Origin of the sequence: Youxingia wuxianensis (genome assembly GCF_014385085.1) — a bacterium.
Lineage (GTDB): Bacteria > Bacillota > Clostridia > Oscillospirales > Ruminococcaceae > Youxingia > Youxingia wuxianensis.
On sequence record NZ_JACRTD010000008.1, the window covers coordinates 1 to 55034 of the forward strand.

Annotated in this window: 70 protein-coding genes and 1 riboswitch (1 of these 71 running past the window's edge); of the genes, 24 read left to right on the top strand and 46 right to left on the bottom strand. The window is 44.4% G+C overall.

The genetic code is table 11. The annotated features are described in order from the left end of the window. Positions 1–110: 110 nt before the first annotated feature. The 23 genes from H8705_RS10730 to H8705_RS10835 form a co-directional block, all read right to left on the bottom strand. The gene (locus tag H8705_RS10730; RefSeq protein ID WP_262395778.1) at positions 111–1490 is read right to left on the bottom strand and encodes a phage portal protein; all 1380 of its coding nucleotides are present in this window, start codon (positions 1488–1490) and stop codon (positions 111–113) included. A 22-nt stretch (positions 1491–1512) separates the two neighbouring features. Beyond that, positions 1513–2688, bottom strand: a complete 1176-nt coding sequence (locus tag H8705_RS10735) for a PBSX family phage terminase large subunit (RefSeq protein ID WP_262395780.1) — start codon at positions 2686–2688, stop codon at positions 1513–1515. Between the two features lie 34 nt (positions 2689–2722). Then, positions 2723–3133, bottom strand: a complete 411-nt coding sequence (locus H8705_RS10740; protein WP_262395781.1) for a DNA-packaging protein — start codon at positions 3131–3133, stop codon at positions 2723–2725. Between the two features lie 332 nt (positions 3134–3465). Further along, on the bottom strand, positions 3466–3675 hold the full coding sequence (locus tag H8705_RS10745) for a hypothetical protein (RefSeq protein ID WP_262395782.1): 210 nt from the start codon (positions 3673–3675) through the stop codon (positions 3466–3468). Positions 3676–4153: 478 nt separating this feature from the next. Continuing rightward, a complete protein-coding gene (locus tag H8705_RS10750) occupies positions 4154–4507 on the bottom strand; it encodes a hypothetical protein (RefSeq protein ID WP_262395783.1) in 354 nt (117 codons plus the stop codon). Then, positions 4494–4859 (bottom strand): DUF1492 domain-containing protein, encoded by a 366-nt coding sequence (locus tag H8705_RS10755; RefSeq protein WP_262395785.1) that lies wholly within the window; start codon positions 4857–4859, stop codon positions 4494–4496. The genes H8705_RS10750 and H8705_RS10755 overlap by 14 nt, the downstream gene beginning before the upstream one ends. 50 nt (positions 4860–4909) lie before the next feature. Continuing rightward, entirely contained in the window at positions 4910–5128 is a 219-nt protein-coding gene (locus tag H8705_RS10760; RefSeq protein ID WP_262395786.1) for a hypothetical protein, read from the bottom strand. Further along, positions 5106–5387, bottom strand: coding sequence for a hypothetical protein (locus tag H8705_RS10765; RefSeq protein ID WP_262395787.1), 282 nt, complete (start codon positions 5385–5387; stop codon positions 5106–5108). The genes H8705_RS10760 and H8705_RS10765 overlap by 23 nt, the downstream gene beginning before the upstream one ends. Continuing rightward, positions 5378–5587, bottom strand: a complete 210-nt coding sequence (locus H8705_RS13720) for a Lar family restriction alleviation protein (protein ID WP_392392086.1) — start codon at positions 5585–5587, stop codon at positions 5378–5380. Before H8705_RS13720 ends, H8705_RS10765 begins: the two co-directional genes overlap by 10 nt. Beyond that, positions 5577–5771, bottom strand: a complete 195-nt coding sequence (locus tag H8705_RS10770) for a hypothetical protein (RefSeq protein ID WP_262395789.1) — start codon at positions 5769–5771, stop codon at positions 5577–5579. Before H8705_RS10770 ends, H8705_RS13720 begins: the two co-directional genes overlap by 11 nt. Further along, the gene (locus H8705_RS10775) at positions 5768–6379 is read right to left on the bottom strand and encodes a hypothetical protein (protein ID WP_262395791.1); all 612 of its coding nucleotides are present in this window, start codon (positions 6377–6379) and stop codon (positions 5768–5770) included. The genes H8705_RS10770 and H8705_RS10775 overlap by 4 nt, the downstream gene beginning before the upstream one ends. A gap of 67 nt (positions 6380–6446) precedes the next feature. Continuing rightward, a complete protein-coding gene (locus tag H8705_RS10780; protein ID WP_262395792.1) occupies positions 6447–6710 on the bottom strand; it encodes a hypothetical protein in 264 nt (87 codons plus the stop codon). Next, positions 6707–7060 (bottom strand): RusA family crossover junction endodeoxyribonuclease, encoded by a 354-nt coding sequence (locus tag H8705_RS10785; protein WP_262395793.1) that lies wholly within the window; start codon positions 7058–7060, stop codon positions 6707–6709. The genes H8705_RS10780 and H8705_RS10785 overlap by 4 nt, the downstream gene beginning before the upstream one ends. 393 nt (positions 7061–7453) lie before the next feature. Then, complete coding sequence (locus H8705_RS10790; protein WP_262395794.1) at positions 7454–7981, bottom strand: hypothetical protein; 528 nt, start codon at positions 7979–7981, stop codon at positions 7454–7456. Next, positions 7978–8766 (bottom strand): DUF4373 domain-containing protein, encoded by a 789-nt coding sequence (locus tag H8705_RS10795; protein WP_262395795.1) that lies wholly within the window; start codon positions 8764–8766, stop codon positions 7978–7980. Before H8705_RS10795 ends, H8705_RS10790 begins: the two co-directional genes overlap by 4 nt. Before the next feature lie 15 nt (positions 8767–8781). Beyond that, entirely contained in the window at positions 8782–9183 is a 402-nt protein-coding gene (locus tag H8705_RS10800; RefSeq protein WP_262395797.1) for a single-stranded DNA-binding protein, read from the bottom strand. A 2-nt stretch (positions 9184–9185) separates the two neighbouring features. Further along, the gene (locus H8705_RS10805) at positions 9186–9911 is read right to left on the bottom strand and encodes a putative HNHc nuclease (protein WP_262395799.1); all 726 of its coding nucleotides are present in this window, start codon (positions 9909–9911) and stop codon (positions 9186–9188) included. Between the two features lie 257 nt (positions 9912–10168). Further along, positions 10169–11065: a PD-(D/E)XK nuclease-like domain-containing protein gene (locus H8705_RS10810; protein WP_262395800.1), complete on the bottom strand. Its 897-nt coding sequence runs from the start codon at positions 11063–11065 to the stop codon at positions 10169–10171. A gap of 2 nt (positions 11066–11067) precedes the next feature. Next, positions 11068–11910 carry a hypothetical protein gene (locus H8705_RS10815; protein ID WP_262395801.1) on the bottom strand — a complete coding sequence of 281 codons (843 nt, stop codon included), beginning with the start codon at positions 11908–11910 and terminating at the stop codon, positions 11068–11070. A gap of 363 nt (positions 11911–12273) precedes the next feature. Then, on the bottom strand, positions 12274–12423 hold the full coding sequence (locus tag H8705_RS10820) for a hypothetical protein (RefSeq protein ID WP_262395802.1): 150 nt from the start codon (positions 12421–12423) through the stop codon (positions 12274–12276). Positions 12424–12502: 79 nt separating this feature from the next. Then, a complete protein-coding gene (locus tag H8705_RS10825) occupies positions 12503–12865 on the bottom strand; it encodes a hypothetical protein (RefSeq protein ID WP_262395803.1) in 363 nt (120 codons plus the stop codon). Beyond that, complete coding sequence (locus H8705_RS10830) at positions 12852–13118, bottom strand: hypothetical protein (protein ID WP_262395804.1); 267 nt, start codon at positions 13116–13118, stop codon at positions 12852–12854. Before H8705_RS10830 ends, H8705_RS10825 begins: the two co-directional genes overlap by 14 nt. Further along, the gene (locus H8705_RS10835; RefSeq protein ID WP_262395805.1) at positions 13111–13293 is read right to left on the bottom strand and encodes a helix-turn-helix transcriptional regulator; all 183 of its coding nucleotides are present in this window, start codon (positions 13291–13293) and stop codon (positions 13111–13113) included. The genes H8705_RS10830 and H8705_RS10835 overlap by 8 nt, the downstream gene beginning before the upstream one ends. A 96-nt stretch (positions 13294–13389) precedes the next feature. On the opposite strand from H8705_RS10835, the gene H8705_RS10840 reads away from it, so the two are divergent. Next, the gene (locus H8705_RS10840) at positions 13390–13554 is read left to right on the top strand and encodes a YjzC family protein (RefSeq protein ID WP_262395806.1); all 165 of its coding nucleotides are present in this window, start codon (positions 13390–13392) and stop codon (positions 13552–13554) included. Positions 13555–13765: 211 nt separating this feature from the next. Here the strand turns inward: H8705_RS10840 and H8705_RS10845 are convergent, their stop codons facing one another. From H8705_RS10845 to H8705_RS10860, 4 genes are read right to left on the bottom strand one after another with little or no spacing between them, the layout of a single operon-like run. Then, positions 13766–13897 carry a hypothetical protein gene (locus H8705_RS10845; protein ID WP_262395807.1) on the bottom strand — a complete coding sequence of 44 codons (132 nt, stop codon included), beginning with the start codon at positions 13895–13897 and terminating at the stop codon, positions 13766–13768. 8 nt (positions 13898–13905) lie between these two features. Next, entirely contained in the window at positions 13906–14151 is a 246-nt protein-coding gene (locus H8705_RS10850; RefSeq protein ID WP_262395808.1) for a helix-turn-helix domain-containing protein, read from the bottom strand. 60 nt (positions 14152–14211) lie between these two features. Further along, on the bottom strand, positions 14212–14409 hold the full coding sequence (locus H8705_RS10855) for a hypothetical protein (protein ID WP_262395809.1): 198 nt from the start codon (positions 14407–14409) through the stop codon (positions 14212–14214). 55 nt (positions 14410–14464) lie between these two features. Continuing rightward, positions 14465–14707 (bottom strand): DUF739 family protein, encoded by a 243-nt coding sequence (locus H8705_RS10860; RefSeq protein WP_262395810.1) that lies wholly within the window; start codon positions 14705–14707, stop codon positions 14465–14467. A gap of 135 nt (positions 14708–14842) precedes the next feature. On the opposite strand from H8705_RS10860, the gene H8705_RS10865 reads away from it, so the two are divergent. Beyond that, positions 14843–15220: a helix-turn-helix domain-containing protein gene (locus H8705_RS10865; RefSeq protein ID WP_262395811.1), complete on the top strand. Its 378-nt coding sequence runs from the start codon at positions 14843–14845 to the stop codon at positions 15218–15220. Here H8705_RS10865 and H8705_RS10870 read toward each other — a convergent pair. Continuing rightward, positions 15162–15386 carry a hypothetical protein gene (locus tag H8705_RS10870; RefSeq protein WP_262395812.1) on the bottom strand — a complete coding sequence of 75 codons (225 nt, stop codon included), beginning with the start codon at positions 15384–15386 and terminating at the stop codon, positions 15162–15164. The genes H8705_RS10865 and H8705_RS10870 overlap by 59 nt on opposite strands. Before the next feature lie 283 nt (positions 15387–15669). On the opposite strand from H8705_RS10870, the gene H8705_RS10875 reads away from it, so the two are divergent. From H8705_RS10875 to H8705_RS10885, 3 genes are all read left to right on the top strand, one after another. Next, positions 15670–16764 carry a tyrosine-type recombinase/integrase gene (locus H8705_RS10875; protein ID WP_262395813.1) on the top strand — a complete coding sequence of 365 codons (1095 nt, stop codon included), beginning with the start codon at positions 15670–15672 and terminating at the stop codon, positions 16762–16764. A 336-nt stretch (positions 16765–17100) separates the two neighbouring features. Beyond that, a complete protein-coding gene (locus H8705_RS10880) occupies positions 17101–18621 on the top strand; it encodes a DUF1538 domain-containing protein (protein WP_262395814.1) in 1521 nt (506 codons plus the stop codon). Then, positions 18621–19298 carry a hypothetical protein gene (locus H8705_RS10885; protein WP_262395815.1) on the top strand — a complete coding sequence of 226 codons (678 nt, stop codon included), beginning with the start codon at positions 18621–18623 and terminating at the stop codon, positions 19296–19298. Before H8705_RS10880 ends, H8705_RS10885 begins: the two co-directional genes overlap by 1 nt. A gap of 87 nt (positions 19299–19385) precedes the next feature. On the opposite strand, the gene H8705_RS10890 is transcribed toward H8705_RS10885, so the two are convergent. Both H8705_RS10890 and trkA read right to left on the bottom strand, forming a co-directional pair. Further along, positions 19386–20834: a TrkH family potassium uptake protein gene (locus H8705_RS10890; protein ID WP_262395816.1), complete on the bottom strand. Its 1449-nt coding sequence runs from the start codon at positions 20832–20834 to the stop codon at positions 19386–19388. 63 nt (positions 20835–20897) lie between these two features. Then, a complete protein-coding gene (gene trkA, locus H8705_RS10895) occupies positions 20898–22256 on the bottom strand; it encodes a Trk system potassium transporter TrkA (protein WP_262395817.1) in 1359 nt (452 codons plus the stop codon). A gap of 163 nt (positions 22257–22419) precedes the next feature. Here trkA and H8705_RS10900 point away from each other — a divergent pair, with 163 nt between their 5' ends. Continuing rightward, positions 22420–22911 (top strand): GNAT family N-acetyltransferase, encoded by a 492-nt coding sequence (locus H8705_RS10900; RefSeq protein WP_262395818.1) that lies wholly within the window; start codon positions 22420–22422, stop codon positions 22909–22911. Positions 22912–22970: 59 nt separating this feature from the next. Here H8705_RS10900 and H8705_RS10905 read toward each other — a convergent pair whose 3' ends face one another. From H8705_RS10905 to H8705_RS10950, 10 genes are all read right to left on the bottom strand, one after another. Next, positions 22971–24122 (bottom strand): substrate-binding domain-containing protein, encoded by a 1152-nt coding sequence (locus tag H8705_RS10905; protein WP_262395819.1) that lies wholly within the window; start codon positions 24120–24122, stop codon positions 22971–22973. 55 nt (positions 24123–24177) lie between these two features. Beyond that, positions 24178–25173 (bottom strand): ABC transporter permease, encoded by a 996-nt coding sequence (locus H8705_RS10910; RefSeq protein WP_262395820.1) that lies wholly within the window; start codon positions 25171–25173, stop codon positions 24178–24180. A 37-nt stretch (positions 25174–25210) separates the two neighbouring features. Beyond that, positions 25211–26698 (bottom strand): sugar ABC transporter ATP-binding protein, encoded by a 1488-nt coding sequence (locus H8705_RS10915; protein ID WP_262395821.1) that lies wholly within the window; start codon positions 26696–26698, stop codon positions 25211–25213. A gap of 15 nt (positions 26699–26713) precedes the next feature. Further along, positions 26714–27115 carry a VOC family protein gene (locus H8705_RS10920; protein ID WP_006876120.1) on the bottom strand — a complete coding sequence of 134 codons (402 nt, stop codon included), beginning with the start codon at positions 27113–27115 and terminating at the stop codon, positions 26714–26716. Between the two features lie 103 nt (positions 27116–27218). Beyond that, positions 27219–28013, bottom strand: coding sequence for an amidohydrolase family protein (locus H8705_RS10925; protein WP_262395822.1), 795 nt, complete (start codon positions 28011–28013; stop codon positions 27219–27221). A 19-nt stretch (positions 28014–28032) separates the two neighbouring features. After that, positions 28033–28779 (bottom strand): glucosamine-6-phosphate deaminase, encoded by a 747-nt coding sequence (gene nagB / locus H8705_RS10930; protein WP_262395823.1) that lies wholly within the window; start codon positions 28777–28779, stop codon positions 28033–28035. A gap of 12 nt (positions 28780–28791) precedes the next feature. Next, positions 28792–29775 carry a carbohydrate kinase family protein gene (locus H8705_RS10935; RefSeq protein WP_006876123.1) on the bottom strand — a complete coding sequence of 328 codons (984 nt, stop codon included), beginning with the start codon at positions 29773–29775 and terminating at the stop codon, positions 28792–28794. A gap of 54 nt (positions 29776–29829) precedes the next feature. Next, positions 29830–30558 (bottom strand): amidohydrolase family protein, encoded by a 729-nt coding sequence (locus H8705_RS10940; RefSeq protein WP_006876124.1) that lies wholly within the window; start codon positions 30556–30558, stop codon positions 29830–29832. 26 nt (positions 30559–30584) lie between these two features. Continuing rightward, on the bottom strand, positions 30585–31322 hold the full coding sequence (locus H8705_RS10945) for an amidohydrolase family protein (RefSeq protein ID WP_006876125.1): 738 nt from the start codon (positions 31320–31322) through the stop codon (positions 30585–30587). Positions 31323–31497: 175 nt separating this feature from the next. Beyond that, positions 31498–32064 (bottom strand): helix-turn-helix domain-containing protein, encoded by a 567-nt coding sequence (locus H8705_RS10950; RefSeq protein ID WP_262395824.1) that lies wholly within the window; start codon positions 32062–32064, stop codon positions 31498–31500. Positions 32065–32979: 915 nt separating this feature from the next. Between H8705_RS10950 and H8705_RS10955 the strand changes: the two genes are divergently transcribed. The 7 genes from H8705_RS10955 (at position 32980) to H8705_RS10985 (ending at position 36559) form a co-directional block, all read left to right on the top strand. Continuing rightward, complete coding sequence (locus tag H8705_RS10955; RefSeq protein ID WP_262395825.1) at positions 32980–33156, top strand: hypothetical protein; 177 nt, start codon at positions 32980–32982, stop codon at positions 33154–33156. A 4-nt stretch (positions 33157–33160) separates the two neighbouring features. Continuing rightward, positions 33161–33349 carry a hypothetical protein gene (locus tag H8705_RS10960; RefSeq protein ID WP_262395826.1) on the top strand — a complete coding sequence of 63 codons (189 nt, stop codon included), beginning with the start codon at positions 33161–33163 and terminating at the stop codon, positions 33347–33349. 159 nt (positions 33350–33508) lie between these two features. Continuing rightward, a complete protein-coding gene (locus H8705_RS10965; protein ID WP_262395827.1) occupies positions 33509–34072 on the top strand; it encodes an acetate uptake transporter in 564 nt (187 codons plus the stop codon). A gap of 138 nt (positions 34073–34210) precedes the next feature. Further along, complete coding sequence (locus tag H8705_RS10970; RefSeq protein WP_316248655.1) at positions 34211–35260, top strand: collagen-like protein; 1050 nt, start codon at positions 34211–34213, stop codon at positions 35258–35260. A 101-nt stretch (positions 35261–35361) separates the two neighbouring features. Beyond that, positions 35362–36171, top strand: a complete 810-nt coding sequence (locus H8705_RS10975) for an alpha/beta fold hydrolase (protein WP_262395828.1) — start codon at positions 35362–35364, stop codon at positions 36169–36171. A 39-nt stretch (positions 36172–36210) separates the two neighbouring features. Beyond that, positions 36211–36345, top strand: coding sequence for a hypothetical protein (locus H8705_RS10980; protein ID WP_262395829.1), 135 nt, complete (start codon positions 36211–36213; stop codon positions 36343–36345). Between the two features lie 61 nt (positions 36346–36406). After that, on the top strand, positions 36407–36559 hold the full coding sequence (locus H8705_RS10985) for a hypothetical protein (RefSeq protein ID WP_262395830.1): 153 nt from the start codon (positions 36407–36409) through the stop codon (positions 36557–36559). 49 nt (positions 36560–36608) lie between these two features. Here the strand turns inward: H8705_RS10985 and fucO are convergent, their stop codons facing one another. Then, positions 36609–37757 carry a lactaldehyde reductase gene (gene fucO / locus H8705_RS10990; RefSeq protein WP_262395831.1) on the bottom strand — a complete coding sequence of 383 codons (1149 nt, stop codon included), beginning with the start codon at positions 37755–37757 and terminating at the stop codon, positions 36609–36611. Between the two features lie 108 nt (positions 37758–37865). After that, positions 37866–38432 (bottom strand): TetR/AcrR family transcriptional regulator C-terminal domain-containing protein, encoded by a 567-nt coding sequence (locus tag H8705_RS10995; RefSeq protein WP_392392087.1) that lies wholly within the window; start codon positions 38430–38432, stop codon positions 37866–37868. Between the two features lie 366 nt (positions 38433–38798). Between H8705_RS10995 and abc-f the strand changes: the two genes are divergently transcribed. Together abc-f and H8705_RS11005 are read left to right on the top strand one after the other, a co-directional pair. Continuing rightward, on the top strand, positions 38799–40277 hold the full coding sequence (gene abc-f, locus H8705_RS11000; protein WP_262395832.1) for a ribosomal protection-like ABC-F family protein: 1479 nt from the start codon (positions 38799–38801) through the stop codon (positions 40275–40277). A 746-nt stretch (positions 40278–41023) separates the two neighbouring features. Then, positions 41024–42646: a helix-turn-helix domain-containing protein gene (locus H8705_RS11005; protein ID WP_262395834.1), complete on the top strand. Its 1623-nt coding sequence runs from the start codon at positions 41024–41026 to the stop codon at positions 42644–42646. Positions 42647–42691: 45 nt separating this feature from the next. Here H8705_RS11005 and H8705_RS11010 read toward each other — a convergent pair whose 3' ends face one another. Then, a complete protein-coding gene (locus H8705_RS11010) occupies positions 42692–43114 on the bottom strand; it encodes a sugar phosphate isomerase/epimerase family protein (protein ID WP_262395835.1) in 423 nt (140 codons plus the stop codon). Here H8705_RS11010 and H8705_RS11015 point away from each other — a divergent pair. Next, the gene (locus H8705_RS11015) at positions 43086–43949 is read left to right on the top strand and encodes an NAD(P)-dependent oxidoreductase (protein WP_262395837.1); all 864 of its coding nucleotides are present in this window, start codon (positions 43086–43088) and stop codon (positions 43947–43949) included. The genes H8705_RS11010 and H8705_RS11015 overlap by 29 nt on opposite strands. 85 nt (positions 43950–44034) lie before the next feature. Here H8705_RS11015 and H8705_RS11020 read toward each other — a convergent pair whose 3' ends face one another. Together H8705_RS11020 and H8705_RS11025 are read right to left on the bottom strand one after the other, a co-directional pair. Then, positions 44035–44511, bottom strand: coding sequence for a heme-degrading domain-containing protein (locus H8705_RS11020; RefSeq protein ID WP_262395838.1), 477 nt, complete (start codon positions 44509–44511; stop codon positions 44035–44037). Beyond that, positions 44501–45328, bottom strand: coding sequence for a sugar phosphate isomerase/epimerase family protein (locus tag H8705_RS11025; protein WP_262395839.1), 828 nt, complete (start codon positions 45326–45328; stop codon positions 44501–44503). The genes H8705_RS11020 and H8705_RS11025 overlap by 11 nt, the downstream gene beginning before the upstream one ends. A gap of 219 nt (positions 45329–45547) precedes the next feature. Between H8705_RS11025 and H8705_RS11030 the strand changes: the two genes are divergently transcribed. The 8 genes from H8705_RS11030 (at position 45548) to H8705_RS11065 (ending at position 53430) form a co-directional block, all read left to right on the top strand. Then, positions 45548–46579: a LacI family DNA-binding transcriptional regulator gene (locus tag H8705_RS11030; RefSeq protein WP_262395840.1), complete on the top strand. Its 1032-nt coding sequence runs from the start codon at positions 45548–45550 to the stop codon at positions 46577–46579. 220 nt (positions 46580–46799) lie between these two features. Continuing rightward, a complete protein-coding gene (locus H8705_RS11035; RefSeq protein ID WP_262395841.1) occupies positions 46800–47060 on the top strand; it encodes a GIY-YIG nuclease family protein in 261 nt (86 codons plus the stop codon). Between the two features lie 30 nt (positions 47061–47090). Beyond that, on the top strand, positions 47091–47291 hold the full coding sequence (locus H8705_RS11040) for a hypothetical protein (RefSeq protein ID WP_262395843.1): 201 nt from the start codon (positions 47091–47093) through the stop codon (positions 47289–47291). A 329-nt stretch (positions 47292–47620) separates the two neighbouring features. Continuing rightward, positions 47621–47800: riboswitch (cobalamin riboswitch) on the top strand. A gap of 160 nt (positions 47801–47960) precedes the next feature. Then, positions 47961–48932, top strand: coding sequence for a sirohydrochlorin cobaltochelatase (locus tag H8705_RS11045; protein WP_262395844.1), 972 nt, complete (start codon positions 47961–47963; stop codon positions 48930–48932). A 267-nt stretch (positions 48933–49199) separates the two neighbouring features. Then, complete coding sequence (locus H8705_RS11050; RefSeq protein WP_262395845.1) at positions 49200–50096, top strand: hypothetical protein; 897 nt, start codon at positions 49200–49202, stop codon at positions 50094–50096. A 2-nt stretch (positions 50097–50098) separates the two neighbouring features. After that, positions 50099–51253 (top strand): ABC transporter substrate-binding protein, encoded by a 1155-nt coding sequence (locus tag H8705_RS11055; protein WP_262395846.1) that lies wholly within the window; start codon positions 50099–50101, stop codon positions 51251–51253. Positions 51254–51292: 39 nt separating this feature from the next. Continuing rightward, the gene (locus H8705_RS11060; protein WP_262395847.1) at positions 51293–52318 is read left to right on the top strand and encodes a FecCD family ABC transporter permease; all 1026 of its coding nucleotides are present in this window, start codon (positions 51293–51295) and stop codon (positions 52316–52318) included. Next, positions 52318–53430 carry an ABC transporter ATP-binding protein gene (locus H8705_RS11065; RefSeq protein ID WP_262395848.1) on the top strand — a complete coding sequence of 371 codons (1113 nt, stop codon included), beginning with the start codon at positions 52318–52320 and terminating at the stop codon, positions 53428–53430. The genes H8705_RS11060 and H8705_RS11065 overlap by 1 nt, the downstream gene beginning before the upstream one ends. 183 nt (positions 53431–53613) lie before the next feature. Here H8705_RS11065 and putP read toward each other — a convergent pair whose 3' ends face one another. Continuing rightward, positions 53614–55034: the 3' portion of a sodium/proline symporter PutP gene (putP, locus tag H8705_RS11070; RefSeq protein WP_262395849.1), read on the bottom strand. It continues 136 nt past the right edge of the window; the window shows 1421 of its 1557 coding nt (coding positions 137–1557); the start codon falls outside the window, past its right edge; the stop codon is at positions 53614–53616.

Below are 55034 nucleotides of genomic sequence, written 5' to 3' on the forward strand. Positions count from 1 at the left end.
TATGAGTTCTTTTTTGGCCTTTTCGAACGATTGAATAAGCTCTGGCACCGCGCCATTTACACTTGACTCCATTCTGCCTACCGCCATTTCGGCGCGTTTTTCCCAATAGGTCATTCTGTACCACCAGGATTACTAAAGTCATCAAACATATTTTGCGAGGCTATCTCCTGTTCTTTTGCTATGCGCTCCCGCTCGGTTGACCAATCGTCTGATAATGGATGTACCTTCGTTTTTGTCTCGTCAGACAACACTGTGTTGCTGGTTTGAGCTATCATCTGTACAATCTCAAGATCATTTTTGGGTTTATTGCGTGTCCATATTTGCTCCAAGTTAACATCTTGCGGCCTGCCTAGATATTTTAATATCGCCCTCACAAACTTATTAAGCGCAGGCCTGAACTCCGTCTCCATCAGCCCGGCTTTAAGCTCCAATAAGCTGTATAAAAATTCTATGTACACACCGCTTGCATTGCCTGTTTTATCCGGGTTAGGGTTGACCGCCATTGCGGATACGTATAGTTGGTCAATTAGCATCTCTAAGAACTTGGATCTCGCCTCATATGGAATATCTCCATGTAAAGTATCTACTCCTCCATCAGCATCAACTGTAATAAGTTTTTCCGCCTTAAGTCTTTGCAGGGGGCTAATATCTCTGGTTACTTCTTCGCCGTCCTCGGTGTAGTCTATCTCGGAGGTCTCGCCAGCATAGTTTTTGATCACCCATATAATTTCCTGTAGATCGTCTATATCGTTTGCAAAGCCACTAAACAGTTTGTCTGTCGCGTCTATGAGCTTCTTATACATCTTTAGATCGTTGACTGATGCAGCGTTATTTTTAAAGCAAATAAACGGGACCTCTCCATATGTATGTGAGACAACCTCTGTTTGTATAATATCTTTGTTCTCCTCTTGTGTGAACATGACGCATTCTGTGTCCGACCACAAATTATAGTGAGTAGTCGTTTTTTCATTGTCTATGATATTATAAACATCTATAATGTATTGTATTTTTGGTTTAACGGTACTAGTATCATATACAACTCTTATTCTCTCCGGGTCTACAAAGTAGTAATCGAATTGGTTATCCTGCACCCAGTAAGCAAGCCATGCCTGTCCACAGTTGGTAGCGTCTGTCCCTAATTGTTTAATAACCCGTTCATAATCGTCGCCTAGCGCCTTGCTAATATCATCTAGTAACTGATCGTCCTTAGTAGCGCTGTTTGTATCAAACATAGGAGGATAGGTAAAAAGATATCCTATCTTTTGATCAGTAAAAATTCGGTGCCAGTTGGTCGGAATGCGATTATCTGCGCTTTTTAGTGGGTTTTTGCCTAATTTTTGCAGGTAGTTATTAACCTCATCAATTGCCGCCGCTCCAGTCTTTATAATATCGTCGTCGTTAAAATAATATCTTCTGCCCTCTGCTGCCTGGGCGCATATCACACTATGCTGAGTGTCAGTATCTTTAAGCAATTTTTTTAAAAGCGGCACCCGGTTTTCAATCTGGTCTATGTTATATTCCCCCTATTCTTACTCCGGAGCGTTTAAGCACCCCCTGTATTCCATATCGAATACTGTCTATATGGTGGTTGAACATATCGATCGGCTTATTAATATACTCGCCTGTGGTTTTATCTTTTTGCCATGTGTAGTTTTCAAATTCATCAATCGTATGCGGACAGCGCTCATCGACAATGATTTGATACCCCATTATCGTGTCTATTCCATGACGCACACTATCAGGGCCTTTTTCTGCGGGCCTTATCCTATGAATGCCCTTGCGCCGGATTTCTTCTATAGACTTTTTTTCCGCGCTGTCGGCTACAATTACCTCTTTGGACAGTCCCAAAGATTTAATCGTCTGGGCTATCTCTTCGTTAACCATACCCTTTTTGTCGTATTCGCCGGTAATATACAACTGTTTAGCTTTTGGATTGATGCGGCCCCATGTCAGCGCCGTTGGATCATTGATATATCCAAAATCCAGGCCCGCCCAAAATGGATATGTTTTAATCTCTTCTAAATCGATAATCTGTTTATGTACAACCGGGAATACCAGTTTGTCAAGAGTCGTAAACTCTCCCATGCAATAAATTTTATAGTATGTAGGGTTGGTATTAATTAAATTTTCCAACATATCCACATACTCTCTGGTGAGAAACTTATTGTCTTTATATGTGCTATGGATAATTTTTGATTTTTCTGGTATTGGACCCGAAAACCAGTGTTTATAGCACCAATTAACCTTACTCACCGGATTAAACATAAGATATATTTGAGGCCTTCCGACACTTTCAGGAGGCCTTAAACGAATATCAAGCTGCGTGAAATCGTCCTCTGTAAGTTCTGTTGCCTCTTCTATAACAATGTCTGTGATATCTGTAATAGATTTGATCTTTTCCGGATCATCTAACCCTTTAAATAAAAATTCACTTCCATTTGGCAGAGATAACCGCATTTCCGATTTGTTCTCCTGATACGGTATTCCTCCTACTGACAGCACACTTTTAATTAATGAATATATGCTGTCTTTTAATGTGCGGTCTACTTTCCGAATGACTAATACTCTACGTTTGTTTCCCACAGCTTTAATTACAATCTTCTGCGCTGCGCCATAAGACTTTCCTGATCCACCGCCGCCATAATATATTTCATATCGGTTACTGTAGTCGTCTATAATATCCAACACCCAGGGATTAAACATCTCCGGGTTTAGCAGTTTTTTATTTGGCCTGTTCATTATCACTCAAAAAGAATTTACTAACCCCTATAATTTGTTGTTCAACTTCCTGTTTATCTTTCCATTCGCACCAGTTTTTAAGGGCAAAAATTGTCATGGTTGGGTTATACCTCCCTATCATAGCTCCTTCCGCCATTGTATCTGCCTGAAGCTTTTCAAACTCTTTTTTTATGTTGGGAAAGTATTTATTCAAGGCATTGTAAATTGTTCTGCGGTCAGTCGCTTTATATTCCCTTGTCAGCCATTCACAAAATCTTGTTTGGCTTGGGATCGTTTGAAAGTTATTTTCTTTGACCCAGATACAAAACTGCTGATATAATTCGATTAATTCTTCTCCACTCTGAAACCGTTTAGGATTGCCCCGCGGCCTTGCACCGCTTTCTTTTCCTGCCACAATATCACCCTTTCTATCCGTTATAATGGCATTCTCCGTTCCGATAAGCCCCGCAGTTTTCCTTAAGACATTCGGCCATTATATACCTACGCATTGTAGTATATCGGTCTTTCTCCAAATGCCCTTCTTCTCCATAATCGCAATTTTCAAAATGGTATTCCGTTTCAATCTGTAAGTTGTATGGACATATCATATTTACCCCTTTATTAGGCGGTATTCTCCACCGCCGCCCTCAGCGTTTTAGACCTGTTTGACGAAGGCCCTGTAAATTAAACAGAGATGCAGCTTCTATGCCTTTGTATAGGTTCTGTCTGTTCTTTGCTTTCTCATATCTAAAATCGGATATTCCCCTTTTGACTTCTTACCATTGCCCCTATCTGCTCTATAAGGCCCTCTTCTTCCCAAATTAAAATCTGTATGCGTTTTTTGATCATGCTTTCCTCCGGGCCGTTTACTCCTGTTAACTGTTCTTTCAGTTTTATCCGGCGGTTCTGTAGGTCTATCACTTTTTCCTGGTATTCTTTTATCAAATCTTCTAACATGGAATTTCCTCCAGATAAAACAAAAAAGCCAACTAATCACTGATATTAATCAGTAATTAATTGGCTCCTGGCTCTATGGCTCCTGGCTCTCGATATTCACTTTAAATATCTCTTTACAAACTTTACACTGATATTCTAGATTTTTAACGATAGCATCTTTATTTATGGGAAATAGCTTTTTCCCACACTTTGGACAGGTTACCCACCCATTTTTAATCATATATTTTCTACCTCTAATTATACCAGATATATGGTTATAACGCAAGTGTATTCATATATTTTGTTTATCTCCCTATTTGACATACTCCCCGCGGCTAAAGCCGGGGGCCTTACGGCGCACTTGGTAAATCTACTTCATTTTTGCAAATAATTACATGGAACGGAATTTATCAATTCCCGACACGCATTAAAAGGTGCGCAATGGCGCAGCAAAGTAATTTGTCTTTATACGGTTCATATATACAGCCTTCGCATTGCTTCATATTTCTCCCTCATCGTCATTGCATATTTGGTCAAGTTTCCCGCTTTTGCAGAACTGCTTGTAAAATTCCACTTCTTCCCGTAATTCTTCTTCCGTCTTTTTCACAGTGCATTGAATATGCATAACCATACTATCGTCTTTGTAAATGTGAATATGGTTGTTTGTGTTCTGTACTACCGTATATTCGCCGCATTGTACCTCTGTAGGTTTGTATTCGCCCTCAACATATTTGTAAGGCTTACCGCAAAAATAGCAACTGTCTTTTTCATATGCTGGTTCTCCACAGTATGGGCAAAACGGAATATATACTCCGTATTCCCACATCCATTCCACTTCTTTAATTCCCGACATTGTTGTTACTCCCTTTCAAAATTTTTTCAAGCTCCATAAGCGCGTATTCGCGTAACTTGCATACCAATTGATAAGAGCAATTCATATCACAGGCTATTCGCTCCCAAGTCTTATACAAGATATATCTGCTATGCAATACCCTATAATGATTTGGCTTTTCCAGTTTCAAAAGTTCAGCGTTGACTTCTTTTTTTATGTTTATGTATTCATCGACAGATTGATTGATTTCCTCTTGCAGTTCGATAATCCTTGCAACTGCATCGGTCATTTTGTCGGGGTTCCTTGTGCCGCTCACAACATCACCATTTAATTCTGCCGATTTTACTCTTTGCAAATACGCTTTTTCGGTCAATTCTAAGCCCCCATTCTGCTTTTTTAATTTGCCTTTCCTCTCACTTTGTATTACAGCGCATCATACCATTTTTTCACATAGGTCATCGTATCGCACCAGTTAAGGATTTTTAACCTACCAGAAGTCACAGTTGGGGCATGTTCTATCAGTTTCAACACTTCTTGATAAACCAACGCTTCCCGCTCCATGCCTTGGTTAAAGCTATTGTTATATCTTTTAATCAACTCTTTTTTGAGCGGTTCTCGGTCAATCAATCTTTCTATTGTCAACCCTCCGTTCTCCGTAGCTGCAAAAACCATCTTTCGGCATGGTTAAATTGTGTAACCAAGTGCAAAGAACAGTATCGGTTAAATCGGCAGATGGGTTTCTACGGGCACAGTCCTTACAGCGCACCACAGAAACAGCGTCAACGGTTGGTAATGTATTTAATAGGCTTTCTGCCCAAGCGATACCAACAAGACCAATTACCTCTTTGACTTTTTCACTATACAGCTTTTTTATCAGCATAGCTTTGTCAATCAGTTCCATCGATTAATCCTCCTGTTCCATGCTTCGATTGCTTTCTTCTCGTGCCGCTTTCTTGCATTAGCAAGTGTTCTATATTCCCCATTGTCTTTTACGCTAGAAATATTCGCACCGCAATCAAAACACTTAATTTTTACTCCGTAACGCATGGTCACAATCGTTATATTAACCCCACCGCAAAACGGACACGGTTTAATTTCCATTGTCTGCTCCTTTCAGCTTGCGCCCGCACCACGGGCAGTACTCAATAACAATACCTTCCCATCCATCTGTGGCGTCATAGTAATAAATGGCGTTGTCTAAAATAAGGAACTCATGCGCCCCTCCCGGAAATGGCAGCTCTTTGTTATTGCAATATTCGCACCCCTTATATTTCTTAGCCCTCATTGCTGTTCCTCCAGCTCTATCTTGCAATCCTGTTTTCCATACAATTCGCAGGCTAGGTTGAAATACAGAACATATTCCCTGATTTCCTCTTCCGTGAAACCATCGGCTTTCGCTAAAGATTTCCAGTAAGCATTCCATTGTTTAAACGTGTAAATTTTGCAGCCAACTTTTATTTTATTTTTTGTTGCAGTCGCAAAAGAATATTTTGACCCTTGAATATATAGAGGAGATTTTTCCCAAGCATCGCCGTACACCCAAGCATTGCCGGACACCCAAGCATTGCCGGACACCCAAGCATCGCCGTACACCCAAGCATCGCCGTACACCCAAGCATTGCCGGACACCCTAGCATTGCCGGACACCCTAGCATCGCCGTACACCCTAGCATTGCCGGACACCCAAGCATCGCCGGACACCCTAGCATCGCCGTACACCCAAGCATCGCCGTACACCCAAGCACCGCCGTACTGATCTAGATTTCCCTCTTTTTCAATCCACCCTCCTAAATCTCCGGCTTTTGCAATCATTCCAATGTCAATAGTTGCCCTTATGCGCTTTAATGTAATTCCAAATACAACCTTTGTTTCCCCTGTAAATTCGTACTTCATAATTACCTTCCTTTTAACTGATTTAACATATTCCGTTTCAAACTCTTTTCCACAGATTTTGCACATCTTAACAATTATGATTTTTGCCCCTGATCTGCGCAATGCGCCTGGCGAGCCCATAGGACGCTGTTTCCACATCCCCGCCGAACTCTTCTTCTAAAATCCGCTCTATCTCGGTTTCCAGTACGGCGAGCCGGTCATTGCCAAAACCAAATTTGTTGTTGAGAGCTACAGCGCACAGATTAAGCCCAAATTCAAACCCTTCTTTTGTGTTTTGATAGACCTCTGCCCTTTTGCGTTCCTGAAGCTTCACAGCATAAGCGTTTTTCATTTTCTTTCCTCCCGTATCTCCATCACCGTCCTGGGCCGGTCCTTATCCCAGTCCCCTTCCAGCAGAAGCTGAATGTTAAAAAAACTGTCGTCCATTAAAATTCCCGCTTTTACCAGCCCGTCAAGCACTATTTTCCCTGAATAGTTGTCCGGGTCCCGTCTGCGCCTGTCCGGGAAATAGTATGTAATCTTAACAACCGCCTTTTCTATCGGCTTGTCTGGTTTCGGGCGGCACACAAGCGCGATTAGCCGCTCCCACTCCTTTTTTATCCTTTGGTACTCCCGGTAATTTGTTCTTCCAATAAATCGGTTGTTGCTGGGCGGGATCTGCGGGATGGTGTATTTGTACATGGGATGAAATATTCCTCCATTGTGCGCAGCTGAACTCTCGTTAACTTCACAGCCAGCGCCTTTTTTACACTCTTTTCCGATCTGGACAGGGTGCTCGCTATTTTTTTGATGCTTTCCCCTTCCTGGCGCCACTTTTGACACAAATAAGGAGTATCCGGTTCAAGTTCCCGGTCCAGATTTTTGTTTTTCTGTTCTTGCTTGCGTGCTCTGCATTCTTTTGAACAAAATTTCCTTTTGGGTTTTCCCAAAAAAGATTTCCCGCAAACGATACATTTTCGCTCCACCTTTTCCTGCTTGTTGCGCGCGGCGTTTAAACAGTCCGCCGTGCAGTATCTTTGAGTAGTGGAACTATATTTGTTCGGTACAAACTCTCTGCCGCACCACTCGCAAAATTTAATTCCCATATTTCCCTCCGACAATCTGTTTTTGATAGGCTCTGGCCGCTATCTGCGCCGCCTTTTCCTGCGATACGGTTATACTGCCGAACCGCTCTATATTCTTTTGTTTGATCTCTTCCAGCACCTTCTGATCAAACACCTGATCAAAGGAGATCCACGAACTGTACAGTTTCCCGTTGTTGCACATAGGACATCTAGCACGGTAGGTATACGGATAATCCTGGAAAGGGGGCACTCCCTTTTTCGTATAGGCGATTGTTCCCGCATCCATACAATAAAAGCATCTCTGGGTATTTTTAAGCGGTACCACGTCTTTTTTATTCATAGAGACAATTTCTTTAAACTCAACTAAACTAGGAAAGTACTTGCAGTTTCCTAAAACATCGTTATACAGTTTTCTTGCGTCCTCGTCCGCTATCCCCTGCGCCGCTTCAAAGTAAGCGTTGGAGGCCATCTCATCTATCTGCCGGTTATACTGATTGCATAAATAGCTTAAAAACTCCTGAAATCTTTTCTTGGTCAAAACGGCAGCTCCCCTTTATCAAGTATTTTAATTTCACACTTTGTCCGGGGCCTGGCTTTGTCCTGCTCTCTGGATAACCACCCGTTAATAAAGCGCTCTATCCCGCTTTTGGTTTTACGCCGTTTAGGATTTGCCGTCAGCCATCCTTTCATTTTGCGAAGCTCTGATAAAATATCCACCCCTGGATATAATTCTATCCATCTCCTGATACTGTCCTCAAAAATTGGGTATTCACTTTTATCATTCAGCGGTAAGGTGATCTTCGCTTGTTGGTCGGGAGCTTTTTGCTCCGGACATAATATACTCTTCTCTTCTATACTCTTCTCTTCTTTACTTTGTTCTGAAATGTCAACATTTTTTGAAGAAATGTCAACATTTTCCCACTTTATGTCAGCATTTTTGCAAATTTGGGCGACCTTAACCAAGAGGTACTTACTTTTGACTTCCACAATTTTACGGCGGCTGACTGTCTCAAAGTATCTTTCCTGTATTCCTTTAGAGGTTAACACACGATACTTATCATAGTTGTTTTTGTCAAAAATACCTCTTCTGACCGCGGCCTCCACTATCTCAGAAACGACGCTCCCACCCAAACCAATTCTTTTGGCGAACAAAAGCGCAACCTCATTTGTCCATTCAATGTAGTAACCATCCTGTCCATAGATCATCTGGAACAGTTTAACGACTACACCAAACCCTGTCAGTCCAAATTCGGCCTCGATCAATTCAAATTTGCTGTCCAGCTGTACATCAAGCGGAAAATAGGGTATTCCGCTTCTTACCATGATGTACCTCCGTTATTAAAAAGGCAGGTCCCCGCTCCCAGACGCTCCCTCTGAAAACTCCCGCTGCGCCTGGAGCGGCCTGTTGTCCGGGGCGCTGCCTTTACTGTCCGCGAAGTATGCGGCGCTTACCGCCACTTCCACCGCCGTCCTCCTGCTCCCGTTTTTATCCTCATAGTTTCTAGTCTGGATAGAACCTTCCAAGGCGATCATCTGCCCTTTGGAGAAATATTTGGAGATAAACTGCGCCGCTGCCTTCCACGCCGCGCAATGAATAAAATCTGTCTGTTTCTGTCCGTTGGTATCGCTGAAATTCCGCTCCACCGCCACGCAAAACGACACCATGTCCGTCCCGTTCTGGGTTTGTCTGATTTCCGGGTCAGCGGTCAGCCGCCCCATGATAATGACTTTATTTAACAATCCTATTTCCTCCAACCGATTTTTTCACAAAGATAATCGTCAAGCTCTATCCACGTGATATGATATTTTTCATCAAAACTTTTTTGTCCGATATTATCTACCTCATTGTGGTGTTTACGGCATAGCGGCTGTACCCGTTGGTCCGTGTGATGTATTTTGCTTCTATTCCTCCCATTGCCTACTCTGTCATACTCGTGGATGTCCGCTTTTGCCCCGCAAACAGCGCACCTGCGGTTAGCTACACAGGCGTAGAGATAGCGCCCAATATCCTCGCACCGATTAAGCAGGGTGTCATTACAGGGGATCCCATAGGCAACACAAAGCTCCACCAGCCAGTCTATAAAGTCCCTTGCCGTGTTCATATCTACCGTGTCCTGCGTTCTGTCCGCAAGGCTAAAAAGATCAATTCCGGAAAGCTGACAATAGTTTTGGGTAAGCTGTCTCCTAACGTTTTCAGGAGATATCTCCAGCAAATAGTTTAGCTGCAGCTCCCGGAGAGTTTCATTAAACACCAGCTTTTTCTTATCAAATCCTGACATCCATGCGGAGATATCATTTACAAGAGCAAATATTTTATTTCTCTGTTTAGGCGACAACTGCCTCCCGTCAGTAAGATAGACTTCGCAGTCAATAATCTGCTGTTTATGTAGGTAATATTCATCCGAAAACGGGGCGATTATCGTTAGTGCTTCTCCATCGTATTGTGAGATATATCCTTTAATAACCACCCCGCTCCCTCCTTCATTTTTTTAATTCATGACAGGTAAACACATGCGGCCTTAGCGCTTCTACGGGGCGTAGATTTGGCATAATTCCTTGTGAGTACAATTTGCAGTCAAAGAGCAATTCCCTTCGTATTACCGCCTTTTCCTTACCCTGGTGAGGATATATAAGTACCGGTTCTTGATCGCAGGGGATCCAGTCGACCCCGTCATATACCCATTTGATCGGAGCATAACAAAGAGGACAAAAATCATAATCTCCCTTATGCCGGTGTTTCATCCACAATCGATCCCGCCAAAGCATCCAGATCATACCCCTCCCAATTTTCAGGCTTTAACACATAATATGGTTTAATCTTAACGTCCCCTGCTGTCTTACGGCAATACTCGCAGTGGCCACAGCGCCGGGGTAACTCCGCGCCCTCCTTTACCCTCATGATCCTTGGCAGCCGCTCTTTAATCATCTGCATTTCATATGCGTATTTGTCCTTATGATTGAGCATAAAAAGTCCCTTATCAGGAGGATCCTGCTTGGTAATTGCGGCAATTAAAAACATAGGATATTCTGCACTTCCGGTGTTTTGCATTTCGATTTCTGAGTACACCGCCGCTCGCATCATATACCCATAAGCTTCAATAAAGGTTTCTCTTTCCCTAGTTTCCTGGTTGTATTTCAGTTCCCGGATATTTGCGGAGGTTTTCCAGTCAAGGATAATTCTTGGGTTGCTTATGTATTTATCCATCCTGATACGCCACGGCACGCCAAAAACTGTACCAGTCATGCTTATCTCTACCTGCCCTGGCATATCCCGAAACTTTGTAAATGTATTGTCTCGGTTAATCGCGTCTATAATCTGATCGGCGGTAACATATGCGGCGTATTTGCCAACAATCTGTATCTGCCCGGTTTTTTTATCCACCTTTGTCTTGTAAATATCGTCAAAGTGTTCTTTGCAAAATGCTTCGTGGGGCTCTTTCCCCTCCATGTAGGTATGCACATAATTCCCGACAATTAAAGCCTCGGAAGGTTCCTCTACAAACCTTCCCTGCAGCTTTGCCATTTGCTTTGCTTCACACTCTAAAAAGCCCTGATACTGTGAGCAGCTCATATATGCCATATCCGCTTCCCGGCTATAATAATTCTCAGATGTCAAAATCATAGTTATAACCCCAGCTGTTCATTCAGCTTTTCGGCGGCTTCCTGCTCTTCCATCGAGGGAAGTTCCGCGCCGCTTTCCTGCCCGAACGCTTCCTCCGGCTTTACGAAACCGTCTTTGATGGCATTGTATAGGGACTTAATCTTTACAATATCTTTTGTGGTAAGACCGTCAAAATCTTTATTTACCACGCCTCCCAGCATTTCAGGAGTAATCCAATCGGCCAACTTTTGAAAGCAATCCAACATGGATTTTCTGGTATCCTCAATAGATTTTCCCTTATTTACAGTCTCCATTAAAGTTTTTTCACAAACTTCTAATGCCTGATCCACCACATAGGAGGGGATGCCGGCCTGCATACATGCCCTCAATCTTCTGGCACCGTAATTCGCCATCATTTCATACTGCTCCCGCTCATCCGTCACCATATATGACCCGTTTTTTGTATTGCGTATAAAGTTGACGTCAAAGGTTTTTGACTGCTGGGAGTTGGTTTCAAAATCCCAAAATCTTACCTTTACAGTAGAGCTGTCCTTCCTGCGCTCCACCTCGATCAAAGAGCTGTCACAGTTTCCCCAATTTCGGGTAATTACTTCCATCAACCGGATGGAAGGGCCTTTTATTTCCGTTGCTTTATCTCCTTTCCCCTTTACATAGCTGTATTGGGCGGTTTCTGCCAACCTTGGGTTCTGGCACTCATTCATGATGTTGGAAATAACCTGGTTGGTGTCGCGAGGAAATTGCTTGGCTAAAAATATCTGGGCTTTGACTTCTGCTACTTCCCTAGTTTCGTTAGATACCCCAACCGGTTTGCTGTTTTGAGACTTTTCCATAGAAAAATTATTCATTCTGTTACCTCCTTCAATATCCAGTTACCAGAGAAAAACCATTCCACAAAATCCAATTTTTCATTTTCAGGGAGCTCGCTCATATGCTCTATAGCGTAATTATAAGCGTCTTCTATTGAGACTGTTTTTCCTGACTCCTGGCAAATCCCTTTGTATATTTTCATCTAACCGTTGACAAACCGCCCTTTCAAGTTTATAATCTAAACAGAGATATTTTCTGTGCGCCCTGTCGGTATTGCAGTACCGCGGGCGCTATTTTTTTGTGTTTCTGATGATAAGTATGGTAAACAGGATCATCATTGCCGTCGCCGCATACAAGACGCACAGCTGCTGATTGGTTACTGTAATCGTTATACGCCACATCTAAAACCTCCCTCCTAACCATCGCTCCAGCTTCCTTATGGTTTCCTCTGGCAGCTTGTCCGCGATGTACGCCCCGGCCCCTAAGATCAAAAGGAATACCCCCATCACCAGCAGCCAGTAAAACAGGATTACTATTTCTTCTTCGTTCACGTCATCACCTCATGTCTTAAAGTTCCCTAATTCTAAAGCATGCTCAAACAGTATGTAAGACCGCTGCGCATGTCTCCCATCAGAATGTCACCTGCCCCTCTACCTGGATGTTCTTATAGTTTCTGAAATGCGCCTTTACCGGGATGATTTTCCTGTCTGCCTGCATGTCCGGATACATCTGTACCACTATATACTTCTCCCCGAACACCCGCAGGATTGACATGGCCCGGCGTACCTGCTCCTTTTCAAATAACTCATACTCCCGATCTGTGCCTATATAGTATCCCTTGCCTTTGGAGCTGCTGACAATCTTACATCCCGACATACGCAGATACATAATCATGTCCCTGATTACCCGGTCATTTTTCCCCGTTAACCTTACCAGCCTTTCACGGGTAATCGGGTGGTCTTTTCCTTGGGGAATGTAGTTAAGTAGGTTCATAATGGTCACCACTCATATACATATTTTCTTTTTGCTGGACGGATTTTTTTATTTCTTTAATACAATCATCAATAGACATCCCCGTTAAAAGAGCAACTAGCCCCTCTTTATACACTTCATCCAGTACTTCTTTTGTTCCTATAATCCCTAGATTTTCTGTCTTGCCCGTTTTCCGGTCATATTCGAACCTCATGACTCCCATTGTCACTTTTTTCACCTCCTCCGCTCTCTCTGAGGGCGGATTTTTATTCATAGATATCCTTCCAGTCCATACCCAGCACTTCCGCAATTTTTTTCGCATAGATAACGGATATGGGGATACCTTGTTCGGCCTTGCTAATAAGCTGTTGGCTACAACCAACCATTTTAGCTAAATTCTTTTGCCGAAGCCCTTGTTTGATCCGTTCTTCTTTTAAAACTCCCATCATTACCTCCAAAGTTTGACAACCCATATAATTTATTGTATACTATATATTGTGGTAGAACATATGATCTAAACAAAATATAGGAAAGGAGGATTGAACATGCAAAAACTTTATAGTCCTGGTGAAGATAACAAACCATCGGGTACTTATACCGAAGTAGGACCCCGTGGAGGTCAGGTCTCTAATCCTAGGACGGTTAACATTGATCCTGGTGACCGTCTCCCGCCAACCCAAGACAGCGGGCATAAATGGAAGAAAAAGTAATCCCTAGAGCCGTTGTTGACCTCAACGGCTCTAAATTTTTATTTTTCGCTTCCAAAAGCAATAACATTTTCCGAATAGGTTGATCTGTAACCACGCCTCTACAAATGTCTCTCCATTTTCTTGATATTTTGTAATGTAATGATGCAATTTCTCACCTCCTATTGGATTTTTATGTATCGGCTTGTCCTTCCCGCCGGCAACTGGGATGGGATTAAATTTTATAACCATTTAACGAACTAATGATTTGGGTTGCTTGCTGTAAAAGCTCCAATAATTGGTTCGCTTTTTTTATTGCTTCATCTAAGGCTTTCGTATCAATTTCTAGTGTGAGGTTTGGTTTCATTAACAATATCACCTCTTTTTGTCAACTTTTTCTTTTACCCCTTTAGCATAGAGTTCTCCCGCTTCTACCCCTAACGCTGCTGCTATTGCCAATGTATCACAGGGTTTTATGATTTTACGGCCGTTAAGCATATCATTGAACTGCTGCCTTGAATATCCCGCTCTTTCAGCAACAGCGCATTGTTTTAGTCCTCGTTCATTTATAATGCGATTGATGTTGTCCGGTAAGTTTGCATTATGATTTGTGACCGTCATTCCGTTACTCCCTTTTAACCAATTCTTCGGGGCGGCTTTGTTTTATGTAGTTAAACTCCCCTAACTTAATTTTCTTGCCAAAGTAGCCTTTGTTATTCCTATGCCCTGCTTATAGATATCCCTAAATGCACGTCTTATGGTGGTAGGGCTTTTTCCTAAAAAACGGGCTATTTCTATATATGTGAGAGCTTCTTTGTCCGGGAACGCTTCACATAGACGTTCTAAGTTGTCCCGGTAGGCTTCTTTTTCTCTGGGCATCTGTATCCTCCTTTCGTAGATATTCAAATAGTTTCCACTTTTTCCAAAGGGGCTTTTATATATGTAAGTGGTTTGTTTTATCACCATTCGGTGATTTTTGGGGTAAAAAAATTTCTGTGTATTTGCTTTCTGATAAATCTAGTACCTCAACAATCTTTGCTACTTCATCGGTGTCCGGTTTATATTTGTTGCATATCATTTTGGATACTTTATTTTTATGCCAACCTATAACATCTGCAAATTTCGCTTGTGTCCCAAAAACAGAAACAATTTCTCCTTTTAATTTACGTGTGTTCATGATCTCACCTCTATTCATCACCATTTGGTGATTTAATAATATCACAGTTCGGTTATTAAGTCAATAGTAATTTTGACTTTTTTATTGAATTTGGTGATAAATCATAGTACAATCCTTAGTAAGGAGGTGTTTTAAATGGAAAGGCTAAGTAATGTATCTGCCAGGCTTAAAGAATATCGAGACATAAAGGGTTTAACTTTATCTGATTTGGAAAAGCTTATAAATATACCTGCGCAGACCCTGAATAGGTATGAGCTGTCCCAACGAGTTCCTAAAATTGATACGGCTATAGAAATAGCAGAAAAACTTTCAATAAATCCTTTGTGGCTACAAGGGTATAATGTTGGGATGTATGAAGAAGCGCCCCCGCTAAATCTTAGTGAGGACGCATCTATTAAGTATGAAAAGCTTGTAGAAATGTTGGGGTTGTTCACGGATGAAGAATGGAATAAACTTATGGAATATGCCACTCTTTTAATAACTGCTCGGCAAAATCAAAAAGACGAGAAGTAACCTCATTCTGGTCGTTAGAATATCGAATTATCACATCTAAGGCTTCACGTCTTGCTTCAAGTTTATCGGTCATATCCTCTTTAGGGGGAACTGGCGTTTGCAATTTTCTCACCATATATTTGTCATTACTCTGTCTTACTATCGTTGTTTCACTTTGCTTTGCCATGTGTACCCCCTCCTTATAATATTCTTCGTTGATCGTGTGGTAGGATGTTGTCAGCCCTATATTTAAACGAAATTATGTCCTATAGAGCGGTAATTATATTGTACAATATTTACCACGTTTTTGAACTGGATAATTATTCCAGTACAGTGATTTACTACTTTTTGTCGTATTTTTAAGTATTTATGTTGGAATTTTATTATACCACAACTTATAAGTGTTATCAATTGTACAAAACCTCTTAATATTTATGTATTAATTCGGCAGGATTAAGGAGGCGTTTGTTTTGAACTGCAAGAAATGTCGAAAACCAATTCCAGATGATGCAAAATTCTGCTGTTATTGCGGTGTCCCTCAGAAAAAGAAAAAGATGTACCGCCGCCCCGATGGGCTTTATGAAAAGAGCGTCACCATTAGCGGTAAAAGGGTTGTTTTCCGTGGTAAAAGTGAAAAAGAAGTAGAGCGTAAAATGCTTGAATTTCAAGGGGTCCAGGAGAAGGGAGCATCTTTTGAAGAAGTCGCCCAAGAGTGGAAAGAAGTTCATTTTCCTACTGTGACCTACAACACTCTTCGTTCCTATAAACCTGCTATGAATAAAGCGATAGAATATTTCGGAGATATGCTACTTAAAGATATTCAGGCAAAGGATGTTAAAATGTATCTCGCCCAACTGCCTAGCACCTGGGCGCAGAAAACCTTTAAAAATTATTTTCTTGTGCTCAATTTAATATTTGAATACGCCGCCAGCAACGGGATAATTGAACACAATCCCGCCGAGTTTGTGCAAATTCCTAAAGGTGGCAAACGTACTTATCGGCGCGCGCCGACGCCAGAAGAGATCGAGGTTATCAAATCCAGTACAGAAAAAACATTTGGCTTGTTCGCTTACTTTCTTCTTTATACCGGTTGCAGGCGTGGGGAAGCTTTAGCCTTACAATATAAAGATATTGATAGGAAAAACAAAGTGATACATATCACGAAGAGTGTATACCATGAAGGAAATGCACCGCGGATTAAGCAGCCTAAAACGGAGCGGGGATTTCGGGATATTATTCTGTTAGATATCCTGATGGAGCGACTTCCAAATGGGAGGCCGTTAGAATACATTTTTGGTGAGAAAGACAGTCCGCTGACCGCAAGCAAAGCCGAAGATTTATGGATAGCCTATCAAAGGGAAACCGGATTGGGTGTTACTCCGCATATTGTCCGGCATGGCTATGCCACTATATTGCATGAGGCCGGTATCGATCCTAAAGATGCGCAGGAAATGTTAGGACACGCGAACATCTCAACCACCCTGGATATCTACACACACATCACCCAAAAGCGTAGAAGCGAAATGGCACAGAAATTGAACAATTACACACAAAATACACAGTAGCGCCAACAAACCCCTGTATAAAGGCATTTCTTTAGGGTTCAAATCCCTTCATCTCCGCCAAAGCCGCTTAAACAGCTAGTTTAAGCGGCTTTTTCGTTCCACAAGAGTGAATGGAAAACAGCATGTTCACTGCAAGACTGCTAAAACACCCGCAAGCTTTAACTTGCGGGTGATCATTTTTCCTACCGTTTTCCAGGATTTTGTGTGAAAGTAATTAATATCTCCGTTTTAAATGTTTCTCTTTACTATTTATAAAAAGTTTACTTTATAAAACTTCTTTTTCCCCACGAAATTTGCTATAATATTTTATGAACTTAGGAAAGCAGAGGTGGATAAATGGATAAAAAACTCAAATCAAAAATTATGGAATCCTTGTCGTCCGTTCTTCCGATTACAGGGATTGTACTTGTGTTAAGCTTCACCATTACCCCTATGCCAATCGGCACTTTAATGCTGTTTTTATTGGGAGCGGTATTATTGATTGTGGGAATGGGTTTTTTCTCCCTAGGAGTAGATGTAGCCATGCTGCCTTTAGGCGAAGGTATCGGTGTGGAGATGACAAAAAACCGCCGGATAGGTATCACCATTATCGGCTGCTTTTTCATCGGCGTTATCATCACGATTGCTGAGCCGGATCTTCAGGTACTTGCCACTCAGGTGCCTGTGCCTAATCTTACTTTAATTCTTACGGTTGCGGTAGGGGTAGGAATTTTTTTAGTAGTGGCCCTGCTTCGTATTTTATTTCGAATTCCTTTAGCGCATATACTGCTTGGATTTTATATCCTTGTATTTATTTTGGCATACTTTTCTCCCAACGAATTTATTCCGGTAGCGTTTGATTCGGGTGGTGTGACCACTGGGCCGATCACCGTCCCCTTTATCATGGCTTTGGGAATTGGTATGTCTATGCTGCGAAGCGACGAACATTCCAATGAGGACAGTTTTGGCTTGGTAGCCTTGTGCAGCATCGGGCCGATACTTTCAGTTTTGCTTTTAAGCATCTTTTACAATATTTCTTCCGCTTCCTATACTCCGTTTACTATGCCGGATGTAACAGTCACCACCGATCTTTCCAGCCAGTTTGCTACCCATCTTCCCGCATATCTCAAAGAAGTATTGGTGGCTTTGTTTCCTATTATTTTCTTATTTTTGATATTCCAGTTGCTGACCAAACGATTCCAGCACCATGCTCTGCTGCGGATTATCATTGGATTAGGTTATACATATATTGGGTTGGTTACCTTTTTAACCGGTGTAAACGTAGGTTTTATGCCGGCAGGCCATTATCTGGGAACCGCGCTGGCTCAATCCCCTCAAAAATGGCTGCTGGTTCCTTTAGGGATGCTCATTGGTTATTTTATTGTCAGCGCGGAGCCGGCGGTTCATGTGCTGGCAAAGCAAGTAGAGGAGCTTTCTAACGGCACTATCAGCCAAAATGCTATGTTTACTTGCCTTTCCGTAGGGGTAGCGTGTTCTGTAGGGATCTCTATGCTGCGGATATTGGCCGGGATTTCTATTTTTTGGTTTTTAATTCCAGGATATATAATTGCTTTATCTCTTTCCTTTTTTGTTCCCAAAATTTATACGGCGATTGCTTTTGACTCAGGCGGAGTGGCCAGCGGCCCTATGACCGCTACTTTTCTTTTACCCTTTGCTATGGGGGCCTGCGGCGGAATGGGCGGCAATATTTTAACCGATGCTTTTGGTATTGTGGCAATGGTTGCCATGACGCCTCTGATCGCTATTCAGGTGATGGGATTCCTCTATACGCACAAATCCCATACTGTAACTCGTACCGAGCTTGCCCGCCTGGGTGCGCTGGCAGATTCTATCATCTATTATGAGGAGGAATACTGATGGCGAAAACACAGGAGCTTATCCGGCTGCTGATAACAATCGTTGACCGTGGACAGGGGGAAGTTATTTTTGAGGTATGCAATAAATATCATATTCATTTGAATTTCACCTGTTTTGGAAACGGCACTGCCAATTCGGATATTTTAAACCTGTTGGGGCTGGGGAGCAGCGAAAAGGACGTAGTCCTTACGATGGTCCCGGACAGTAAAATTCCTGGTCTGCTCACTTCTATCAGCAGACGTATGAATTTGAGAAGCCCGGGGAGAGGGATCGCATTTACTCTTCCGCTTTCCGGCATAAACGCCTTAATTGCCAAAATGCTTACTAAGCGAGAAAAAGATGAGCCAAAACAGGAGGAGAGGAAAGTGGATAATACAGTAAAATTCAGTGTAATTATAGCAGTTTACAATTCTGGTTTTTCGGATTTTGTCTTTGAAACAGCAAAAAATGCCGGAGCTACCGGCGGCACCATCCTTCACGCTAGAGGGCTGAGCGACGAGGAAGGAGAAAAATTTTTTGGCATGTCTATTCAGGCAGAAAAAGAAATTATTGCTATTCTTTCCCCGGAGGATATTAAGAAAAATATTATGGAAGCAATCAATAAAAACTGCGGTCTGAAAACGGAAAGCCAGGCTATTGTTTTTTCCCTGCCGGTGCAGGATATGATTGGTCTTTAATAAATAAAATATCCGAAAATCTTTGATTTAATCGGTACGGCTATAAAAAAGAGCCTTCGAAATTCGAAGGCTCTTTTTTATTTATGATTATTTTCTTTCCCAGGCAGAGGGCGCCAACAGAGTTAAAAACGGAAAAATTTCCAGTCGGCCTACCAGCATATTAATGCACAGCACCAGTTTGGAAAAATTGCTGAACCCCTCATAACAGCTCATAGGGCCTGCCAGTCCAAGTCCCGGACCAATATTATTTAAACACGCCAAAACGCTGGAAATAGTAGTCTCTATGTCGAAATTATCCAGAGAGATCAAAAGGAAAGAAGCCGCGATCACAGCAAAATAAGAGGTCATATACAGATTTACTTCCCGCATGATATCGTCATCGACAACTTTTCCATCCATTCGTACCAAAGATATTTCCCTGGGGCTGACAATACGTTTTCTCTCACAACGGGCATATTTCCCCAAAAGCAAAAGCCTCGCCACTTTGATCCCGCCGCCGGTAGATCCAGCCGAAGCCCCTACGATCATCAACAGCAGAAGAATACATTTAGAAAACTGCGGCCATAAATTAAAGTCAACGGTGGCAAATCCGGTAGTCGTCATGATCGAGGATACCTGGAACGCAGAATGATGAAGCGCTTCCGGGAAACTGTGATAAAAGGAAATGGTATTAAAAGAGATCAGCAATGTCGCCGCGAGCAAAATAAACAAATACAGCCGCAACTCCTCGTTGCGAAATATCTGAGAGGGCTTTCCAAGAAGAATGTAGTAATAAATAATAAAGTTTACCCCAAACAGCGCCATAAAAATAGTAACGACTGTTTGAATATAATGACTGTAACTGGCCATGCTGTCCACCCGCACTCCAAATCCTCCGGTACCTGCGGTGCCGAAAGCGGTAGTGACCGCATCAAAGACAGGCATCTTTCCCAAAAGCAAAAGTAAAATTTGCAGAAGAGTCATGCCGATATAAATTCCATATAATATTTTTGCCGACTGATGCATTTTGGGAGTCAGCTTTTCAACCACCGGTCCTGGGCTCTCTGCCCGCAAAAGGTGCACATCCTGCCCGGATCCCCGGGACATGGGCTGAAGCGCCAGCACAAATACCAGCACTCCCATACCGCCCACCCAGTGGGTGAAGCTCCGCCAGTATAAAAGCCCTTTGGAAAGGGTTTCCACATTGGAAAGAATACTCGCCCCAGTAGTAGTGAACCCAGAAATTGTTTCAAACACACAATCTATGTAGCTTGGAATTTCCGCACTGAGAAAAAATGGCAGCGCCCCGAAAAGCGACATAACAATCCATACTAACGCCGCGCTGATATAGCCTTCCCGCGCATAAAAATTTTTATTTTTTGCTTTGATAAACATCAGCGCAACTCCAAACAAAGCAGTTACTACTGCGCTGATAACGATAGCCTGACAGGACTTAGTTTCCTGGTAATAGAGGGATATCCCCGCCGCCGGCAAAAGAAAAGCCGCTTCCAGCACAAGTATACGGCCGATCAAATTGGCGATCATTTTGTAATTCATACACTTTCCCGATTCTCTTGAGAACGAAAAGGATCGCTATATCCTTTTCTCCGGGCATCCTCCTTAAGCAAAAATAGAGTTTAGATTAGAATACATCCGGTCGGCGGTCGTAACTACAATTACACTGTCGCCCTTTTGCAGATAAGAACTTCCATTAGGAATGATAATCACTCCGCTGCGGTTAATACATGCAATCAAAATATCTGGTTTTAATTGAATATCCCGCAAAGGAATCCCTAAATAATCCGTATCTTCCGACACCAAAAATTCAAGCGCTTCTACCCGGTTATTTACAATCCGGTGAAGAGCAATTACTGCGTCTTCCGAGGTATTCTGCATCGCGCGGACATACCGCACAATATCATTGCACACCAAATTCTTGGGACTGACAATACTGTTAATCCCCATGTTGCGGAAAACCTCATCGTATTCCACCCGGTTGATCTTTGTAATCACTTTAGATACTCCCAGGTGGTTCGCATACATGGAGAGCACCATATTTTCCTCATCGATATCCGTAAGGCTAATCAGCGCGTCCGCATCTGCCAGGCCTTCGCTGAGCAGGATGTTGGGCTGACTTCCATCCGCGTTGATAATGTGGGCATGAGGCAGGATGCTCGCCAAATGCTCGCACCGGTCAGGATCGATCTCAATAATCTTTACCGCACAGCCGTCTTGTAAAAGAGCCGCAGCTAAATAAAAGGCTATTCTTCCTCCGCCGATCATCATCACATTTTTAATCTTCCGGCTTTCAATATCCAAATGATTCACTAAGGCGGCCAAATTACGGGCGGCGCCGGTGACATAGATCTCATCCTCCTCCTGAAGCTGAAACGCCCCTGTTGGGATATAGACCTGCTCGTCACGCTCCACTGCGCATATAAGCACCTGTGCTTTGGCTACTTTCGCCAGCTCGCTTAAGTACTTTCCGCAAAGAGGGTTATCCTCTTTCAGCTTCAGCTCTATAATCTCTACCCGTCCTTTTGCAAAGGTATCTCTTTTCAGCGCCGCGGGAAAACGAAGAAGGTTAAGAATTTCCATTGCCGCCGCTTTTTCCGGGTTGATGGTCATACTCAGCCCCAGCTCTTCTTTTAAAAATACCAACTGTTCGGCATATTCAGGATTTCTCACCCTGGCGATCGTGCGGCGTACTCCCAGTTTTCTAGCGGATACGCAGCAGATCATATTCACCTCATCCGAGGAGGTCGCCGCAATCAGAAGATCTGCGTTTCCCACCCCCGCTTCCCGCTGGACGCTGAGACTGGCTCCGTTTCCGCATACTCCCAGCACGTCAAACTGCTCCACTGTTTCCCGCAGTACCTGGGGATCACGGTCGATAATTACAATATTATGTCCTTCTTTGGAAAGCTGGGCGGTCAGGGTAAGTCCTACCTTCCCATCTCCAATAATGACGATTTCCATAGATATATTCCTCTGCTTTCGGATATGATCTTTATATTATTTTAATTTTTTCAAAAAGCCTTAATACAATATTAACATTTGTAAGAAGGAAAAACAAGCCGTCCCCTCTGTATTTTCATTTGGGGCGCTTTATGTTATAATTCCCCTGGAATGAGGTGATCATATGGACACGGTCGAAATTATTCCCGCCCAGGAAAAATATATAAAAGCATATTGGGTGACACTTGGGCGCGTAGCGCAGGAGCGTAAATACTTAAGAATAACCCATGCTTTTCCGCTGGAGGAAACCATGGAGTTTATCCGGGAAGGGATTAAAAATAACTACCCCTATTTCTTTATAAAAAGCGAAGACGCCATTGTGGGCTGGTGCGACATACGCCCTCTTTCCAAGGAAAGTACCGTTGGCTGTCTGGGCATAGGACTGTTAAAGGATTACCGGGGCCAGGGGATCGGAGCCAAAGCAATCGCCGTAGCGCTGAATAAAGCCCGAGAACAGGGTTTTACCCTGATTCAGCTGGAGGTGCGGGCCACCAATGAGCGTGCAATCCGTCTCTATCGGTCGGCAGGGTTTCTTTTTGCCGAGCAGTCGCCCCGCCTGATAGAAATTGAAGGGGAAAAAGCAGAGATTTACACAATGCAGCTGCAGTTATCATAAAACAAAAAGAAGACCGGGAAAGCTCCCGGCCTTCTTTTTATTGTTTCTATTTTTGAAAATCAATCGTAAAGAAGTCTTGCGATTTCTTCATCATCCATGTTTTCTGAGTTGTACCATTTGGCCTGTGCATCGATATCCTCGACAGCTTCTCCTTTACTAGCTTTTACTGCGGAGACGACCGCCTGATAGCCAATATCATACGGGTTTTGCGCAACCGCGCCATAGAACCATTGATTGCGTACTGCATTTTTCAGCGTTTTACCAGCGTCAAATCCAGCGATCAGCAGATCTTTGTATTTTCCGGTTTCCCGATCCAGATCAGTGCCGTCGGTAGTGGCGCTGAGAATGCCAGTGACAATTCCTTCGTTTACACAGAAGATACCGATCAGGTTTTCATTGCTGATAACCGACTGGGCCAGATTACGAATATCGGAATCAGAAGCAGAAGGAGAGATATCCACTTGAATAATAACGCTGGGGTCATTTTCTGCTTTTTTCTCGAAAGCTACATGGCCGCTGATTTCTACAGCACCAGGAGCGATTTCTTCCGCTAAAGCTAAGAATTCACTGCTGAAGCCTTCTACACGGGATTTATGAGCAGTCTGTACCGCATCTGGAGAGATTACGCTGACAATAACCGGGTTTTCCGGAGTAGCCGCTTTGATTTTTTCTACAAAGGCTTGATCCTCAAACATTTTTTGCGCTGCCAAACCAGCCGCTTTTGAATTGTTGGTAGAAACCGTGGCGGTTACTGTACCTTCCGGCGCGTTGGGCATGGCAACATCATAAGCGATTACCGGAACCCCTTGGGCCTTGGCGGTTTCCAGGGAAGTAGCGATGGCATCCGGATCAAGAGCTGCTACCAGCAGAGCATCCGGCTGTTTTGCGATAGCTGCGTTGATCATATCGATCTGTGCCTGGATTCCGGAGGAATCCTGCGGGGCGCTGTAAACGATGTTTACGCCGCCAAGTTCTTCTGCCGCGGCCTCTGCGCCTTCTCTTTCCACCTGACAGAACTGAATGGCAAATGCGCAGTTCACCATTTCAAAGGTAAGTTCTTCTTCCCCGTCGGTAGCAGCCGCATCATCAGCGGGAGCCGCATCGGAGGCAGGGGACGCGTCCTGGGACGGAGCCGGGGATTGTTCCCCCTGACAAGCAGCGAGGGTAAGTATACAGGTTACAGCGAGAAACAAAGCTAATAATTTTTTCATTCCTTTTTCTCCTAACTTTTTCATTTATTGCAGGGCTTTTGCCCTTGCGTCCATATTAACCTTTTGTCCGGCCGTCTTTACTGGTTTTATAAATATCCAGAAGAACCGCCAGCAGCACTGCGATACCGGTAAAGAACACCTGCCACTGCTGCTGAAGTCCAACGGTCATCAAGCCGTTCTTCAGCACGCTCATAATAAATACACCGATCAAAGTGCCAACAATGGTGCCAAAGCCACCCGCCAGAGAGGTTCCTCCAATAACTACCGCCGCGACCGCCTGCATTTCCATACCGGAGCCGGAACCGGGAAGAACGGAGGTATAAGTAGCCGCGTAAAACAATCCTGCAAATCCGGTAAAAATACCGCTGACTACATATACGGATAATTCCCATCTTTTCGTATTAACACCGGAGAGCCGGGTGGCTTCCTTATTGGAACCAATGGCACAGGCGTATTTGCCAAGCTTTGTATACCGCAGCAAAAATGCCGCGACCAAAAACAAAATAGCCACATAAATAATTCCCATAGGAAAACCGTTTAAGGATTTAAAAAACACTCGTTTAAACCAGCCGTCCGGTTCGGAAATAATCGGAAAACGCATGGTCTGCACTTCTGAAATAATATATCCTACCCCTTGGGAAATCATCATTACCCCCATGGTCGCTACGAAAGCGGGCAGTTTACAATAGGCCACTAAAAATCCGTTGAGCGCACCGAATAAGGTGGTGGTAGCAATGATCATAAGCAAAGCGGCCCACATGGGAAATCCCCATACATTGTAAGCTACCCCGCCTACAATCGCACCGCACATCCCCACCGTACCAATGGAAAGATCAATTCCCCCGGTCGCGATGATAAAAGTCATTCCCAGCGCCATACAGATGATGTAGTAGGAGCTTTCTACCAGATTGATCATTGTATCGGCGGTACAAAACCGTTTACCAAAGATCGAAAAGAACGCAAATAATACCAACAGCGTACACAGGGCTATCATTCTTTGGGAAGAGAAGATGGACTTTACTCCCCCTGATTTTTTACTATTTTGGCTCATCTCTTTATCTCCTCGCTCTTGATTAGAACTACGCCTGTCAGCGCAATGTGGCATAATACATGATTTTCTCTTGCGTTGCCTGGGAAATATCCATTTCTCCAGTAAGCCGGCCTTCGCACATCACTAAAATGCGATCACTCATACGCAGCAGTTCAGGCATTTCAGAGGAAATCATGATGATTGATTTGCCATCTTCAATCAGCTTGTTCATCAACTTATATATTTCGCTCTTGGCTCCTACGTCAATTCCTCTGGTAGGTTCATCAAAAATAAATATTTCACAATTTTTCAGCAGCCATTTGGCAATAACAACCTTCTGCTGGTTTCCCCCGGACAAATTTCTTACCATCTGCTGGATAGAAGGAGTCTTTACAGAAATTTTCTGGGTAGCCTCTTCCACTGCCCGGGACAGTTTTGCATTATTAATTACTCCAGCCTTGGTAAAATCATCCCAGCAGGTTAACGCCACATTGTCGCTAATAGACAAATTTACCGCCAGTCCAAACGTTTTTCGGTCCTCAGAAAGATAACCTATCCCATTGGCAACCGCGTCTGTAGGAGAATTTATCTTTACTTCCTTGCCATCTCTTAAGATAGTTCCGCTCTGTCTCCAGTCGGCGCCGAATATCAATCTGGCAAGCTCAGTACGCCCCGCGCCCATCAATCCGGCAAAACCCAGGATTTCTCCCCGGTGCAGCTGGAAAGAAACATCTTTAATCAGGGGAGAAACCAAATTCCGAGCTTCCAGTACTACCTGGGCATCCGCCGGTACCTGAGAAGCCGTTTTCGGTTCCTCATAAATGACACGCCCTACCATTTTGCTGATCAGTTCCTGCATATCGCACTGAGCCGTGTGAAGGGTGTCGATATACTTTCCATCCCGCATAACGGTGATATTGTCAGTAATCTGCATCAGCTCTTCCAACCGGTGGGAGATATAGATAATCGCTACTCCCTGTTCTTTTAACTGGCGGATAAGTTGGAATAGCTCCTCAATTTCACTGTTGGCCAAAGCCGCTGTTGGCTCGTCCATAATCAAAACCTTGCTGTGGTAAGAGATCCCTTTTGCAATCTCTACCATCTGTTGTTTTGCCACAGTCAAGCGGCTGACTGTCATCTGGGGATCAATATCCAGTTCCAGCCGGGTCAAAAGTTCTTTCGCGCGCTGATAATCTTTTCCTTTGTCCAATACCGGGCCGTTTTTGCTTTCCCGTCCGATAAAAATATTATCCGCTACAGAAAGCTTTGGAATTAAATTAAGCTCTTGGTGGATCATACAAATTCCATCATCCAACGCGTCTTTGGGGACTTTATATTCCACTTTTCTGCCGTCAACTTCCACCTGCCCGCTGTCCTGCTGATAGATCCCGGACAATATTTTCATCAGTGTCGATTTTCCTGCGCCATTCTCCCCAATCAGTCCCAGCACTTCTCCCTTATGCAAGGTCAGCTGGGCGTCATCCAAGGCATGGACGCCTGCAAACCGCTTTTGAATATTTTTCATAGAAACGATAATTTCGTTCATCTTTTACCTCCCAGCTCAGCTGATCTGCTGGAATTCCAGGCGAACCCCATCCGGCGCCTCAATCATAAAGCACCGGCATCGTTTGGGCGCCCAAATTTCATTTGAGACAATCCCATCCGATAACACACGACAGCCCGCTTTAATACATTCCTGATAAGCCGCCTCAATGTCTTCACACGCTAGTGCCAGATGATCTATCGCACCCATAGAAGGCCTTTGGGGCGACAGCTCAGGAGAAAGGCACTGGGGAAGTCCAATAATGCAATCACCCTTTTGCAGATAAGCGTAATGATAGCCGTCCATATTCTTTTTCAGCACCAAAAGTTCAAAACCTAGGGATTCATAAAATTTGATGGCATTATCTATGTCGGCGGTAGGCAACCCAATATGGGAAAGCCCCATTACCTTAATATCCATACTTTATCCCCCTGCTTTATTAATTGCCTTTTCTGGCGCGGGGTAAGGAGAAGAAAACGAAAACATGAGAGGGAAACATCCGCGCCGGAAAGCATTTTTGGTATTACAGTTTATATAGGCGTTTTGCGTTGTTATAAAGGATATCGTCCTTTTGCGTCCGGGTGAGGTTGCATTTTTCAATGTCGGTGGGATATATATCTTCTCCCCCGTACAAGATCTTTTGTGAACCCAAAAACTTGACCGCATGTTCAATCCAGCTTTGCACCGTAACCGGAGGCAGATTGCGCTCGCTGTAATGATCCAGCCAGGCGGTATCCATATAGGCGTTGTCAAACCGCTCGCATAGGCTTAAAAATTCCGGATAGAAGTTTCCGCCGAAGTGAGCGAAGATTATTTTTAAATCCTTGTATCTCTCCAACACGTTTCCAAACTGTACCGGATAGCCGATACAAGAGGTCTTCGCATCAAAATTGTCTGTGTCGCTGGCAGTGACCCACTTGTTAAAATGAAGTACTCCCGTGTGGAAAAGTACCGGAATATCCAGTTCCAGGCAGGTTTCATAGATAGGGTAAATTTTCGGGTCATCCAACTGGTAGTCCTCCACATAAGGATGCATTTTCACCCCCCGGAAAATCCCGTCTTTTACCCCTTGGCGAAGTTTTGCCAGATATTCGTCCATCTTACGCACATTGATGTAAGCAATTCCAAACAACTTCTCAGGATGCTGGGAAACCACCCGGATAACATTTTCGTTATCACTTTCGTTTACAGCGATTTGGGCGCATTTTTCAATATTATAGAAGTTCATGTAATCAAATAAGGGAAGATCATTAAAATAATCGGTTTTGTCAAAGCAATAAATATGGCAGTGGGAATCGATACTCTTATATTCGTTCATTTTTCATACCTCCATCGTCTTAACAGTTGATGTTTTCATCTTTCAAAAGGGCGGCCGCCTCTAAATCTAACAATATCTCGGCGTCTTTGTGCCGCTGTAAAATTGACGCTGGACACCAGGGAGTCACCGGACCGCTGATCGTATCATAGACTGCCTTAGCTTTGGCCTTTCCTGTAGCGATCAGAATAATCTTCTCCGCTTTCATAATCGTCTCAATCCCCATGGTTATTGCTTTGCGCGGAACCTGTTGGACATTTTCAAAAAAGCGTTTATTCGCCTGAATTGTCTCCTGCGTGAGGGACACGATATGTACATGCTGAGAAAAATTTTCTTCCGGCTCGTTAAAGCCAATATGCCCATTGTTTCCGATCCCCAACAGCTGAAGGTCTATTCCCCCGCTTTGCTCCACTTGTTTTTCATATACTTTGCAATAGCTTTCCATATCCGCTTCTGTTCCGGACGGAAGGTGGGTGTTTTCTTTGAGAATATTGATCTTAGAAAACAGGTTTTCCCACATAAAATAATAAAAACTTTGACTATTTTCTTTTGAAAGCCCTAAATATTCATCCAAATTGTAGGTTTTCACTTGGGAAAAATCCAATTTTCCTTGTTCATACCGTTTAATCATTTCCCTATAGGTTGGCACCGGCGTAGAGCCTGTCGCCAAACCCAGTACACATTCTGGTTTACGTTTCATCAACTTTTGGATCTGATCTGCCGTGTACTCGGCGATAGACTGAGCGTCCTGGAATACTTTTACTTTCATTTTTTCCCTCCTTTAAGAAAGCACTGCTGCGCACCGCTTCTGCCGGGAAATACAGTTTAGTACTTCTTCATAGGAGGGCATCGCCGGAATAGCGCCGCTTTTGGTAGTTGCCAAAGCGCCGGTGGCATTAGCAAACTCCAGACAGATCCTTGCTTCCTGTTGCGTGATGTCTTTGGGATTGATCTGCTGCTCCATCAGGCTAAACAGGAATCCTCCCATAGAGGCATCTCCCGCACCGTTGGTATCCACCGTCTTTACATCAAATGTGGGCTGATAGATAGCAAATTCCTTGGTAATACAACAAGCGCCCTTACATCCCATAGTAACAAGCAGGATGGAAAGATCATATTCATGGCAAAGGGAACGTCCCATTTTCTTAATATTGCCTTCCCCTGTCAAAAACGCCAGTTCTTCTTCTGAAACCTTAACTACATCGGCATATTCCATCCCCTGCAGCATCGCCGCTTTAGCCTGTTCTTTCTGCATCCATAAGTTTGGGCGGTAGTTAGGATCGTAGCTTACCAGTTTTCCTGCGTTTTTTGCATAAGCCGCAGCAGCAAAGGTAGCGGAACGGGCAGGTTCGTCTGTCATGGATACCGACCCAAAATGAAAGGCTCGGGATTCTTCCAGCAAACCGTAATCTATCTCACTCTCCTGTAAAAGAATGTCCGCGCAGTTTTTACGATAAAAACTGAAGGAACGGTCTCCGCTCTCATTAATATGTACAAACGCCAGAGTAGTGTTGGCGTCCTCCGCCTCAATAATTCCGCGGGTTTCCATCCCCTGCCCTCCGAGGACTTGTTTAAAAAAGCTCCCGAACTGATCCTTTCCTACCTTTCCAATAAACGCCGCGGATTTTCCCAGCCGGGAAAGACAGGCCATTACATTGCCTGGCGCGCCGCCGGGATTACAGGCAAACAAAGGGGTCCCTTGCTCGGTGACGCCTACAGGCGTAAAATCTATAATCAGTTCTCCGATTGCACAGATATCATACATAGTTTTTTTCAGGCAATAGAAGCGTCCTTGCTCATCGCCCGTCTACCCCCAATATTACAGGTTTAATTTAAGTATTTTGGCAATATTCCCGCCTTTTATCTTTTGACGGTCCTGTTCGTCGGGAACCGCCACCTCTATTTTTTTCAACTGGACTTCGAAATCCCAATAAGGGCTGTCCGTCCCCATCAGCACCCGTTCGGCTCCTAATTCCCGTACGCTCTGTCCCAGGCCTCCGGAAATTCCGGATTCATGAGCCAAATAAATATTGGGGCATTGCTTCGCTACAGAAATAGCTTCCGGCGTATTCTGCATAAACCCGGAATGGGCCATGATAATTTTAACGTCTGGATAAGCCTGAGCAATGGGAATAAAGGTATGGGGCACCGCTACCAGTTCGTCACCGGAATAGGCGATCACCGGAAGATCATATTCCCGGGCTACGTCAAAAATATCCGCCAGGGTGATCACCGCCGTCATTTTAAAGCTGTGGGCGTTTGCATGAATTTTAATCCCCTTAAATCCGTATTCCTCGATTTCTCTGCGAAGGGTTTCTTTAATTCCTGGGCGCACCCACGGAGCCGCCATAGCAAATCCGATAAAACGATCCGGATGCGCTTTTACCGCTTCATAGGTATAGCGGTTATCATAATTTTCATAGCGAAACGGAAATACTACCGCCATATCGATCCCTGCCCGATCCATTCTGTGAAGCAGTTCCTGCGGCGTCTGCCGGTCCCTGGTTCCCCAAGGTTCTCCAATGTGGTTATGGCAATCGATAATCATAGGAAATTTTCTCCCTTCTGCCTGACTTATTTTATCCCCAGGATGTTTAAAACATTTTCTCCTAGGATCATCTCTCTAATTTTCGGATCCTCTACCCCTACTCGGATTTTCTCCAGCTCCACCCGCTCATCCATATACGGACTGTCGCTTCCCCAAATAATCCTTTCCGGCTCGATGGCGGCTAAGGCATCCCTCAGCTGCTGAGAGGAGGCTGCCGTTTGATCCAGGATAACATTTTTATTTCTTTGAGCCACCCGGATAGCGTCGTCCGCTACGTTACGGAAACCTGCATGGGCAATGGAAACCGTCAGTTTTGGGAAATACCGCAGCACCTCTTCTACCTGCAGCGGAGCGGAGTTGACGTCGTCTCCCGTATGTACCATCAGGATCATATTTAATTCCTGACAGGTTTCGAAACAATCTGTAAGCAGATCAAAGCTGTTTAAATTAAACGCTTCGTTGGATGCACGCAGCTTTATTCCTCGGATTCCCCAATCCCGCCAGCGCCGGATATCATCTTTAATAGCGGGGTGCCGCCAGGGATTGAACATTGCATAAGCGATCAGCCTATCGGGATGTTCCCTCGCACAGCGGGCGTGCCATTCCATATCGTAATTAAAAATAAAAGGCAGAATAATCGACATATCCACCCCGTCCCGGTCCATATCCCGAAGCAAAGTCTCCGGCGTATAGCTCACATCTAAATGGGGGGACGGCCCCCATGGAAGACCAAAATGCACGTGTGCGTTAACTATTTTACCCATAAGTTACCTCCCGTTTTTCTATCATTCCAGCGGGCCTCACAAACCGGATTATTCCAAAGGGTTTCAGAAACATTCCTCTTAAAAAAGGGTGCAAAAATACTGCGCGGCAGATTTTTCTTCTGTCACGAAACTTCATTGTTTCTGAATTATTCACCTTTACCGGCCCGATCTCCCGTTAGTTGCAGCAATAAAAATAAGGTGGATTGGTGACGCATAATACCCGCGCCGTTTCCTCAGTAGAAGCGTTGAAGAAATAATGAGATTTGGAGCAGTCGGTAAGATAATAAGAATCTCCCTCCTCCATCTCCATCACTTCATCATCCACATTTAACTTGATCCTGCCCTCTAACACAAAGAAAATCTCCTGCCCCGCATGGGTATAAGGAACTTTTCCCGACTGACCGTCGGGGGTAAGTACATGGATGCAGGCTTCCATTACCTGCGCCGGGTCAAAGGCGGAAATAAACTCAATTTCCAATCCGTCGCCCAGGTTGGTCAGCCTGTGTCGGCTTTCCTTTTTGATCATCATCAGGCGTACGGATTCATCCTCCCCTAAAAGTTTGCTTACCGTTACCCCAAGGCAGGTGGAAATCCGCTTTAGGGTGGTCAGGGAGGGTTCGTTTTTCCCGTTTTCAATCTGAGAAAGAAAACTGGTAGAAACCTGCACCCGGCTCGCCAGCTCCTGAAGGGAAATATTTTGCCTTTTCCTCTCGGCCTTAATGTTCATGCCCAATTGGCTCATCTTTTAGCAACCTTTCTGTCAAAGACGGACATTGGATTTCAACTATGCCCACCGTCAAAAATTTTCCAAGCGCGTTGGCAAACTTCTGGCGGCTGTTAAACTTTTTAAAAATTTAATTAATAATTAAATTTTTTCTAAATAATTAACTTACACAAGTGAACCATGTAATTATTTTACTAATAAAAATCTTATTTTTTGTATAAAATATACGTTATTCTCCTGTTTTTTCTTCTATTTACATTATACTCGGCGAGTTTTATTTGTCAATACTATTTTCTTATTCACAAAAATTAATTAAAAGTAAATTTTCTTCTCGTTTTTTAACTTTTTATCTGTATATATTGAGATTAAGAGACATAATTTTAACTTAAAATTAATTTTTAATCTTTCACTTTTCTGTTAAAATCACTTTATTAATACAACATCTGTAAAGAAGTTGTTAAATTCGTTCATGATATACTATATATAGTATTGACCGTTGTATTTGATAGGGTGTAAAATAAAAATGCGAGTAACCGATAAGCTGTAAGTGTGTATGGCTCATGTGGTATTTTATAGGGTTTTGGAATCCACATATGTGCCGATTATTCTATGAGAAAACATTCGGAAACTGTGCAGGAAGTGCAAATTTTCGGGATGCCTTGCGTATCTGCTAGAAATTCGGTGTTGTTCATTTTCACTTCAAAGGGCAGTATTTCCCCTATGGAAATAAATTTTAGCTTCCCTCTTAAAATTATCCATAGGGGGTTTGTATGTGAAAATGCGGCAGAGGCAGACACCGTCTTTACAAGCTTGAAACGCAGGATCATGAACAAGAAACACAAGAAAAAATTCCCACAGAAAACTGTGGGAATTTTTTCTTTTTTCATGTATGTTCTTCTTTCCAAAATGAATACTAAACCAAGAGGTGATTGTATGCTAAAAAATATTAACCCGCAGCTTCAGGTATATTTTGAATGTCTGCCTATCCACATAAAAAATCATATTTTGGAGCTGAAGCGACCAATAAATAGTTTAAACGAACTTTTATCATGTGTTGAACTGATTGAAAAACAGGAAAAGCGCTGGGATGATCCGCAGCACGGGAGGTAAGCGTATGAAATTTCAGTACCAGGATCTTTATCAGTTAATTACCGACAGCGGCAAGGCCCATTGTTACTTCTCTTCCCTCCTCAAAGAGGTGCAGCGCCAATTAAACCAAATTCCAGATCAGATTAAGAACATGCCGTCCTTGTGCAGTTACGGAGAAAAATTAAAAAATCAATATTTCCAAAGGCCTTTTTAAAATTTGATCACTTCCCGGCATTTGTCCATATTTTTGCAGGATTTCCTCCCTTTTTTCGCATAAAAACTCCCGTTTATGTATGATTGCTTGCACGTCCCGCCTTTTCATGGTAGTATTTCATAAAATCATTGAAAAAACAAGTAAATAATTGGAGGAATTATGGTAACGGAAAAAAAAGAGATGTCTATTGCTAATCCTTCTCCTTTAGGGCTTTTAGGATTTGGTATGACTACAATCCTGCTTAATTTGCATAACGCAAATCTTATTCCGCTATCGATTGTTATTGTCGCTATGGGCTTTGCTTTAGGCGGAGCGGCCCAGATTGTCGCCGGGATCATGGAATTTATTAAAGGCAACACCTTCGGCGCTACTGCATTTACCGCGTATGGATTTTTCTGGTGGTCGCTGATTGCAATCTGGATTTCACCCTTTGAAAACATCGGCTCTGCCGATGAGTTGAGTATGGGATTTTATCTTCTGCTTTGGGCCATTTTTACCTGTTTTATGTTTATTGGAACATTAAAACACAATCGCGCAACACAAGTTGTATTCTTTTCTCTTACTTTATTGTTTTTACTATTATCTCTCGGCGATTTCACCGGGATACATAGTATAAAAACGGCTGCTGGCTGGGTTGGTATTTTTTGCGGTGCATCCGCAATTTATAACAGCATGGGCCAGGTTGTCAACCATGAATTTAAAAAAACCATTATGCCACTCTAACTCTCTCTTAAAAATAAAAGCGGGAAATTCTCAACCCCAAGAGAATTTCCCGCTTTTATTTTATGCTGAACCCCTCCGCTTTTCTCCGAATATAATGGAAAAACGAATTTTATCGTTTCACTGGAGGTTGTTCAGATTATGAATAAATATACGAATAATATATTTCATGGATGCTGCTGTCCACCGCCATCCCCTCCCCCTTTTCCTCCTTGGGGGCCTACCGGGCCCAGGGGGGCTACCGGCCCTACTGGCCCTGCCGGTCCCACTGGAGCGACCGGTCCTGCGGGAATGAGCGTCACTGGCCCTGCCGGTCCCACGGGGGCTACCGGGATAACTGGACCTGCCGGCCCTACCGGAGCGACCGGTCCTGCGGGAATGAGCGTCACTGGCCCTGCCGGTCCCACGGGGGCTACTGGGATAACTGGACCTGCCGGCCCTACCGGAGCGACCGGTCCTGCGGGAATGAGCGTCACTGGCCCTGCCGGTCCCACCGGGGCTACCGGGATAACTGGACCTGCCGGCCCTACCGGAGCGACTGGCCCTGCGGGAATGAGCGTCACTGGTCCTGCCGGTCCCACGGGGGTTACCGGGATAACTGGCCCTGCCGGTCCCACTGGAGCGACCGGCCCTGCGGGAATGAGCGTCACTGGTCCTGCCGGTCCCACCGGGGCTACTGGGATAACGGGACCTACCGGTCCCACCGGGGCGACAGGAGCCACAGGCTCCACGGGACCAACGGGAGCTACCGGGGTCACAGGTGCGACAGGGCCGGTTCCTCCAATTCCTGAGGATGTATTCGCTTCTTTTCTGAATTTCGCCGCGCAATTTCAAAATGCTTCATTGATTCCCATGGGAATTGGAGTGTCGGACCCCACTGGTAATATTGTATTGTCCGACCCCACCCGTATTACACTGGCCCCAGGAATATATTCCATTTTTTATGACGTGTCCGTTTTATTTTCAGAATCCGCCTATATGCAGGTTACGCCCTATTATAACGGCACGCCCCATCTTGAATATGGCGTTTACTTCATGACCGGAGCCGGGCGTTCCAGCGCCTCTGGCTCAAAATCGTTTATTATTGAGGTTCCTGTTCAAACTGTGTTTAATTTAACTTTTAACAGCAGTGCTCCAAGTTCTGAAGGAGCTCTTTCCATAGTTATTTTCAAGCTGAGAAGAACTATGTAATTGCTCCTCTTACTATAAAAAGGCCGCTTTTTTAAGCGGCCTTTTTCCATAAAAGGACCAAATTTTTTTCCTTTACATACTATAAGACGGGAGGTTTTATTATGCTTTTTGTTAAATCGGATAATAACGTAAAAATTGCAGTAGAAGATTTGAGCTGCAAATCTAAAAGAGCAATCGTAATGGTACATGGTTGGCCGCTGAATAACAAAATATATGAATATCAAAAAAATCTCTTGGTGGAGCAAGGATGGCGGGTAGTTACTCTTGACTTGCGGGGATTTGGCAAATCAGATGCCCCTACCTGGGGATATTCTTATAACCAGATGGCTACCGACTTATATCACGTAGTCAGCCGTTTAAATTTAAGCAATTTTGTCTTGGCAGGCTTTTCTATGGGCGGAGCTATCGTGTTAAGGTACATGGGACTCTATAACGGCTATGGCGTAAGCAAACTGATACTACTGGCCGCAGCCGCGCCCAGTTTCACAAAGCGCTGTGATTTTCCTTATGGAAATTCCAAACAAGATATTGATCAGCTGATCTGTCAAATAAAAAGCGACCGGCCAAAATTTGCCGCTGACTTTACTCAAAAGCTTTTTGTCAGTCCAAAAAGTCCACAGGTATTGGATTGGCTGAAAGAGATTAGTCTTGCGGCCTCCCCTATTGCTACGATACAAACCGCCATCGCTTTGCGGGAGGAAGACGGCCGGGAAGATTTAAAAAAAGTTTGCGTCCCTACTGCTATTTTTCATGGAATGAAGGATATGATCGTTCCTTTTGAATTAGGTCTGATACAGCATAAGGAAATTGAGAACTCGTTGCTTTATGCCTTTGAAAACAGCGGCCATGGAATTTTCTATGATGAGCTGGAAAGTTTCAACCAATATTTTCTATCCTTCCTGGAAAAATAATTCCTATGGTCTTGGGCAGTCTAATCCTGAGGTGATTTTATGTCTGAAAACGATTATGCCCAGCTTACCAATGAAGCGGTAATTATCATTAAGGAAGCGGAAACAAAAATTAAAGCTCAAACTGGCAGCGACGTGGTGTTGGTGGCCTATCCAAAAAATGGTTCTCAAAATTGAATGAGCACAAACCTCATTGCCAGCATATACTGGGTTAATCCACATGTAAGGAGGGCATACCATGCTGGCTGACACTCCAACCAACATCAACAGCGTTATTTTAGGGCTGGTTGTGATTTTACTGGCCGCCTCCATTATCCCGCTAGTATTTATTAACAGCCCCAATGCCGGCGATATTTTGGTAGCTCGAGCCGATGATGAACATACTGATTAAAAAAAGCGTCCCGCCTTTTGTAAAAGGCGGGACGTTTTTTTAATTCATCTTACAGCAGAGAACGATATAAGGCGGCGATTTCTTCTACGCTGGTATCTCTCGGATTTCCCGGACGGCAAGCGTCTGCATAGGCGGATTCTGAAAGGAACTGCACATCCTTTTCTTTTACGATCTCTTTAAGATCTTCTGGAATCCCCACATCCTTGGACAACTGTTTTACAGCGTCAACCGCAGCTTTACGGTATTGTTCTTGGGACATATTTTCCGTATCTTTTACGCCCATAGCTGCAGCGATATATTTATACTTATCCCCTGTAGCCGGAGCATTATATTCCATTACGGTAGGCAGCAGAATTGCATTGGCAACGCCATGGGGAGTATCATACAGCGCACCCAAAGGATGAGCCATAGAATGAACGATACCCAAGCCTACATTAGAGAAGCCCATGCCCGCTACATACTGGCCAAGAGCCATCCCTTCCCGGCCTTCGGGGGTATTGTCTACTGCGCCCCGCAAAGATCTGGCAATAATTTCAATGGCTTTCAGATGGAACATATCGGAAAGCTCCCAGGCGCCTTTCGTAATATAGCCTTCAATAGCGTGAGTTAACGCGTCCATCCCCGTGGAGGCGGTAAGACCTTTCGGCATGCTGGCCATCATTTCCGGATCGATAATCGCCACTACCGGGATATCATGGGGATCAACACACACAAATTTACGATTTTTCTCCACATCAGTAATTACATAGTTGATGGTAACTTCCGCCGCAGTACCTGCGGTCGTAGGGACCGCAATGATGGGAACGCTTGGTTTTTGGGTCACCACCGCGCCTTCCAGGCTGCGCACATCTTCATGCTGCGGATTGTTGATGATAATACCAATCGCTTTAGCGGTATCCATGGAGGAACCCCCGCCCACAGCAATAATATAATCCGCCCCAGATTTTTTATACGCCTGTACGCCGGTCTGTACGTTTTCAATCGTGGGGTTGGGTTTGATATTGGAATAAACCTCATAGTTCAGAGCAGCCCCATCAAGCACATCCGTCACCTTTTTTGTAACGTTGAATTTAATGAGGTCTGGATCGGAACAGATAAACGCCTTGTGCAAGCCCCTATTTTTCACCTCTGTGGCGATCTCCTTCACTGCCCCGGCGCCATGATACGACGTCTCATTTAAAACGAACCGATTTGCCATGTTTTCCACTCCTTACTTGATAATTTTAGTCCTTTGATAAAATTATAACAACATTCCACACAGAATTGCAAGTGACAACTTGCTCTGAGTGTAACATCATCCAATAAATTAGGCCTCTGCCTGTGGACGCAAATCGGACAGCAGTTCCCCAAGCCTCGGAGGTAATGCCTCCACCAACAATCCGGCAATCTCTTCCGGAGCTAGTTTCATCCCTCCAGTGGCCCATTCCACCGTCATATAAATCGACCCCCGGCAGTACATCCGAAGCAAAAACGCAATCTCTTCCTCCAATGGTCCGCCTGTCTTTTTTTTAATAATCTCAGTATAAAATTCCAAAATACATTCGTAGTCGTAAGCAAAAAGGGAGTTGTAATCATCCGAACGGAAAGCTTCCGAAAAAAATCCCCGTTCCGCCTTGATAAAATTAAACTTTTTAATCAGCCCTTCCCGCAGAGTATAGCTGACACCCATCTGTTTAAAAGACTTTTGGGCCAATTTATCAAAATACCAATTCACCAGGTCATATTTATCTTTAAAATTTCGGTAAAAGGTCTGGCGGGTGGTATGCGCCTGCGATACGATCTCTTTTACCGTAATTTTGTCCAGCGGTGTGGTTTCCATCAATCCTTTGATGGATTCCGCCAGACGGTATTTTATCTTTTCTCCGGCCTGCACAAAGCACCCCTCCTTTTTTCTATCCTTAGTTCTATTCTACCACAGCTTGATAGGCAAGAGAAACACAAAAATAAAATTTTCTTGACAGAAACTATCCCGAATGCTATGATGTACCCGTAATTTAACAAGTTTGGAGCTGAAAAGATGCGCAATTTTACCTGCAAGTAGAAATACGGATAAGACGAAAAAATAAGAGCACGGCTTTCTTTTGTCGTGATTTTGTTTTGGACGTCGGCAGGAAAGTTGTGTTTTTATAAGCTTTAGATGGATAGCGGAGGGGGTTTTTAAGGCGTCCTCTGTGCTTTTTAAGCTGTGGGAAAACTAACTTTCCCGCGGCCTTTTTTATTTTCACGGAGGTGATGCCATATGGCTTTAATCGATGTAGCCAACTTGAGCTTTTGTTATGACAAAAGCTACGATAACATATTTGAAAACGTCTCTTTCCAGCTGGATACCGATTGGAAACTGGGATTTATAGGCCGTAACGGCCGGGGAAAGACCACCTTTTTACACCTATTGTTGGGAAAATGGGAGTATCAGGGGAAAATTTCCGCCCCTACCCTATTTGACTATTTTCCCTACCCAGTACCGGATGTTTCCCTTCCTGTGATAGAAATATTGGAAGAAATTGCCGATTTTCAGCTTTGGGAGCTGATACGGGAGCTGAATTTATTAAACGTGGACGAGGAGGTTCTCTATCGTCCCTATTTCACCTTAAGTCAGGGGGAGCAAACGAAAGTCCTTTTGGCCGCCCTCTTTTTAAACCCTGGTCATTTTCTTCTTATTGATGAACCGACCAACCATCTGGATATGCAGGCAAGGGAAGTTGTGGCAAACTATTTAAAAGGAAAAAAAGGATTTATCCTAGTTTCCCATGACCGATGGTTTCTGGATCAGTGTATCGACCATGTATTGTCTATCAACAAAACCAATATCGAGGTCCAGAAGGGCAATTTCTCCACCTGGGAACAGAACAAGGCGTTCCAGGATCATTTTGAATTAGCGGAAAATCAGCGGCTGAAAAAGGATATCCGCCGTTTGGAAGAATCGGCCAAGCGCACTTCTCGCTGGTCGGATCAGGTGGAAAAAACAAAAATCGGTTCCCGCAATTCCGGTCTGCGCCCGGACCGGGGCTTTATCGGCCACAAGGCGGCCAAAATGATGAAGCGCTCTAAGGCGGCTCAGCTCCGCAAAGAAAAAGCGGCAGAAGAAAAACAACAGCTTCTGCACAATATTGACTCCGCCGACAGTCTGGCGATCAATCCGCTTATCCATCACGCTAAACGGCTGGTAGATATTTCTGATCTTGCCGTGACGTACGGGGAATATCCCGTGTGTCAGGGGGTGAGTTTTTGTATAAATCCAGGGGACCGGATCGCATTATGCGGTAAAAACGGAAGTGGAAAATCCAGTATTCTCAAACTGCTCTGTAAAGACAATATCTCTTATACAGGAGTAGTCACCTTGGCAAGCGGGCTTGTCGTGTCAACGGTATCTCAGGATACCTCTTTCCTGTCAGGGGATCTCAGCGCCTTTGCTAAAGAAAATCGACTGGATGAAAGCCTGTTCAAGGCGATATTGCGCAAATTGGATTTCCCGCGAATACAATTTGAAAAAAAGATGGAAGATTTCAGCGGCGGCCAAAAGAAAAAAGTTTTGATTGCCAAAAGCCTGTGCCAGCAGGCCCATTTGTATCTCTGGGACGAACCGCTGAATTTTATTGACGTGCTCTCCCGTATTCAGATAGAAGATTTGATTTTGCGCCATCGTCCTACCATGCTGTTTGTGGAGCATGACCGAACATTTGTGGATAAAGTGGCTACGAAAAAAATACAGCTTGAATAAAAAACAGGCCCGCGCGGGCCTGTTTTTTATTTCGCAGTTTTTTGACCACATATCCGAAAGCTTTGCCCCTTTTGTGATCCGTTTTCAATAGGTTAAGTTCCTCCAGACTAACCGCTTCTTTCGCCGACTCTCACAATAAAGATCATCTCTTCTGATAGATGTTGGAAATTTCAGTTTCCCCGGCAGCGAAAATTTAAAGATATCCAACAAGCTTTCTTTTATTGTACCTATACTTTTCGATATCGGACCTTGTACCTTTAGCACGCCGGAGTATTAAGATTTCATTAATTTTACTTTATAAATTCTTTATGATATAATAAAATATCTCAAGTTTCTGACAAAAAGGGTTGATATCATGGATTTCCATGGTATCATGTTAAAAAGAGCAAATATGTGCCGATACGGATAAAATCAAGGCTTGTCGCAGAGAAACTCTCATCTGGCATAACCTGATCTATTTAAATCGTTCCGCCGTTATTGAAAATATTCTTTTCGGCGCTGCTAGGCTGGATTTTGCCGGCTGTTATGTAAGCGGTTTCTTTTTGGCTGATTTGTGCTAGATATTGGAGCTTCCCAGGCCATGTGACTCCCGTGGCTCTGCCGTCTATTGAGAATAGCGGTAAGGGCGCCGCCTCCGACAAGTGGTTACGCCGCCGATATAGGAACAGTATTAATTCTATCCCACAGAGATTGTCATTTTCCGACCTATTTTCCCAAAGCATTTTTTCTTAAGGGGGGTATTTTGAATGAAAGCATTAATTGTGGACGATGAACATCATGTAATTGACGCTATACGTCTTCTGGTTCCTTGGGAGGAATTGGGGATTAATCAAGTGCTTACTGCCAACAGTGTGGCGCAGGCAAAAAAATGTCTTCAGGAACAAAAACCCGAAATCGCTATTGCCGATATTATTATTAATAGTCAAACTGGTTTAGAGTTTATGGATTATATCTCTGCTAATAAATATGCTACAAAGGTAATCGCGGTCTCTGGTCACAGCGATTTCGATTTTGTTCGCACCATGCTCCTGAAAGGCAGTGTGGATTATTTATTAAAGCCGCTGGAAAGGGATAGGTTGATCTCGGCGGTAAAAAAAGCGGTGGACGCCTGGAATTTGGAACATCAGAAAGCGCTGCGGGACAAGGATCTCCAGCTTCAAATCGATACTCTTTCTTTACAGCATCAGCGGTTCCTCTTTCCCAAACTTCTGGCAGAGGATACTTTTGAATCCGCCTACGCGGAGCTTTCCCGTTTAAATTTCAACTTTGCCGACGCCAAAGAATGTCTTGTACTCTACTTTGATCTGTTTTTTTATCCTACTCACTCTCCAGAATTTTCTGAAGCACTGCACACGTTGATGGATCATATCCGAATAGATTTGGAAAACAACGCTTTGGGTTCCTTTTTTTATAAACCGCAGGATCCCAATGGAGTGCTTATTTTAATTTATCGGGAGTTTGAAACCGCTTTTAAGATGATATACGACAACTTAAAAAAGATGCACGAGGAAACTTCTTTTCCTCTGTATCTCGGACAAAGCCAGCGAAAATCTTTTCCCGACCAGCTTAAAGAAGCCTGTCAAGAAGCGGAGCTTGCTTTTGGGGAAGCGGACTGTTCTAGTAAAAGCGGGCGTATCCTTTCTTACCAGCCAGAATTTGGTTTGTTGGAACTCAGTTCTATTTTACCTTTGGAAAACAAGATGTTTTCCGCACTTCTGATCGGAGAAAAAAATGGCATCAAAGATTCTGTAGCGGAATGGATAGGCGAAGTTCTTCCTAAAAAGGAAATTCCCTTTTATCTCATTAAAAATACCTATTTTTATTTTCGCCGGTTATATGAGGAGTGGGTATCCTATTTTTCAAAAAGATATCTTCATTTTGCTCATGAAGAATCCCTTCCCTTCTCATATCCGCTTGTATTGGATGAGGACAACCGATTTTCAAAGGAGCGCATGTGTGAACTATTGGCGGAAGAGCTGTACCACCTCAGTGATGAAATTCACAGCGCCAACCATTCAGAAAATGTGATTTATGAGGTTGCTGATTATCTGGAGGTAAATTACAAGCAAAAATTTAATCAGGCAGAATATTCCGCTCTGTTCCACATCAGCAAAGAATATCTCAGCAGAAAATTCAAAGAGACTTTTGGCATGGGAATGGTAAGTTATCTCAATGAGATCCGTATCAAAAAAGCTCAGGAACTGATTGTGGAAACCAACCACCGCATCCGGGATATTTCCTTTGAAGTGGGGTATGACGATGAAAAATACTTTACCAAGCTGTTTAAAAAGATGACCTCCATGACTCCCAGCGAATATCGTATTTACATCGCCTCCAAAGAACCCCCGGAAAAATCCTCCGAAACCTAAAGAAAAAAAGAGGCCCCAAGGGCCTCTTTTCTCTTTTATGCCGCTTTATAACTGCTTTTCCAAATCACGAAGATAGTGGAGCCCCCGCAAGGCGGCAGTTCGTCCATCCGGCACCTGAAAACATTCGATTACACTGGCGCCGGTATAATTTACCGTGTCCAACGCTTTTATTATCCCTTTGAAGTCGATATGCCCCCAACCAGGATAATTTCGGTTGTTGTCCGCCAGATGCAGATGCCCCAGTTTCTCCCCACATTTAAGAATGGCCGCTTCCATATCCGGTTCCGTAATATTCATATGAAAGGTATCCAGGTGTACCAATATATGATCGCTGCCGATCCGGTCGATCCAGTCCAACACTTCTTCACAGCTGTTGACATAGTTGGTCTCATACAAATCAATAGCTTCCACGGCCAGATAGGAAGATGAGGTATACATAATGACAGTTGGGATTGTAGGTCTTGGCATGATGGGCCTTAGCATCGCTGCCAACCTTTTGAACAAGGGGTATGACGTTATCGGTTATGACATCAACCCAGCCCGTTCCAAGCTGCTTACGGAAAAAGGCGGACAGGGCTTGGAGCATTGCGCCCAGGTAGGAAGCCGGGCGGATGCGGTTATTTTAATGGTATTTAACGCCCAGCAGATGGAAGATGTATTGTTTGGCAGCGGAAAGCTGGCGGATACTTTAAAACCCGGCAGCGTGGTAGTGGTAACCGCATCCGTCGGGAAGGACGTATGCGAACAGGCGGCGCCCAGGCTCGCCGCTCAGGGGATTGATTTTATCGACGCTCCTCTGATGGCATCCTGTGAGAGCGCCCTGTCCGGGGATATGCATATAATCCTCGGCGCCAAAAAATCCGTCTTGGAAAAATGGCGTTCCCTGCTGGATGACATGAGCGAAGAGCTTTATTTTATGGGCGAACTCCCCGGTCAGGGGCAGATGGCGAAAACCTGCCTGCAAACCTTCTTCAGTTTCACGTTTGAGCAAGCGTCTGAAGTTATGGCCTTAGGGGAAAAATGTCATATCGATATGGAGGAGCTGTACCGCCTGCTGGACAACAGTCCGGCAAGCAGCGTTTTGTTCCAAATTGCCGCCCAGAATATTAAAACCCGTACGTTTACCGGAACAAACAATCCCCTGTCTATTCTGGATAAGGATATGAAACTATCCCTGTGTCTGGGAAAAGAGCTGGATGTTAAAATGCCTGGATCCGCGGGCATCTCCGCCGCCTTCTCCGAAGCGATGGACAAATATCCGGCCGAAGATATTTGGGCTACTGTAAAAGTGGCGGAAAACTAAGATATTTTCTTCTTAAATTTAAATAGGACGGGGAGAAAACCAATAAGTTTTCTCCCCGTCCTATTTATGTACCCAAAATAAGGTTTTATTTCTTTGTATATTCTCGAATCGCGTCTGCCACATAGCCATGGTCCTCATGGGACTGCATCCCGCTCAGCGCAATAACCCCCACTATCCCCATACCATTGATTTTAATGGGAAATGCACCGCCCGCAGGGACAACATCCTGCCGGCTGAGCTGGAACTCTTCGTACAAATCGTAGCCGCCCGCCTTGGCTTCCAGCGCTACCCGATGGCTGCTTTTGTAAAAATGGTTAACCGTATTTTCTTTTTTTCGAAGCCAGCTGTCATTATCCGGAGTACAGCCATCCATTGAGGCGTAAAATACATTGCGCCGATAAAGGGAAATGCCTACAGTGATTTTCTTTCCCTCTTTTTCAGCTCGGGCAATAAGCGCTCCGCCGATAGCGAAGGCGTCCTTAGCGGTAAAGCTGTCAAATACCAGCTCCTCTTCCTCCCGAATGACATGTTCCAGCTGCTGTTTTATCGTATTATTTTCCATTTTCTACGGCCTCCTTTACACATTCTGAAAGCACAGTATATGCCGCAGGAAGATCCTGTTTCATGTTAGGAGCATGGGCTTCCACGCTGATACGTCCCCGGTATCCGTGTTCTACCATCTGCCGGATGATATTTTCATACTGCTTTTTATTAGCTTCAATGGGGTATACCCTTCCCTCGATTTCCGCAAAATGTACATGGACAACCCAATCCTTGCAGATATCCAGCAAATATTGAAAATCATCCCCCTGCTTAGCCATATGGAACAAATCTACCATTAATTTCAAGTTGTCCATTTTCATCGGCCGGATAATTTCCAGCGCCTGTTTGAGCGTATTGACGCAGCCGTGTTCCGCTTCCCAGATCGGCTCAATAGCAAGTGTCAGCCCTTCTTCGGCCGCTGCGACAGAAAATTTTTGCAGGAAGTTGGTATATTGAGCGATCCCCTCTTCTTCCCAACTGAAGTCCGCTGGAGCCATATCCCGAATCGGTCCGCACATAGTAATAATTTCCACACCCATGGCCTTGGCCAAGGCGACCGCACGCTGGATATAGGCGTCAATGACCTTTTCTTCCCGCTGGGGTCCGATAATTTTCAGCCCCATAGGAAAGGAGTTGTTGAATACTTCCACCGGCAGCTTCGCATCCTGAAACTTTTTCAGATAATCCGCAAATTCCTGATCCGACAGGGGATAAATTCTTGCGAGAGATACCTCCGCATAATCAAACCCGCTGTCCTTTACCAAATCAATCGCGCCGACCCCCAGCCGATCCTGGTCATTTGCCAGCAGGAGCAGACAGCACCCTAAACTTAGCATAATTAAAACTCCTTCCGTGTACCCAATTTTGTTGTTGCTATTATAAATCTTTTCACTAATATTGTCAATTTATGATGTGAAAATAATCAATTTATTTGTCATTTTCCTCATTTTACCGTATTTTAGACAAATATATTCGATATATTCTTGCTATTTTTATTAAATTATAGTACAATACCAATAGACAAAATGTATTTTTATCAAAAGGGGTTTTCATATTTGAAAGTTACTATTTCTGATATTGCGCAAACCAGCGGTGTGTCAACAGCAACGGTTTCCCGTGTTATTGCGGGTGCTCAAAATGTTAAACCTGCTACGGCCCAAAGAGTGTTGGATACTATGCGCAAATTGAATTATCAAGCCAAGCCCATAGAGGTCAGTCTTCCTTCCAACCTTTCCAAGTCCATCGCCATTGTGGTGGAGGGGATTGCCGATCCTACGTATGTAGAAATTATCGGCGGTATCCAAAAAACCCTGTCGAAAAAACAGTTTTTATCGATCATCTGTACCAGCGATGGAATCCCTGGGGAGAATTTTCTAAAATCCCTGGATGGTAATGTGGCGGGTATTATTTTCTTGTCTATTTTGGATAAAAGCGGCGATCTCCTTTCGGAAATTGCCGATACCAAAACCCCTTTGCTCGCAATCCATCGCTGTTCCAGCTGGTCTCAATCGTTTCCAAATTCTATTATTTCGGACGATTTTCAAAGCGTCTATAAAGCGGTACGGTACCTGGTGGAATTGGGGCACAAAGATATTATGTTTATCAATCTTCCTGAAGGCACCTCCGGCGCTTATGAGGGAAAGATGGGATATGAGAAAGCCATGGCCGACAGCTCCTTGCCGGTCAAGGACGCTTATATCATCGAAGGCAATACCAAACGTTGGACTGGGCGTTCTATCGGTCAGACCATCCTGACTTCCCATCCGGAGGTGACGGCGGTACTGTGCTCCAACGAGTCCCTTGCCTGGGGTGTTGCCGATTGTTTTGGCAGCGCTGGCCTTTCTATCCCGGACAATATCAGCCTGATGACTCTGGACATCTCTTCCAGTCAAATTCCAGGAAGAAAGCTGACTTCCTCCGGCTGCCGCCTTTCGGAGATGGCAGAGGTCGCCGCTCTTACGATCATGGATTTTGTTCATCAGAATGAGAACGGCGAATACAACGCCAGGACCGCTGTTAAACATAAATATATTCTTCCTTCCTATATTTTTAACGGCTCCACTACAGCCCCGCCTCCGGCAAAATAAAACGAATAAAAAAGCGGTATCTTTTCTTGCGGCTGTGATAAACGATTGAACTGAAACGGCGGGCCGTCTGCACTTTACTGCGAATATCTGCGGAGATGCAACAATAGCATCGACCGCTTGCTGACAAAGAATAAAACAGGTACGCAAGCCGATGCCGTTTCTCTGCGGCGCCGGCTTTTTGTACCCGCAAATTTTAAAACTACGAGTTGAGGTAGTATTTATGAACTGCGTTTATATCCTCGCGTGTGCTGACGGTACATTTTATACCGGTTGGACCAATGATTTGAAAAAACGAATAGAAGTCCATAATGCCGGGAAGGGCGCCAAATACACCCGATCCCGTCTGCCTGTGAAGCTGGTGTATTCCCAGATGTTTGACACCAAAGAGGACGCCATGCGCCGGGAAGCACAGATCAAGCGCCTTACCCGTACAGAAAAAATAATGCTGATCTCTGCACAAAAAAGTGATACTCATGAATGAACTGGGCAAACTAATTCCTGAGGTGATCGTATGCCGAAAAAAGGAATGGCGCGTCCGGAGTGGACGCATCCCCAGCCAAAAAACAGCGCCGCTCCCGTTCCTGAAATTCAAGGGAAGGCAAAGCACGGAAAATCCCATGTCCGCCCAATCATTGCCGGCACTAGTTCTCCAAATCAGAAAGTGTATCATGAACTCAAAGGCGATGGTTCCGTAGGAAACCCTAATCCTTGATAAAAACCGTCCGGTTTCCACCGGGCGGTTTTTATCAGCAGAATACACCTCGAAAATAAGGCTATATTCAAGCAAGACCAGTCTGCCCTGCACAGATTTACAAACGCCAATAAATTTACTCCTTCTAAAAAAGAAGCTGATAGATAAATCATTCCTGCGTAAAATTTATTTTCCATAGAAAAGGCTGCCGTATCCCTTTTAGGATACAAGCAGCCTTTCTCTGTTTTTTATAAAACAAGACTAATAGATGGAAAGGCAACCCAAATACAGCGCCGGGTGTGAACATCCCTCCCATTGACAAATTGTTTTCTGTGAGCTATACTGACTTTGAATTTAATAAGAAAACAGGTTATGGAAGCCGGGTGAAAGTCCCGCACAAGGCCGTTGCTGTGTTTTGCTGGTGAAGCGGCGGATGCCACTGGAAGAATTTCTGGGAAGGCGCCGAATCACACATTCCCAAGGGGGATGAAGCAATAAGTCAGAATACTTGCCTGTTTTTCTGCCGCACTTTGAGCGGCGCGTGCAAGCCCTGCGGACACCGGGGTCATTGGACATAGTGGAGACATACCGTCCCTTCTTTTTGGGTATGTCCTGTTATTATGTTTAAAATGAACGTCTGCAACCTGTTTGCAGACGTTTTTTATTTTAAAATAAGAAAGGTGACTAAAAATGAAAAAGAATACGAAAAAACTTCTTGCTCTGCTGTTGGCTTTGTCTTTGTCTCTTTTGGCGATGGCAGGCTGTTCCAACACTTCTCAGCCCGCCCCCGACGCTTCTAATGAGAGCGGGGCCGCCGATGTTTCTGACTCCGCGCTGGAAAGCCAAGACCCCTCTTCTGCGGATAGCTCCTCTGATACTGGAAAGAAGGTCCTGCTGGTAGTCAGCTTTGGAACCAGTTATAACGACAACCGGGATCTGTCTATTGGAAGCATCGAAAATGCCCTGCAGACGGCTTATCCGGAATATGAAGTCCGGCGCGCTTTTACAAGCCAGATCATCATTGACAAACTCAAAGAGAGGGACGGTTTGGAGATCGACAATGTAACCCAGGCAATGGACCGCTTGGTAGCCGACGGCATCAAAGAGGTAATTATCCAGCCTACTCACGTTATGAATGGCTATGAATATGACGATGTAATTGCTGAGGTTACCCCTTACGAGGACAAGTTTGATAGTTTTAAGGTTGGTGATCCTCTTCTGATTTCCGACGACGATTATAAAGAAGTAGTTTCCATCCTCACTGAACAAACCAAAGAATATAATGTGCCAGAAACAGCCATAGTATTTATGGGTCATGGTACAGAGCATGAAGCCAACGCTACCTATGCAAAACTGCAGCAGTTTCTGATTGACGGCGGCTATAATAATTATTTCATTGGAACCGTAGAGGCGACCCCTTCTCTGGAGGACGTTTTGGCTCTTGTAAAAGATTCCGGGGCGCAAAAAGTGGTTCTTCTCCCGCTGATGATTGTTGCCGGCGATCACGCCAACAACGATATGGCAGGCGATGAGGAAGATTCTTGGAAGAGTGTTTTTGAAAAAGAAGGCTTTGAAGTACAATGCGTTTTGGAAGGCCTAGGCCAATACGCTGGCATCCAAAATATGTTTGTACAGCATGTGGAAAAATTAATGGCAGAGTAAAATAGGCGGGCCTTTAGATTGTCTCCCCCAAAATTTAAATGTCTTATTTTGCGGACGAGGAAACGCTGGAACCGAAACAAAAAGGTTTTGGCGTTTTTCTCTTTCCATATCTCCGTTTGTGAAAGACTGCTGGATGGTAGCCGCATTGCTATATTTTTCAAGATAAAGTATAATTATAAATAAAAAATCTCATAACTTGAAGCGTTTCTCTCTTTGCTCCGCACTCTGCGGCGCATAGGGGGAAAGGTACATAAGGGGACTGTTACAATGAAAAAATTGACACTTTTTATACTGGTGATGATCATCGCCGCCATGATACTAACCGGCTGCGGGGCCCAGGACGCCGCGGGTGAAAAGATTTCCTCCCCCGCCTCCCAAAATGAACAAAGTTCTTCCTCTGCAGAAAGTTTGCCTGCCGAAAGCGAAACGCCTCCTCCTTCACAGGAACCGCTGACGCCTATCTATGGAAATCAGATACAGGACGGTACTTATAAAATCGAGGTGTCCTCCAGCTCTTCCATGTTCCGGATTATCGACGCTCAGCTCACCGTGGCCAATGCAGAAATGTCCGCTGTCCTCACCCTTAGCGGGACTGGTTACGAGAAACTGTATATGGGCACCGGGGAGGAAGCGCTTGCCGATTCCCAGGATAAATATATCTATTTTGTAGAGGACTCTGAGGGTAAATATACCTATCAAGTTCCGGTTGACGCTTTGGATCAGGAAATCGACTGCGCAGCATGGAGTATCCGAAAAGAAAAATGGTATGACCGTACCTTGGTGTTCCACTCCTCCCTGCTTCCTTCGGAAGCGATTTCTTCCGCTGCGCCGGCCGCCCTTCCCACCCAGGGGGAATATCAAATTCAAGTTTCCCTTTCCGGCGGTACCGGCCGCGCAGAAGTGGCCTCTCCGGCAAAGCTGACGGTGGCGGCAGACGGCGCTGCTACAGCCACGATCGTATGGAGCAGCCCATATTATGAAAATATGACGGTATCGGGTATTTCTTATTCTCCTGTCAGCATGGGAGAAAACTCCACCTTTGAAATCCCGGTAGTCCTGGACACGGATATGGCTGTCAGCGCTACTACCATCGCCATGAGCGAACCCCATGAAATTGACTATACTTTGTATTTTGATACAGCCACAATGAAACCTTTGGAGTAAATATGAAAATAAGAAAAATAGTACGAAAAGCAAGCTGTCTGCTGCTAGTGCTTCTCATGTTGTCCGGCTGCCTGCCCGCCACCCCCGCCGAACTTTCACCAGGTGAGCTTGGAAACGGCTGGCAGGTTCAAAGCAGCATGGATCTGCAGTATGCGCAAAATTTCAGCGTGGATTATTACCCTGGAGACTATACCCTGCTTTCCATCTCAGATGGTTCCCGGTTCTTAATCGTGCCCGAGGAAGGCACGGTTCCGGCCGGAATTGACGAAGATATTGTGATTCTTACCCGGCCGATTGAGGATATCTATCTGGTAGCCACCTCGGCTATGTGTTTGTTTGACGCTCTGGACGCTCTCAGCAGCATCCGGCTCTCAGGGCTACAAGCGAAAGACTGGTACATTTCAACTGCCCGCAAAGCGATGGAGGCGGGGGATATCCTTTACGCCGGCAAATATAACGCTCCTGATTATGAGCTGATCATGTCCCATGGCGCCAGCCTAGCCATTGAATCCACAATGATTAACCATGCGCCTGAGGTAAAAGAAAAGCTGCAGGAGGTAGGTATCCCGGTATTGATTGATCAGTCCAGTTATGAAACCCATCCGTTGGGACGTACGGAATGGATCAAGCTGTATGGGGCTCTTGTGGGGAAAGAAGAAGTCGCCTGCCGGCTGTTTGAAGAACAGGCTGCCTACTTACAGGCCCTGGCCGGAGAGGAAAATACCGGAAAAACCGTAGCGTTTTTCTATATTAGTTCTTCTGGGTATGCTGTAGCCAGAAAATCAGGGGATTACATAACAAAAATGATCGAGCTTGCCGGGGGAAATTACATTTTTGAGAACCTGGGCGACCCTCAAAAAGCTACCAGTACTGTCCCTTTGGAGATGGAGCAGTTTTATGCTACTGCAAAAGACGCAGATTTTATCATCTATAACAGTACTGTCGGGGGAGAATTATCCTCCTTAGAAGAGCTCATTGGCAAAAATGAGCTGCTTCGTGATTTTAAAGCGGTACAAAATGGGAATGTTTGGTGTGTCGAAAAAAATCTATTCCAAGAAACTACGCAGTTGGGTCTGATGATATCGGATATTCACCGAATGCTTACAGAAAACGATGCATCTTTAAATAAGCTAAACTTTATGTATAGGCTGCAATAACGGCCGGGACAAAAACCTGTGGGGAAAGAAGGAACAAAAATGAAAGACGAGCTTATAAAAAAACGGCTTCGCTATGCGGCTGTGCTGGTCATATTTCTTATTCTTTTCACACTGCTGCTCTTACTGAATATTATCCTCGGCAGCGTAGACGTACGGATATCGGATATTGTCAAGATCCTATTTGGACAGGGCGGGAACACTACTGATCAGGGAATCATTTGGAAGGTGCGCCTTCCCCGAACGATGGCGGCCGTTCTGCTGGGCGGTGCTCTTTCCCTTTCGGGTTTTTTATTACAAACCTTCTTTAACAATCCTATCGCCGGTCCGTATGTGCTGGGGATTTCTTCCGGCGCAAAGCTGACGGTAGCGATTTATATGGTGATGATGTTCAGCAGAACCCATGTGGTAGGATCGTACGCTTTGATTATTGCTGCCTTTCTAGGCGCTATGCTTTCTATGGGATTTGTTCTTTTGATGGCTCGGACGGTGCGAAGCGCTTCCATGCTTATTGTCAGCGGCGTTATGATCGGTTATATCTGTTCGGCAATTACCGACTTTATCGTCACCTTTGCCGACGACGCCAGTATCGTAAATCTGCACAACTGGTCCCGAGGCAGTTTTTCCGGAGTTTCCTGGCAGGATGTGCAGGTCATGGCGGTAGTAGTGCTTTTCACTTCAGCAGTGGTGTTTTTGCTTTCAAAACCTATTGGCGCTTATCAGCTGGGCGAAAGCTATGCTCAGAATATGGGAGTAAATATCAAAGCCTTCCGCATAACTCTGGTGCTTCTTTCCAGTATTTTAAGCGCCTGTGTTACCGCCTTTGCAGGGCCAATTTCCTTTGTGGGGATCGCAGTGCCCCATTTGGTAAAATCCTTTCTCAAAACCTCCAAGCCCTTACTGGTTATTCCCATATGCTTTTTAGGCGGGGCGATTTTCTGCTTGGGGTGCGATCTGATCTCACGAACCCTTTTCTCGCCGCTGGAACTGAGCATCAGTTCGGTTACCGCTGTGATCGGGGCGCCTATCGTAATAAGTATTTTACTCAGAAAGAAGGTACGGGGCTGATGGATGCGTTTTTCCGAACTCAGCGGCTAACAGTAGGTTATAATGGCATCCCACTGATTAAGGACATTGACATCCAGTTGGATAAGGGGCAGATCCTGTCGCTGATCGGACCCAATGGCTCTGGAAAGTCTACTATTCTCAAGAGCATTACTAACTATCTAAAAAGTATCTGCGGCACGGTGTATATTGATAATCGCTGCTTAGATGATATGAATAATCGGGATCTGTCTTACGAGGTGTCTGTAGTATTAACGGAAAAACTTAAGACAGAGCTTATGACCTGTGAAGACGTAGTAGCCACAGGCCGTTATCCCTATACCGGGATGTTAGGGATCCTTTCCCCAACGGATCACGTAAAAGTGCGGGACGCTATGGAACTGGTCAACGTTTGGGAACTGCGCGACCGTGATTTTACTGAGATCAGCGATGGCCAGCGCCAGAGAATACTGCTTGCCCGGGCAATTTGCCAGGAACCGCGAATTATCGTCCTGGACGAACCCACCTCTTTTCTTGATGTAAGATATCAGCTGGAGCTTCTGAATATTCTCAGAACTATGGCGAAAGAGCGGGACATTACGGTGATCATGTCGCTTCACGAACTTGATCTTGCCCAGAAGGTGTCTGATTTGGTGATGTGTGTAAAAGGGGAATTTGTTACCCGCTTTGGCAGCCCAAAAGAAATCTTCAAAAAAGAGATAATCAGCGAACTATATGAGCTGTCCAACGGGAGCTACAATCCACTTTTTGGAAGTTTCGAGATGCAACGCCCATGTGGCGCAGCTAAAGTGTTCGTGATTGCAGGCGGCGGAACGGGGATTTATGAATACCGGGCCCTTCAAAAAAAGCAGATTCCATTTGTAACCGGCATTCTCCACGACAACGATATCGACTATCAAGTCGCTCAGGATTTGGCATCAGAGGTTTTCTGCGAAGAAAGCTTTACAAAAATCAGACAGGAAATTTATGACCGTGCGCTGAAACGTTTAAGCTCCTGCGATACCGTAATACACTGTTTAAACCGCTATGGGGAAATAAACGAAAAAAACCGCCAGCTCTACCAGGAGGCTCTGTCTTTGGGGCTTAGAGTAATTCCAAGCGCCGATATCATGTAAGATGTACGCGGCAGGTTGTAAAAATATGAGTATAAATGAAAATTCCCCGGCCAGGCCGGGGAATTTTTACTCGCTTTTGTTTTAGACCGTCAAAGGAGGAGCAGCGGCGTGAGTGCGCTCCAATTTTGCATTAAAAATCGGAGCAAGCGATACATAGCTTGCTCCGACGTGGTTGGAGTGTCCTTACAGAACTTTTCCTACAGCCTTATCGAACTCCGCCGTTACTTCCGCAGACGGGGCAGGCGTTACAAGAGACACAACAACAATACATACACAGGACAAAATAAATGCAGGCAGTAATTCATAGATATTCCAAACGCCGCCCAAAGGACGAATGAACAGTTTCCATACAAATACCATAAAGCCTCCCGACAGCATACCAGCAATAGCACCAGCACGGGTTACACGCTTCCAGAACAGACACGCCAGCATCAGAGGTCCAAATACGGCGCCAAATCCTGCCCAAGCAAAACTGACAATCGTAAAAATGACGCTTTCTTCATCTGCAGCAATTACCATGGCAATCAGGGAAATAACTAAAAGTGTGATGCGGGAAATTTGCATAACCTTCTTATCTGTGGCGTCCTTTCGGAAAATTCCATGATAAATGTTTTTTGCCAACGCAGATGCCGCAATGAGGAGATACGAGTCGGAGGAGCTGATGGTTGCCGCAAGGATACCTGCCATCACAAAACCTGCCAAAAGAGGCGGCAGCAGATGGCTGGACAGAACAATAAATATATTTTCCGCCTCAGAGGAGGTTGTGAGAGCTACAGGAAATAGGGCGCGGCCAACAATACCAATAAAGACAGACACGCCAAGAGAAATTACGACCCAAATAGTCGCGATTCGGCGTGAGCGAGAAAGCTCGCTCTCCGAGCGAATCGCCATAAAGCGAAGTAGTACCTGCGGCATACCAAAGTAGCCAAGTCCCCATGCCATGCAGGAGGCAATCGACAGTATACCATAGGGTGCAGCCGATCCAAACTGAGGTTGTCCGTTTACGATCTGCTGTACACCATCTACAGTAACAGGATTAGCAATTCCGAAAAAATCAAAGAAACCGGGAATTGATTTTGCATTGGCAACCACTGCATCTAAACCACCAGCAGCGTGAGTACCTACCAAAACCACAATACTAAGCGCGACTATCATGACACAGGCCTGCATAAAGTCGGAAACACTTTCTGCCAGGAAGCCACCCAGAATGGTATATAGAAGTACAAATATTGCTCCGATAATCATCATAGGTATATATGGCATATCAAATAATGTAGAAAAAAGCTTACCACAGGTCACAAAGCAACTGGATGCGTATACAGTAAAGAAAATCAAAATAAAGAGCGCTGCAATGCTCATAATGACTTTGCGATGCTCATGGAAGCGATTAGAAAAAAATTCAGGAAGTGTAATGGATTCATCGGCGATTTCACTATAACGGCGCAGACGCTTGGAGACAATCAACCAATTAAGATATGTGCCAACAGCAAGACCGATAGCCGTCCATGCAGCATCAGAAATGCCGCACCAATAGGCAACACCGGGCAGCCCCATAAGTAACCATCCAGACATGTCAGAAGCCTCAGCACTCATGGCTGTGATCC

Coding starts and splice junctions, on each gene's coding strand:
- H8705_RS10780 (WP_262395792.1), bottom strand. CDS start 6,710: ATGAAAAACGCTTATGCTGTGAAGCTTCAGGAACGCAAAAGGGCAGAG.
- H8705_RS10750 (WP_262395783.1), bottom strand. CDS start 4,507: ATGTCGGGAATTAAAGAAGTGGAATGGATGTGGGAATACGGAGTATAT.
- fucO (WP_262395831.1), bottom strand. CDS start 37,757: ATGGCAAATCGGTTCGTTTTAAATGAGACGTCGTATCATGGCGCCGGG.
- H8705_RS10845 (WP_262395807.1), bottom strand. CDS start 13,897: ATGAAACCAAACCTCACACTAGAAATTGATACGAAAGCCTTAGATGAA.
- H8705_RS10860 (WP_262395810.1), bottom strand. CDS start 14,707: ATGAACACACGTAAATTAAAAGGAGAAATTGTTTCTGTTTTTGGGACA.
- H8705_RS10905 (WP_262395819.1), bottom strand. CDS start 24,122: ATGAAAAAATTATTAGCTTTGTTTCTCGCTGTAACCTGTATACTTACC.
- H8705_RS11025 (WP_262395839.1), bottom strand. CDS start 45,328: ATGCTAAGTTTAGGGTGCTGTCTGCTCCTGCTGGCAAATGACCAGGAT.
- H8705_RS11045 (WP_262395844.1), top strand. CDS start 47,961: ATGAAAAAGAATACGAAAAAACTTCTTGCTCTGCTGTTGGCTTTGTCT.
- H8705_RS10940 (WP_006876124.1), bottom strand. CDS start 30,558: ATGATTATCGATTGCCATAACCACATTGGAGAACCTTGGGGAACCAGG.
- H8705_RS13720 (WP_392392086.1), bottom strand. CDS start 5,587: ATGGAAATTAAACCGTGTCCGTTTTGCGGTGGGGTTAATATAACGATT.
- H8705_RS10925 (WP_262395822.1), bottom strand. CDS start 28,013: ATGAACGAATATAAGAGTATCGATTCCCACTGCCATATTTATTGCTTT.
- H8705_RS10830 (WP_262395804.1), bottom strand. CDS start 13,118: ATGAATAAAAATCCGCCCTCAGAGAGAGCGGAGGAGGTGAAAAAAGTG.
- H8705_RS11020 (WP_262395838.1), bottom strand. CDS start 44,511: ATGGAAAATAATACGATAAAACAGCAGCTGGAACATGTCATTCGGGAG.
- abc-f (WP_262395832.1), top strand. CDS start 38,799: ATGGCTTTAATCGATGTAGCCAACTTGAGCTTTTGTTATGACAAAAGC.
- H8705_RS10865 (WP_262395811.1), top strand. CDS start 14,843: ATGGAAAGGCTAAGTAATGTATCTGCCAGGCTTAAAGAATATCGAGAC.
- H8705_RS10855 (WP_262395809.1), bottom strand. CDS start 14,409: ATGCCCAGAGAAAAAGAAGCCTACCGGGACAACTTAGAACGTCTATGT.
- H8705_RS10910 (WP_262395820.1), bottom strand. CDS start 25,173: ATGAGCCAAAATAGTAAAAAATCAGGGGGAGTAAAGTCCATCTTCTCT.
- H8705_RS10985 (WP_262395830.1), top strand. CDS start 36,407: ATGCTGGCTGACACTCCAACCAACATCAACAGCGTTATTTTAGGGCTG.
- H8705_RS10745 (WP_262395782.1), bottom strand. CDS start 3,675: ATGTTAGAAGATTTGATAAAAGAATACCAGGAAAAAGTGATAGACCTA.
- H8705_RS11035 (WP_262395841.1), top strand. CDS start 46,800: ATGAACTGCGTTTATATCCTCGCGTGTGCTGACGGTACATTTTATACC.
- H8705_RS11005 (WP_262395834.1), top strand. CDS start 41,024: ATGAAAGCATTAATTGTGGACGATGAACATCATGTAATTGACGCTATA.
- H8705_RS10835 (WP_262395805.1), bottom strand. CDS start 13,293: ATGATGGGAGTTTTAAAAGAAGAACGGATCAAACAAGGGCTTCGGCAA.
- H8705_RS10840 (WP_262395806.1), top strand. CDS start 13,390: ATGCAAAAACTTTATAGTCCTGGTGAAGATAACAAACCATCGGGTACT.
- H8705_RS10970 (WP_316248655.1), top strand. CDS start 34,211: ATGAATAAATATACGAATAATATATTTCATGGATGCTGCTGTCCACCG.
- H8705_RS10920 (WP_006876120.1), bottom strand. CDS start 27,115: ATGGATATTAAGGTAATGGGGCTTTCCCATATTGGGTTGCCTACCGCC.
- H8705_RS11015 (WP_262395837.1), top strand. CDS start 43,086: ATGACAGTTGGGATTGTAGGTCTTGGCATGATGGGCCTTAGCATCGCT.
- H8705_RS10955 (WP_262395825.1), top strand. CDS start 32,980: ATGCTAAAAAATATTAACCCGCAGCTTCAGGTATATTTTGAATGTCTG.
- H8705_RS10770 (WP_262395789.1), bottom strand. CDS start 5,771: ATGAGGGCTAAGAAATATAAGGGGTGCGAATATTGCAATAACAAAGAG.
- H8705_RS11055 (WP_262395846.1), top strand. CDS start 50,099: ATGAAAATAAGAAAAATAGTACGAAAAGCAAGCTGTCTGCTGCTAGTG.
- H8705_RS10765 (WP_262395787.1), bottom strand. CDS start 5,387: ATGGAACTGATTGACAAAGCTATGCTGATAAAAAAGCTGTATAGTGAA.
- nagB (WP_262395823.1), bottom strand. CDS start 28,779: ATGAAAGTAAAAGTATTCCAGGACGCTCAGTCTATCGCCGAGTACACG.
- H8705_RS10825 (WP_262395803.1), bottom strand. CDS start 12,865: ATGAACCTACTTAACTACATTCCCCAAGGAAAAGACCACCCGATTACC.
- H8705_RS10890 (WP_262395816.1), bottom strand. CDS start 20,834: ATGAATTACAAAATGATCGCCAATTTGATCGGCCGTATACTTGTGCTG.
- H8705_RS10785 (WP_262395793.1), bottom strand. CDS start 7,060: ATGTACAAATACACCATCCCGCAGATCCCGCCCAGCAACAACCGATTT.
- H8705_RS10815 (WP_262395801.1), bottom strand. CDS start 11,910: ATGAATAATTTTTCTATGGAAAAGTCTCAAAACAGCAAACCGGTTGGG.
- H8705_RS10915 (WP_262395821.1), bottom strand. CDS start 26,698: ATGAACGAAATTATCGTTTCTATGAAAAATATTCAAAAGCGGTTTGCA.
- H8705_RS10870 (WP_262395812.1), bottom strand. CDS start 15,386: ATGGCAAAGCAAAGTGAAACAACGATAGTAAGACAGAGTAATGACAAA.
- H8705_RS10960 (WP_262395826.1), top strand. CDS start 33,161: ATGAAATTTCAGTACCAGGATCTTTATCAGTTAATTACCGACAGCGGC.
- H8705_RS10795 (WP_262395795.1), bottom strand. CDS start 8,766: ATGGTAAGAAGCGGAATACCCTATTTTCCGCTTGATGTACAGCTGGAC.
- H8705_RS10965 (WP_262395827.1), top strand. CDS start 33,509: ATGGTAACGGAAAAAAAAGAGATGTCTATTGCTAATCCTTCTCCTTTA.
- H8705_RS10935 (WP_006876123.1), bottom strand. CDS start 29,775: ATGTATGATATCTGTGCAATCGGAGAACTGATTATAGATTTTACGCCT.
- H8705_RS10900 (WP_262395818.1), top strand. CDS start 22,420: ATGGACACGGTCGAAATTATTCCCGCCCAGGAAAAATATATAAAAGCA.
- H8705_RS10850 (WP_262395808.1), bottom strand. CDS start 14,151: ATGACGGTCACAAATCATAATGCAAACTTACCGGACAACATCAATCGC.
- H8705_RS10975 (WP_262395828.1), top strand. CDS start 35,362: ATGCTTTTTGTTAAATCGGATAATAACGTAAAAATTGCAGTAGAAGAT.
- H8705_RS11060 (WP_262395847.1), top strand. CDS start 51,293: ATGAAAGACGAGCTTATAAAAAAACGGCTTCGCTATGCGGCTGTGCTG.
- H8705_RS11010 (WP_262395835.1), bottom strand. CDS start 43,114: ATGCCAAGACCTACAATCCCAACTGTCATTATGTATACCTCATCTTCC.
- H8705_RS10885 (WP_262395815.1), top strand. CDS start 18,621: ATGGCGAAAACACAGGAGCTTATCCGGCTGCTGATAACAATCGTTGAC.
- H8705_RS11040 (WP_262395843.1), top strand. CDS start 47,091: ATGCCGAAAAAAGGAATGGCGCGTCCGGAGTGGACGCATCCCCAGCCA.
- trkA (WP_262395817.1), bottom strand. CDS start 22,256: ATGGAAATCGTCATTATTGGAGATGGGAAGGTAGGACTTACCCTGACC.
- H8705_RS10980 (WP_262395829.1), top strand. CDS start 36,211: ATGTCTGAAAACGATTATGCCCAGCTTACCAATGAAGCGGTAATTATC.
- H8705_RS10810 (WP_262395800.1), bottom strand. CDS start 11,065: ATGATTTTGACATCTGAGAATTATTATAGCCGGGAAGCGGATATGGCA.
- H8705_RS10880 (WP_262395814.1), top strand. CDS start 17,101: ATGGATAAAAAACTCAAATCAAAAATTATGGAATCCTTGTCGTCCGTT.
- H8705_RS11065 (WP_262395848.1), top strand. CDS start 52,318: ATGGATGCGTTTTTCCGAACTCAGCGGCTAACAGTAGGTTATAATGGC.
- H8705_RS10775 (WP_262395791.1), bottom strand. CDS start 6,379: ATGAAGTACGAATTTACAGGGGAAACAAAGGTTGTATTTGGAATTACA.
- H8705_RS10945 (WP_006876125.1), bottom strand. CDS start 31,322: ATGGGTAAAATAGTTAACGCACACGTGCATTTTGGTCTTCCATGGGGG.
- H8705_RS10950 (WP_262395824.1), bottom strand. CDS start 32,064: ATGAGCCAATTGGGCATGAACATTAAGGCCGAGAGGAAAAGGCAAAAT.
- H8705_RS11050 (WP_262395845.1), top strand. CDS start 49,200: ATGAAAAAATTGACACTTTTTATACTGGTGATGATCATCGCCGCCATG.